Here is a 57,671-nt window from a genome sequence, read left to right on the forward strand (position 1 = left end):
GCCTGTTCTCTGCCTGATCCCAGACAACTGACTGCGGCCCGTCGATGACCTCAGAGGTTGTCTCCTGCCCCCTCACAGCCGGAAGACAGTGCATGAATATGGCATCAGGGGATGCGAGTTTCATTAGATCCAGGTTCACCTGATATGGTCTGAATACCCTGAGGCGTTCATCTGCCTCTTCCTCATAGCCCATGCTTACCCAGACATCGGTGTAGACAACATCCGCACCATCAACGGCTTCCTCAGGATCATGGAGCACCCTTATCTTTGAACCAGTTTTTCTGGAGATTTTCTCTGCCTTTGCAGTGATTTCCGGGTGGGGTTCATAGCCTGGTGGGCAGGCAACGTCCATGTCCATCCCCAGCATTGCTGTTATGAGGAGCAGTGAGTTGCAGACGTTGTTACCATCCCCCACGAATACCAGTTTACCGTTGAAGTCCCCCAGTTTCTCCCTCACAGTCTGCATGTCAGCCAGCGCCTGGCATGGGTGTTCAAGATCCGTAAGCCCATTTATAACAGGTACAGAAGACTCTGATGCCAGTTCAACCACATCTGAGTGCCTTATAGCCCTTATCATGATTCCATCAACGTATCTGCTGAGGGTCCTTGCGGTGTCTGCTATTGGCTCCCCCCTTCCAAGCTGCAGGTCTGATGCAGATAGATAGAGGGGCTGTGCACCCAGCTGGGATGCTCCAACCTCAAAGGAGACCCTGGTCCTTGTTGATGATTTCTCAAAGATCATTGCAAGGGTCCTGCCCTCAAGGACCTTCTCTGGGATTTCCCCTGCCTTGTAGTCATCTGCAAGGTCAAGGAGTGCCACCACGTCTTCCATGTCACATACAGATAGAAGATGCCTCATCTGCCCAACTCCTCAGAACCGGAGGTCCTCCATGTGCTTCACCCTCTTCTCAACAAGCTCCCTGGTACCTATATCTCTCCTGTGGTAGAGCCTTCCCTTCACGTATCCTGTGGCGTTCTCACAGAGCTCCTCTGCAGAGTATATATCCTCTGCAAGGGCCACCAGTGCAAGTGCCCTGGATGAGGAGGTGTATATGGTGCTGTTCTCCTGGTTAACCGCTGCATAGTATGTTATAACCCCCATGTCCTCGATCTTATCCTCTTCAACCCTTATTTCAGATCCTGCAACACCCTTATCAGGGTAGCCCTCGGGTACAAGGTACTTGCAGACCGTTGCAAGGTTCCTGAAGCTTGCCCCGCTGAGGTTTCCGTCCACGATTCCCTCACAGATCTCCAGCATGCTGGACTCAAGCAGTGGGAGCACATTCATTGCCTCAGGGTCTCCGAAACGTGCATTGTACTCTATGAGTTTCGGTCCGTCGGCTGTGAGCATGAACTGACCATAGAGAACTCCCTTATAGGGCCCTGCCTCACTTTTAATTGCATCGATAGTCTTCTGCATTATCTCAACTGCTTCATCATAGTCCTTCTGTGTTAGGAATGGTAGAAGTCCATCTGAGTCTGAGTATGAACCCATCCCTCCTGTTATTGGGCCCTGGTCACCCTCATATGCGTGGGGGTGGTCCTGCACAGCGGGCATTGGCACAATACGCTCGCCGTCAGAGAAGGCCTGGACAGTGAATTCCTCCCCGACGACCCTTTCCTCTATAACAACACTTGCATGGCCACCTATACGATTATCTATTACCTCGCAGGCGTATTCGATTGCCTCTGAGTTGTCCTGGAGGTGTTCACCAACTATCTTAACACCCTTTCCGCCTGTGAGTCCCACTGGCTTTACAACAGCCTCCCCCTCAAAGTTGTCCATGAATTCCCTGAGTTCATCCCTGTCATCAAAGACACGGTAGGTTATTGAGCCGGGGATACTGTAACCTTCAAAGAGTCTGCGCATGAAGGACTTGTCTGTCTCAATTCTGGCAGCCTCCCTGGTGGGCCCCACCGATGGTATACCTGCTTCCTCAAGGGCATTGACCAGCCCAGCCTCGAGGGGTGCCTCTGGTCCTATGAATGCCAGGTCAACGCCCTTACCGGATGCGAAATTGACCACCCTTTCTGTGTCAACCTCAGGAGCAACCATGAATTCACTGGCAAGCCTTGATATGCCGGGGTTCCTGTTACCCATCACAGAGTATATTGTTGCCTCATCTGCCAGTGCACTGCATATGGCATGTTCCCTTGCTCCTGTTCCCACAACAAGTATTTTCATCGGATAATCCTCCCTGAAATTGATAAACTTAAATCTCCCTATTGTTTTATATAACCTTACCACTTACCTTTATTATGTATTTATAAGAAATATGTCATTAATAATAATGATAGATTTTCAAGGTGTTTCCAATGAAAGGTGGCCAGGCAATAATCAGATCACTTCTGGATCAGGGAGCAGACACCGTATTCGGATACCCCGGTGGACAGTTACTGCCACTCTATGACATGCTCTATGATTCCGAACTCAAACACATCCTTGTAAGACATGAGCAGTGCGCAGCCCACGCCGCAGATGGATATGCAAGGGCCTCAGGCAGGGTGGGAGTCTGCATAGCAACCTCAGGGCCAGGAGCCACAAACCTTGTAACCGGCATCGCAACAGCCTACATGGACTCCTCACCAATAGTTGCAATTGCAGGTCAGGTCCCCACCCACCTCATCGGGAATGATGCCTTCCAGGAGGTGGACATGATAGGCATAACCATGCCCATCACAAAGCACAGCTTCCAGCCATCTGATGCTGCTGAAATCCCCGCAATGGTGAGGGCAAGCTTTCACATAGCAAAGACAGGTCGCCCTGGCCCCGTTGTCATAGACCTCCCAAAGGACATACAGGAACAGGAGGTCCATGACCCCCTTGATGAGCTGGACCTTCAGGGCTACAGGCCAACCCTCAGGGGCCACCCGCTCCAGATAAAGAGGGCTGCAGAGCTCATAAAGAGATCAGAAAAGCCAGTTATACTGGCGGGTGGTGGGGTGATAATATCAGGCGCCTCAAAGGAGATCATGGAGTTATCAGAACTCATAAAGGCCCCTGTGACCACCACACTCCTTGGTAAGGGTTCTTTTCCAGAGGACCATCCCTCGGCCATGGGTATGCTGGGTATGCACGGCCGCAAGGTTGCAAACCTCACAGTGGATGAGTGTGACTGCCTCATAGCAGTTGGATGCAGATTCTCAGACCGTACAACAGGTAACGTTGCAGAATTCGCCCCCAATGCCAGAATAATACACGTGGACATCGACCCTGCCGAGATAGGTAAAAACGTTGCCGTTGATGTCCCCATCGTCGGTGACGCCAGGAAAGTCCTGGGGGAACTTATAGCAAAACTCAAAAAACACGGCGAAAGGGATGATGAGTGGCTGAAGGGCGTTCAGAAATTCAGAACAGAATGCATGCCACGCATGAGTTATGACGAAGTCCCTCTGAAACCCCAGCAGGTTATAAAGGAAATAAGCCAGGCGCTGGATGATGAAACAGTTGTCACAACAGATGTTGGGCAGAACCAGATGTGGATGGCCCACTTCTACACCTCCAGGGCCCCCAGAAAATTCATATCATCCGGTGGCCTTGGGACCATGGGTTTCGGTTTTCCCGCCGCCATAGGGGCAAAGGTTGCCCTCCCGGAGAATGACGTTGTGGCTGTCTGTGGCGACGGCGGATTCCTCATGGTCTGCCAGGACCTTGCAACAATAAGGGAATACGACATACCCGTCGTGATATGTGTCATGGACAACCGCCACCTCGGTATGGTTGCCCAGTGGCAGCGCCTCTTCTATGATGAGAGGATGTCCCATACACACCTCGGTGAGGTCCCAGATTTCGTTAAACTGGCTGAATCCTTTGGAATTGAAGCTGAAAGGGTTGAAAAACCTGGTGAAACTGCTGAAGCCCTTTCAAGGGCCATAAGATCAGGTGAACCAGCCCTGCTGGATATAGTTATAGACCCAGAGGAGATACTCCCAATGGTCCCACCAGGTTGCGGTCTGACCGAAATAGTGGGGGAGTACAGGGTCGAAAGGGAGGATCCCCAGGAAATAAGATACTCTGGAGTGAAGGAGGACGGTGATTAAGGTGAAACCAGATACACACATCATCAGTGCCCTTGTTGAGCACAGACCGGGTGTCCTTCAGAGGGTTGCGGGACTCTTCACAAGGCGTGGATTCAACATCGAAAGCATCACTGTAGGGGAATCCGAAACCCCTGGAATCGCCAGGATGACCATAATAGCCAGGGGAGACGACCGTGTGCTTGAACAGATAACCAAGCAGCTCAACAAGCTGATAGACGTTATAAAGGTCCGTGACCTTGAACCATCATCCACAGTTAAGAGGGAGCTATGCATGGTTAAGGTACACGCTCCATCAGAGAAGGAGAGGTCAGAGATAATACAGTACACCAACATCTTCAGGGGGAGGATAGTGGACGTAAGCAGTGACGCCCTTACAGTTGAGGTCACAGGGGACTCAGAGAAGATAGACGCCTTCCTTGAGCTCCTGAGGGCCTTCGGAATCAAAGAACTTGCAAGGACCGGGCCAACTGCAATGTCCCGTGGGGGCAGAACCATCTGAATCCAGATGAACACAAATTTTATTTTTAATGACCCTGTTAATTAGAGGTGAGGAGGTTTTTCATGAAAATCTACTATGAAAATGACATTGACATGGAGATACTGGCAGATAAGAAGATAGCCGTGATAGGTTACGGCAGTCAGGGAGAAGCCCAGGCCAGGAACATGGCCGACAGCGGGCTGGAGGTTATAGTTGGGCTCAGAAGGGGAGGACCATCCTGGAAGAAGGCCCATGATGATGGTATGAACGTAATGACAGTTGAGGACGCCTCAAGGGAGGCCGACATCGTACACATACTCATACCCGACGAGATACAGGAGACGGTATTCGAGCAGTCCATAAAACCCTACCTCAGGGAGGGCAACACCATATCCTTCTCACATGGCTACAACATACACTATGGCTACATAAGGGCCCCTGATGGGGTGAACGTCACCATGGTGGCCCCTAAGGGTCCCGGTGCAATGGTGAGGAGAACCTACCTTGAGGGCTTCGGAATACCAGGTCTTGTGGCTGTTGAGGTGGATGCAACAGGGGACGCCCTTGAACAGGCCCTTGCCATGGCAAAGGCATGTGGACTTGCACGTGCAGGTGTCCTTGAGACCACCTTCAAGGAGGAAACAGAGACAGACCTCTTCGGTGAACAGGCCGTCCTCTGTGGTGGTGTAACAGAACTCATAAACACCGCATTCAGAACCCTTGTGAGGGCCGGGTATCAGCCAGAGATCGCCTACTTTGAGACATGCCATGAACTCAAACTGATAGTGGACCTCATCTATGAGAGGGGATTCCAGGGTATGTGGCACAATGTGAGTAACACAGCAGAGTTCGGGGGTCTTACAAGGAGAAAGAGGGTTATAACAGAGGAAACAGAGGAGGAAATGCAGAAAATACTGGAGGAGATCCAGAACGGTAAATTCGCCAAGGAGTGGACCCTTGAAAACAGGGCCGGTGCCCCGATGCTTAAAAGGATGAGGGCCCTTGAGGGAGAACTGGAAATAGAGAAGGTTGGATCAAAGCTCAGGAAACTCTGCGGCCTTGAAAAATAGACTCCGCCGATAAATCCTATATTTCTTTTAAAAGGTGATTGGCTTGGTATTTGTGGGTATGGACCATGGGACAACAGGCGTGTCCTTCACGATCCTTGGAGATGAAACCGAACACTTTAAGATAGGGAGGGAGGAACTCTCGGCGGGGAGGGTTTCCGCCCTTGAGGAGCTTGAAGGAAGGGTGTCCCCCGAAGAGATAGAACTCATGGCAATAACCTATGCAATGGGTGATGGTATAAACAGGATAAAGCCCATTGATCGTGTAAAGAACAGGGGTATCATCTCCATTGGAGGGGCCGGGAAGGTCACAGGTGGTGGGACAGCCGTTTACAGCGAAATAGAGTCCTCAGGAATACCCACTGTACTGATACCGGGCCTTCACCGCAACACCCCCTGCCTTGATGAGAGGTTCCGGGCAGCCTACTCCCACCATGCAAGTCCAGAGAAGGTGAGCATATGCTACAACGCATACCTGGAGACCGGCTGGGAGAACATGATAGTCTCCGATATAAGCTCCAACACGGTAACCATGCTCATACAGGATGGCAGGATAATCGGTGCAATGGATGCCTGTATAGGTGCCATGGGGGTTATACATGGACCCCTTGACCTTGAAATGCTCAGAAAAATAGATGATGGTGAAAAAACCGCCAACGAGTGTTTTTCACATGCAGGGGCTGTTAAGATAGCCGGCATAGATACAAGAGTTTCCCGTGCAAGGGATGAACTCCTCGATATGTACCTTGATGGAAGGAAGGAAGCTGCTCTTGCACTTGATACAATGATAATGACGATAGCCATGGAGATATGGGGACTTGCAGGCATCTCAGAGCGTGTTGATGGAATCGTTCTCACTGGATCAATGGGTGCCATGAGGGAACCCTACGACTTCCACGGAAAACTTGCTGATATGGTGAAGGAACTGGCCCCTGTGAAGAGGCTGGATGCAACCTCCAGTTCCATGGGAAGTGCGCAGATAGCGCGTGATATACACGCTGGTAAAAGAGAGATTCTTGGAATAGATGTTGATATCTAATTATTCCATTGCAATGAACGCTATCTTGGTTCCCTTAATGAACCTGATGCCCTCTTCAGTCTGAAGAACCGTGTTAAGGTAATTATCTATTGATATGAGTTTTCCCCTTGCCTCTTCATTGTTTTTGAGTGTTAGAAGAACATTCCTGTTTTTAAATTTCAGGAACTGCTTGTTAACCCTGAACTCCTTATCATCGCCTTTCATCAGAATCCCCTTAAAGATTTAGTAATCCTATAATGATTCGCCTATATATACTTCACATATCCCTCCATACTTCAGTGAAGACGCAGGGTTACTCCCAGGTTATCCTGAGGAGAACCAGAAGTGCGCCAAGCTGGCACAGGTTAACACTGAGAACAGGGAAGCCCAGTCCATGTGCCCTGAAGCCCTCCCTTGTCAGCATGAATATGATGAATATGATGTTCTGCAGGAGCAGGAGCAGGGAAAACCCTATAAGTCCGAGTGTTAAACTGGACCGGATCTTCCTGTAGCTTGAAACGTAGACCCCAAGAAGGATGAGGAGGATGAATACGTTCAGAACCCCCACTACAACCGCCAGGAATGTGAATCCAGGATCTGCCATGAAATTACGGTCAGGAACTCCCCTCATACATCAACCCCCCGCATCCTATCCAGTATGTCCTCAAATAAGTCGTAATTCTCCTCCATCACATCTGAAAGAAAGTACATCTTTCCGTACCTCTCACCTGACGATACTATGATTTTATTCTTCTCAAGAACCCCTAAGTGATGCTGAACAGTCTTATAGTCCAGGTTAAGAGCCTCTGCCAGCTGGTTGGTATTGTATGGCCTCTCATGCAGCATTCTGATTATCCTTGCACGGTTCACTCCCCCACGTGTCGCCGCAATAAGCCACCACAGGAGCCTCTTCATGGAACCACGCTTATACCTATGGGGATAACCATAGATAATTTTTTGGCACTGATCCATCCCATGATTTATGTTTGGGTGCATGAGAGTCCACACATGATTCTTAAATGGGAATTTTAAGGTTTGAGGTTAGGAATTCTGAAGCCCATAAGATCTGCACTGGTGAGTTACTTCACCCATCAGGACACGCCCCTCATCAACTGTTTGAACATGCCCTTTAATGGCTTCCAGTAGATGTGGGCATGTATCAGGGTCCCTATAACCATCAGAATTGCCAGTTCAGCATGCCAGTAGGTCACGGATGGGTTCATGGCAGTTTTTATACCAAGGCGTATGAATATGAGGAGAAGTATACCTGTAATTCCTGTCCCGGCATATCCCGCAGTCAGGAGCATGTTCCACAGCCTTCTGTACACTGAACCCCTGATGTAGCCGCTGCGCATGAGGTAAAGCGTTATGATGTATGCACCCACTATAATGAGGCTCACAGGTATTAAATGGTAATCTGTTTCATGGCCGCTGAAATCATCACTGCTACCGTCTGAAACCTCTCCACTCACGTTATGTTCAGGGGTCTGTGTCCTGTTAATTTCAGAAGTTTCTGCTGGACTGTAATCATCGCTACCACTGGATGAAGAAGCCTTCTGGTCAGATGAAGAAGCTTCCTGGTCCTCAGATGCTGCGTAATCGGTTGTGGATGCTGTCTGTGAAAGGTCACATATGCCGTCACCGTTGAGGTCCGTGAACCTGGGGCACTGTCCAGGGTAGGGGTCATTAACAAGACCATAGGAGCATGAAACGGCGCATGCCATGCCAGAAGAGGACACTGCAGCTGCGAATGGTAAAATTCCCGCCAGAAACTCAAATCCTTTCCTCATGTTCATCTACCAACCCCCAGGATCCTGTTTAAGCTGCCCTTGTAGCAGTGGAAGTGAAAAATCGTCACAACCACCAGTGCCAGGCCTGCCTCCACATGCCAGTAGAGAAGCTGTGAGTTCAGGTAAAGCCTTATACCATTCTCCAGCAGGAGAAGAAGGACGAAGCCTCCAATTCCTGATATGAGGAAGGCAGTGAGTATGATGAGGTTCCAGAGGTTCACATGAAAACTCCTTCTTATCTTGCCATTCCTGTAAAGCGTATAGGTTAAAATATAAAGCCCTATTAATGGAAGGGTGGCATTAAAGATAGTGTATTGCATTTTAAAGGTCTCCAGTTTTTTTATTGTAAAATTGGAACTTGTCTTAAAAGAAATTTTTCCGAATTCACACCCAAATCTCCACCAGATCTTCAGAGACCAGAAAAGGAAAAGAAATTCTTACAAATTCACACCCAAAACTCAACAGATCTTCAGAGGCCAGAGCGTGAATGTATGATCAAAAGGTTATTGAAGATCCCCAGCCACTACTCAAGCCATCCCCTCATTGAGTCAAGGGGCGCGGTGCAGTCAAGGGATACGGGTGTGAGGGTTGCAGTGTTTTCAGCCTTCAGGGTATGGACATCTGTTCCAGGGGCGTCTCTACCTGCAGGGTCGCCATCAATCCAGTAGTAGGGCCTCCCCCTTGGATCCAGCCTTTTCTTGATGTGGACATTGTACATCCTGTCCCCAAGTCGTGTTATGCGTATATCATTCCCTGAGGGGTGTGATGGGATGTTAAGGTTGAGGAAATCAACGCCATCAGGCAATCCCTTTCTGAGTATCCTGGATGCGACCCGTTCCGTCAGCTCAGATGCCAGTGAAAAGTCCACATCCACGTGGCCATCATGAAACTTGATGTCCCCCCTCCTCACCTGGAGTGAAACTGCAAGGGAGGGTACACCATGAACCGCCGCCTCCATTGCGGCACCTATTGTGCCTGATGTTGTGAGTTCAGATTTTCCAAGGTTTTCCCCCATGTTTATGCCGGATATTACAAGGTCAGGTTTCTCATCCATCAGCTCGAATATCCCTATTATCACAGCGTCTGTTGGTGTCCCTGAAACCGCGTAGGCCTCTGAACCGTCCCTGAGGGTGACCTCGCTAACCCTTATGGGCTCAAAGAGGGTGAGGGCATGACCTATGCCGCTCTGCTGGGTGGCTGGAGCCACTATAATGGTCTCTCCAAGGTTTTCAACAGCCTTCTTCGCCGCTAAAATCCCGGATGAGTTCACTCCGTCATCATTTGTTATGAGAATCTTCATCGGCAACCATCTCTATCCTTTTACTAGCATTTATATCAAATTTTAAGTATATCTTATAACATAGCTCTATTAAGTCTAACCCCGGAGGGTGGAGGAATTGAAGAAGCAGAAACTCGTGGATTTCATCGCCAAAGTCATGGAGGATTCTGGTTTCAAGGTTTACAAGGATTTCAGAACCTCCCAGCACATAGTGGACATATATGGTATTCTCCCCACCACCCTCGGGGATATAGGGGTTGTCGTAGCCTGTAAGAACTATGATGAAAACTGGAAGGTTGGCATGGACGTTTTAAAGGAAATGGAAATGGCTGCAAAGACCCTGAAGGCCTCCAAGGTCGTGATTGTTACAACATCCGATTTCTCATCCCAGGCCAGAAACTATGCTGTTAAGAGGAACATGAAGTTGATAGACAGGAATGGTCTCATAAAGATTGCTGAGGAGTTTTCAAAGAAAATTCAGGTCCCTGAAGAAGAGGAAGAGGATGAATACTACGAGGAGGAGGTTGAAGTATACGGGCCCCCCTCAACCATATTTCATACAGGGCATGCAGGGTCCCAGAGGGGACTTCTATCAAGGAGGGAAAGGCGCCAGCCCCTTACCCCCATTATAAGGGGTCTCCTGCAGAACACCATCATACTCATAATAACCGTTGTGGCGGTGTCCTTCCTGATTGCAACCATACTGCAGATAGCTGCGGGCCTGGGGACAAGCATCACGGGTATCGTGAAGATAATGATTGCCGCCGCCCTCTCCTATGGTATACCCTATCTTGTTGAGGAGGACGGTGCTGTTATAATGATAAAGGGGACAATAGTGTTCTTCAGTTCACTTCTACTCCTTGTCATACTGATACTGATCTAAGCACCTGACGATATGTGGCCTTCTCCCCACATTGAATTATAAATTAATTATAAAATTAACTTACTGACCCAAAGCACCGGAGGATATAAAAAAATAAATGGTTATCTTCTTGAGATAACCAGCCCCGCACCAAGGATAAACATCCCTGCCACGAGTAATCCTGCGGATGCACCAGTCTCCTGCATGGGAACCATTTCTGCGCCTGTTACCTGAGACTCTGGTTCTCCAGACGATTCATTGACGTTAATGGTTGCAGTATCCTGGTCATTGCTGGCATTTATATCAGGCAGATCACCTGAGACGGTTGCAGTGAACTGTGCTGTTCCAGCTGCCACGGCCCTCTGGTGTACAACGAGTTTATAGACTGCGCCGGCTGGTAGGGTCCCAATGAGCCACACGCTGGTTGATGGATTGTATGATGGGTCATTGTAGATCCATGTGGCCCCATTGTCCCAGGATACCTCATGTTCAAGGTATTCAAAGGGATAACTGCTGCTCCTTGTGATGGTGACCTTAACTCCAGTTGCGGCGGATGGTAACTTGTTTGTGACTGCCACTCCCTCAAAAACCTCATCTCCAACAGAGGTGCTGTCTATAATGTTTTCATCAAGATCAAGGTATTCTGCATCCACTGCAAGATCCATGATCTGTACATTGTCTTCTGTTTCCTGGGCACTCACAGTCCCCAGTGCCATGAATAGCAACGCAAGGACAAAAAATCTGTGCATTCTCACCCCCCCTTCCTGTCAGCATCGACAAATAAAAGAAATTCGACACTCTTATAGAACTATCTTTTTCATTAATGATAAATGTTCTGAAAGGCTTTCAAGGGGCACATTTCATTAATGATAAATGTTCTGAAAAAGCAGAGAGACTCGTGGAATTGCTGTGTTCATGAAATAAATCCAGTGGGCCGGACGAGATTCGAACTCGTGACCACCTCGGTGTGAGCGAGGTATCATACCCCTAGACCACCGGCCCCCATGGGGATCCGTCAATAATCAGATGGGCCGGACGAGATTCGAACTCGTGACCACCTCGTTGTAAGCGAGGTATCATACCCCTAGACCACCGGCCCTCAGTGTGACTTTAAATTCTTACCCTATATAAAGTTTTCCGGTTAGGGGGTAATATATAAACCTTGGAGTATAACTAAGGTAGTGAATATCATTCTGAGGTTATTCTCATGTCATGCGAAGCCAGTGGAAAGATATGGTTTAACGGTGAAATGGTTGATTGGAAAGAAGCCACGGTACATGTCCTTTCACATGTTGTGCACTATGGATCCGCAGTATTTGAGGGAATAAGGTGCTACAGGAACAAAAATGGATCCGCCATTTTCCGTTTGCGGGAGCATGTAAGGAGGCTCTTTGATTCTGCCAAGATATACAGGATGGAGATCCCCTACACCCAGGAGCAGATATGCGATGCAATAATTGAGACCGTCAGGGAGAACCAGCTCGATGAGTGCTACATAAGGCCAGTTGTCTACAGGGGGTACGGAGAGATGGGCGTTCACCCGGTTAACTGCCCTGTCGAGGTTGCCATAGCTGCCTGGGAATGGGGGGCCTACCTGGGGGCAGAGGCCCTGGAGGTGGGTGTTGACGTGGGTGTTTCAACCTGGCGAAGGATGGCCCCAAACACCATGCCAAACCTTGCAAAGGCCGGTGGAAACTACCTTAACTCCCAGCTGGCCAAGATGGAGGCTGTTAGACATGGTTATGACGAGGCAATAATGCTGGACTACCATGGCTATGTCAGTGAGGGCAGCGGGGAGAACATATTCATCGTAACTGATGGTGAACTGCAGACCCCACCTGTCTCCTCATCCCTCCTTAAGGGTATAACAAGGGACTCTGTGATGAAGATAGCCAGGGCCGAGGGCGTCCCTGTCCATGAAGAACCTATTACAAGGGAGATGCTTTACCTTGCAGATGAAATCTTCTTCACAGGTACAGCCGCAGAGATAACCCCTGTAAGGTCCGTTGATGGTATAGAGATAGGTTCAGGTCGGAGGGGGCCTGTGACAGAGATGCTGCAGAATGAGTTCTTCAGGATAATCAGGGCCGAATCAGAAGACAGCTTCGGATGGTTAACCTACCTATAATCTTTCAGCATTATAAGTGAAAACTTTGAAGTTATAAGTTAAAAGTTATAAGTGATTTCCATGGATGTTCTTCAGGCGATAATAATCGGAATTGTTCAGGGCCTCACAGAGTTCCTCCCAATAAGCAGCTCAGGCCACCTTGTGCTTGTACCTGAAATAATGGGTGTTAAATCCAGCCTTGCATTTGACACGGTACTCCATGTGGGAACCCTGGTGGCTGTTGTCACCTACTTCTGGAGTGACATAGTCCACATGATAAGGTCATTCATCTCAAGTCTTACAGATATTCCCGGAGGCAACTTCAGGGAGGGTATAGAGGAGGACCCATTTAAGAGGCTGGCCTGGATGGTTATCATAGGTACCATCCCCGCCGGGCTTGCAGGTGTATTATTCAAGGACTTCTTCGAATCCCTATTCAATAGCATAACAGCCGTTGGATTTTTCCTCATAGTAACTGGTCTTCTCCTGTGGGGTTCGGAGAGGATCAGCGCCAGGATAAAGGAAAAACTTCCTGTTGAAAAACTGGGTGTAAGGGATTCACTCATAATAGGGGGTGCCCAGGCACTGGCAATAGCCCCCGGCATATCCCGTTCCGGTGCAACCATATCTGCAGGCCTCTTCCTTGGATTTGAAAGGGAGCTTGCAGCAAGGTACAGCTTCATTCTATCCATACCCGCCATACTTGGGGCTGCCCTCATCCAGGTCAAGGATATCAGTGCAGGTATGGACCTCCTGGGTGCCAGTATGATTGCGGGTTTCATTGCATCTGCGGTATCAGGTTACATTGCAATAAAGTTCCTGCTGAAGCTCATAAGGGAAAGGGATCTCTACGTTTTCGCCTACTACTGCTTTGCACTGGGTCTCCTGATCCTCGGGGTGTCACTCCTCTGATTAGCTCACATCTTCATTTTTTCGTAAAATTACAGACACCCCAATTCAGTTCCACATGTACATTAAAGTCACGGCTGCGCCAAGCCTTATAAGGCACTCCCCGGAATACAGAACACGCTCCGCATGTACATTAAAGTCACGGCTTACTCCTGATCCAGGGTTTCAGATCTACCTAAAGTCACAGCTCCACAGAGGCAACATGGCTGTGGAAATAGGTCCATGAAACCTGTCTCTCTGTGAATATATAGACCCACCAGGTGCTCCAGAAAACCTCAATAATGGCCGCCATTGCGAATATTATGGTTATCAGGGCTATCAGAAACAGGAGCCTTTCTTTTATGGCGCCTATCAGTGGTTCTGCGGATCCTCTTGATATGGACTCCAGTATCGAACCAATAAAAACCCTGGCGGCCTGCAGTGAGAATAGACATCCCATAACCTCAAGGTGGAGGTGCACCGTACCTCCATAGATCAGAAACCCCCTGAAACCCCACATGTATACGAGATTATGGAGGAGTGCCCCGGATAGAACAATTACCTTCAAAACCTGAATGGTGGTTGCCAGTGTGAATATGAAAACCAGTACCTGGGTGATGTTTGATATGAATATCCAGAAAGCCGTTGCGCCCAGATAATCAATGAACTGTTCCCTGAAGCCGGGGAAGGATGAAAAATGGACCACCATATTCCCGTTGAGGAACCCATATGGTGGTGGCATGCCAGAAGCGTCCAGAAAAAAACCGGAAATATAAAGGAGCATGGCTACCATGAGGATGGCTGGGCCTGGTATGATGCCCTCAAGACCCTCCCTGCTCATGGCCAGCAGAATATCACCCCTTAATCAGAGTATTGTGTTGCAGAGTTCCTCAACCCTCCTCCTTATGCTCTCAACGGGTATCCCGTGAAGAAGTGCCAGCATCATTGCGCCCCCGGCACCCACACCCTCCTTGACCGAACCATTGAGGTACTCGTGAAGACCCCTGTGGGATGCCCTCTCAAAGCCAGGGTCAACTGCGTAGATATCGATTTCACCTATCTGTTCGACGATCCTTTTTATATCCGATGTTTCATCCTCTGCAACGAATATGGTTGTTGCAATTGCTGTGCCTGAAAAGTCAAATTCAGGATCAATTGCCTTCATGAGGGCGCACACCGCGGTCATCTGGGTCCCCCCTGCAAGTGTTACAGGGACACTGCTTCCCATACACATACCTGCAACTGCCGGTATCATTGGGTCACCGACTGCGGCAACAGCCCTGAATGGTTCTTCACTGCAATCACCCTTCTTAAGACCTGCATTCCTGAGTCCCTCCATTACAACATCCCTCTTGAGATTGTGGGGATTTTCAGGGAGACTTGCACTGACCCTGAAATCAGCATCATAGCCAAGGGCCGTCAGGACCCCCAGGGCGGTTGTTGTACCGGCTGGTGTGCTTTCACCAACCACGAGGTGCTCTGTGAGTTCTGAGAGTGTCCTGCCAGCCATGAAACCCCTCTCATATATTCTCTCAGGGTTATCCACAGCCCTCCCTGTTCTTATATCCCCTCCATGCCCTGAGTTGATGTTTATATAGGGCACATCAGGTTTCACCGAGGCCCCTGCATCCGCAACCATGAAGGGTACCTCAGCCAGTTCAAGGGAGGCCTTTGTTATAACCGCAGGTGTTGGTGCAGATTCACCCTCCACAATTGTCTGGGGTATCTCAGGAAGACACCTCGGAGCGTCATGTACAATGAGCTCGACATCCGCTGCAGGTGTGTACTCAGTAAGGTCTGGTCCGGCCCCGGCCCCTGTTATACCTGGAATCCTTGATGTTTCGGTTGTTGCAACTGCACATATGAAGAGGGACTTCCTGTCGAGAACCCCCTCCAGGTGATCACCTGATCCATAAATCCTAAGTCCATCAAACATTTCCATTCACCTTTTCACCGATACAATAGTTATAACCGTGAATAAATAAAGTAGTTACAGTTCTGGTGGACCTTAAGCACCTCAACCGGTGGTGATCAATAAAATGTTGTGTCTCGGTATAGAGGGAACCGCAGAGAAGACAGGTGTTGGTATCGTTGATGACAGTGGGAGGGTGCTCTCGATAAGGGGCAGGCCACTAATACCTGAGAGGGGAGGCATACATCCCAGGGAGGCAGCTGAACACCACGCCCGGTGGATACCGGTTCTTGTAGGGGAAGCGCTGGAGGATGCCAGGGTGGATCTGGATGAAATAGGACTCATATCCTTCTCCAGGGGCCCTGGTCTGGGGCCAGCCCTCAGAACAGTGGCAACAGCGGCAAGAACCCTTGCAATTTCACTTAAAATACCAATAGTGGGTGTGAATCATTGTATAGGTCATATAGAGATAGGGAGGCTCACAACAGGTGCAGCAGACCCTCTTTCGCTCTATGTGAGTGGTGGGAATACCCAGGTCATAGCCTTCAACCAGGGAAGGTACAGGGTGTTCGGTGAAACCCTTGATATCGCGGTGGGAAACATGCTGGACCAGTTTGCAAGGGAGGCCGGCCTTGGCCACCCCGGCGGTCCCGTTATTGAGGGACTTGCATCTGAGGCATCAGATTACGTGGAGCTTCCCTACAGTGTCAAGGGGATGGACATCTCATTCTCAGGGCTTTTAACGGCGGCAATCAGGAAACTGGAGGCTGGTGAAAAACTTGAGAACCTGGCGTACAGTCTGCAGGAGACAGCCTTCTCCATGCTAGTTGAGGTCAGTGAACGTGCTCTTGCCTACACAGAAAAGGGGGAGGTCCTCCTCTGCGGAGGGGTTGCCGTTAACAGAAGGCTCCGTGAAATGATGGAGACCATGTGCAGGGAGCACGGTGTGGACTTCCATATGCCGCCACCTGAATACTGTGGCGACAATGGGGCCATGATAGCCTGGCTCGGGCACCTTGTCCACAAACATCAGGGACCCCAGATGATAGATGAAACATCTGTTGTGCAGCGCTACAGGACAGATGAGGTGGATGTACCCTGGATGCGCGAGTCAGAACACCCCGTTCATCTTCCCGGCAACCTCAGGGCCAGGGGGGCCGAAGCCAATATTTACAGCGGTGAGTGGATGGGAAGACCGTGTATTGTTAAGGAAAGAATATCGAAGGGTTACAGGATCCCTGAAATCGACCGTAAACTCAGATCATCCAGGACAAGGAGGGAGGCCCGCCTCATCAACCAGGCAAAGAGCGCCGGGGTACGGACACCCATACTCTTTGACGTGGATACAGAAAAGGGAACCATCATCATGGAGGAGATTGAGGGTACAAGGTTCAGGGACGCTGTTGAAAATAAGGAACTCTGTTCAAGAATCGGTGAGGCTGCTGGAAAACTGCACCGTGCGGGTATAATACATGGAGACCTCACAGGGTCCAACATAATCCTCAGGGGGGATGAGGTGGTCCTCATAGACTTCGGTCTGGGCATGTTCTCAGATGAAATCGAGGACATGGGGGTGGATCTCCTTGTGCTGAAAAAATCCCTGAAGAGCACAAACTACCAGGTTGCCTCTGGCTGTTTCAGGAGTGTGCTTGAGGGTTACGGGAGGTTCACAGACGCTGATATATCATCAAAGATAGACGAAATAGAGGCAAGGGGTAGATACACAACCAGGGACAGGGATGGGTGAATCTTAGAAAATGAGAGAAAACCTGAAGGTGGTTCACAGTGAAGGTAACATTTATAACAGGCAATAAACACAAATTATCTGAGGCAGAAAAGATCTTCCATGATACCGGAATAGAACTTGAGCACGCTGATCTGGGCTACCCTGAACTTCAGGGAACCCTTGAGGAGGTGGCCCGGTACGGTGCAGAGCATGCGGCCAGGATCATGGGCGGTCCTGTTATTGTAGAGGACGCGGGACTATTTATAAGGGCCCTCAAATGGTTTCCAGGACCCTATTCTGCCTATGTACAGGATACCATTGGAAACAGAGGTATCTTAAAGCTCATGGAAAATGTTGAAGACCGCTACGCTGAGTTCAGGTCGGCTGTTGGGTTCTGCACCCCCAGCTCCGAACCCGAGGTTTTTCTGGGCGTGGTGAAAGGACGTATAGGTACTGAGGAGCGTGGAAGCAGGGGGTTCGCATTTGACCCCCTGTTTTATCCTGAAGGTATGGATAGGAGCTTTGGAGAACTCAGTACCCTTGAAAAGAACAGGTTTTCGCACAGGAGCAGGGCCCTTAGGAAATTTGCAAAGTGGTATACTGAAAATTATGAGGTGATTTAATGGCTCTAAAACCTGAATGGGTTGAATACTCAAACGAAGAAATCGAGGATCTCATAGTAAAGCTATACAGGGAGGGTAACTCCACAAGCAGGATAGGAATCATATTGAGGGACCAGCACGGCATACCAAGCGTTAAGGCCGTGACCGGACTCAAAATAACCCAGATACTGGAAAATCATGGTGTGAAGCCTGAATACCCTGAGGATCTCATGAACCTCATAAGAAAGGCTGTCAACATAAGGGACCACCTCAAGGAGCACCCCAAGGACCTCCACACAAGGAGGGGTCTGCAGATTGTTGAATCAAAGATAAGGCGCCTTGTGAAGTACTATGTGAGAGAAGGTGTCCTGCCTGAAGGATGGAGATATGACCCACAGAAAGCAGCCCTACTCGTTAAGTAAACTCCCTGACTCAATCTTAAAGAGGGGTTCGGAGGCCTCAAAGCTCCTTGAGGAGCACCTGGAGAAGGGGAGCATAATAAGGGTCATATCCCATAACGATGCCGACGGCCTGTCGGCTGCAGGAGTTGTTGCACGGGCCATTTCATCAAGAAATGGTCAGTTCCACATCTCCATCCTTTCAAGACTCAGGAAGGAGTTCATAAAAAAACTTGGAAGGGAGAAGTACTCCCTCTTCTTTTTCTGTGACATGGGGAGCGCACACCTTGAGGAGATATCAAGGCTCAAGGCCGACATCATAGTGGCCGACCATCACCAGCCCTCTGAATTTGAGGCCGACTCCAACGTTGTGCACGTGAATCCCCACCTGCATGGCCTTGATGGAAGCAGGGACCTCAGCGCCTCCGGGGCAGCCTACCTGGCAACCAGGAACATCAGCAGAAATACGGGGCAGCTGGCCCTGGTTGGGGCCCTGGGGGATATGCAGTACAGTGGCGGCTTCACCGGTGCAAACCGTTTCATAATGGATGAGGCGATTGAAGCAGGGGTCCTGCAGGTTCACAGCGACCTTAAACTGGCATCCAGATACACCGAGCCCCTCTACCGTTCCATTGCATACACATTCAATCCCCCTCTCCCCGGATTAACAGGGGACATTGATGCTTCAAGGGGTTTTCTTGAGCGTATAGGAGTCTCCTATGGGATAAAATACGCTGACCTCTCACCCGAGGAAAGGGACATCCTCAGGGATGAACTTTCAAGGATAAATCCAGAGATATTTGGCGAGGTTTTCACTTCAAGGGAGTTTCAGCCAGCCATGGGCGACCTATCGGATTTTGCAGGGATTCTTGATGCCTGTGGAAAGAACCGTAAATACGGCATTGGAATAGGTCTATGCCTTGGTGAGGGTGAAGGGGCCCTTGAAGTGGGCCTTGAACTCCAGAAAAACTACCGTGAAGAGCTCATAAGGGGCCTTGCATGGATCAGGAGGGAGGGTTCAACTGTAATGGAAAATATACAGTACATTTACAGTGAGGACAGGGTCCTCAAGGGGATAATGGGGACCATAGCAAGCATATCACTCTCCCTGAAGCTGCTGAATCCTGATATTCCACTCCTTGGTCTTTCAAGGATGGACCAGCATGTGAAGGTATCTGCAAGGACGACCAGGCCGGCTGTTGAGAGGGGTGTTAATCTGGGGGCTGCCCTCAGGGATGCTGCATCCAGTTTTGGGGGTACAGGCGGCGGGCATGATATAGCAGCAGGTGCCATGATACCCTACAGGGATATGGAAAGTTTCCTCCGGCTGGTGGATGAAATAACCGGTTCACAGATTAAATCTTGAGTGCTGCCATGGGTGTTGATTATGTACCTTGATGGAATTGAAGAGAAGATGTATGACGGCGAATTCGGTGAAACCATCCAGAAGAGTATGGAGATACTGGTGGCGCTGGGTGACATCTATGGTGCTGAGAGGATGGTTGACATATCATCCGCCCAGATCTCAGGTGTTTCCTACAAGACCATAGGGGACGCCGGCCTTGAATACCTGGAGGACCTCAGTGAGGGTGGTGCCAGGGTCAGGGTTCAGAGTACACTTAACCCTGCAGGCATGGACCTAAAGAGATGGAGGGAGATGGGTTTTTCAGAGGAATTCGCCAGTAGACAGCTCAGAATAGTGGAAGCCTACTCATCAATGGATGTTATGAACACCTGCACCTGCACCCCCTACCTCATAGGGAACGTGCCCCTCAGAGGGTCCCATATTGCATGGTCAGAGTCATCTGCGGTGTCCTATGCAAATTCGGTTCTCGGTGCCAGGACCAATCGGGAGGGCGGCCCGGGGGCCCTTGCAGCTGCAATATGTGGAAGGACGCCTGAATACGGTTACCACCTTGATGAAAACAGGAAAGCCACCCTCCTGGTTGATGTGGAATGTGACCTCTCAGGTGCAGACTACGGTGCCCTCGGTTACATTGCAGGCCGTATTGCAGGGGAGGGTGTCCCGTACTTCAAACTAAGGGGTTTACCAGCGCCCGAGGATCTGAAGGCCCTTGGAGCCGCCATGGCCTCATCAGGTGCGGTTGCACTCTACCATGTTGATGGTATAACACCCGAGTACAGGGATGCGTCCATGGAGGAGGTGGATGATAGGATCAGGGTGGATGCTGATGACATATCAGAGGCCAGGGAGGAACTTTCCACGACATCTGATAACCCTGATTTAATCTGCCTTGGATGTCCACACTGCTCCCTTGATGAGATAAGAAGGATAGCATCCTTTGTGGGTAAGAAGGGCGCTGGCTGTGATCTCTGGGTATGCACATCTGCAGCCATAAAAAGTGCCGCGGACCGTATGGGCTACACAGATGTGATAGAGGCTGCAGGTGGTATGGTTGTATCCGACACCTGCATGGTGGTGGCTCCTGTGGAGGAACTGGGCTATGAGGTCCTTGGTGTTGACTCTGCAAAGGCAGCCAACTATGTCCCGGGTATGTGTGGCCTTGATGCGGTCTATGATGACTGGATGAATCTCCTTAAATTGTAAACTGCATGGAATAATCAACGACCCGGCACTTTAACTCTCTATTTTTCTGATGGCACTTCCAAGCTGAAGCCCGATGGATGAAATGTTTTCAAGGCTTATTCTGTTATAGGGTTTCACACTGTAACTTGCAAGGTTCAGTATACCGATTATTTTCCCTGAAAACCGGATTGGAATCATCAGGATTGTCCTTATATTATTCTTGCGTATTGAATCGTGGATCATGCGGTATTCGGGGGATTCGGCAGTTATATATATTACCCTCTCATCCTCAATTGATCTGCTGAAGAGGTCTGTGAACACCCCTGCCATGCACATCCGGCTGAGGGTTTCGGGCAGGTTCCTCTGGACCCTGAGTTTGAGTTCCTTCTCCTCCTCCATGAGGTAGATGCATCCCATTTCGAATTCAAGGGTATCTATAACCGCTTCAATTGATTTTTCAAGTATCATGTTCTCTTCCTGATCGCTGTTTATAATCTCAGATACCCTGTTCATTGCCAGGAGTGTCCTTATAAATTCCTCATTCTCCCTTCTGAGCCTTTCAAGTTCAATGTACTCTGATACCTCATCGGCAAACATTTCCACGATTTCAAGTGCCCTGGAGGATATGGAGTCATCGGGTACCTCAATTATCATGGCCCCCCTTGCCATTTCCTCTGTTATGAGGGGAACCGATAACATGAGGCCCTTATCAGAGCTCCATGAGACGGTTTCAAGTGTTTCGATGCTTCTGTATATGAAATAATCGAATTCTTCAAGTTTAGTTGATGATGGTTGGTCATAGACCCTGTTTAAACCGGATGCATCTTTCAAAACCACTGAGATCTGTTTGACATCCAGAACTTCTGCCAGTTCTTCCCTTGCAGATTCAAGAAATTCCTCGAGGCTATCCGAGGATGTTCTGAGCCTTGTTATTGTGAGGAGGACTTCGAGTTCATTCTTTGAAAATGATGAGCTTGCCATGTCCTTTGCAATGATCACCCAGAAGTTATTTACAGGGCTGATGGAAAGGCTGTAACTTCTTCTTATACCATCCCTTCCCTTGAGATCCGCCTGTATTTTACCAGGGGCGTGCATTCTGCTTTCAAGGAGTATTATGCTTTCCCTGTCCATGATATCCTCAAGGTTTCTGGCACCAGGAAACGTTCTCCTGAATGATTCATTGGAGACAACTATGTCAAGGAGTGTGTTTACAGTGAAAACAAGCTTATCAGGGTCATCTATTTTTCTTTCAAGTTCCAGGAGCCTCAGAAGTGTCTGGTGAATCTCTGAGGCATTCTTTATGATCTCCAAGTCCCTTGAGGTGTCATCCCGGTACTCCACTGACTTCACATCTGCATCCTTTGATGGCATCCAGAGTTTACTTCTCCCCACCATCCTGTAGGTCACAAGGCCCCTGGCCTCCAGGATGTGGAGGTATTTGAGTACGGTGGCCCTGCTACGGTTTATTCCCCTGGTTATCTTATCAAGCATGCACTCCTCTGGAGGGTTTGATTCAAGGTATGACATTATCAGCTTCTCTGTTTCAGAAAGGTTCTCCAAGAACTCACCCCATTTACCTATGGTATAACCATGAATTATAATTTTATAGAAAAATTTAAATATAAGTTTTTTATACTTTATTGTATAGTTATACTATAATGTTGAGGTGGTTGTATGGATTACCGTAGGATCGCGGGTGAACTCAGGGAACTCCTGCAGATGGAGGGCAGCCCTGTGGCTGTCAAACTTGTTAGGGCAGATGAAAAAACAGCGGGACCCAGGCTTGAAAAAAGGAGGCACTGTGAATTCATACAGGAGGCCAGATTAAATGGGGTGAAGGGCCATGCTACAGCAGAGGAACACCTCTGTAAGGGTGGTGCCGCTGCAATGGGACTCTGCAGCCTTCCAGCCCCCGTTGCAGATGGGAGCATGTACCACAAACTCGGGAACTACAGCACCCCTGAAGCGGCCCATGAAACCGTGAAGGCGGTGCCCATGCTCGCTGAGGAATATTATGCGTCAGAGTACGCTCCACTAGAAGATGCGGACTTTGAACCCGACGTGGTTGTCCTGATACTCAAACCTGCCCAGGCACTGAGACTGAGCCAGGCATACCTCCATGAGAGGGGTGGCAGAATCACAGGGGACTACTCAGGCATACAGTCACTCTGCGCAGATGCAGTGGCTGCAGTCATCCAGAGGGGCCTTCCAAACATTACAATGGGATGCAACGGGTCAAGAAATTATGCTGGAATAAAGCCAGAGGAACTCGCAGTTGGAGTCCCTGCAGAGGAACTTGAGGGAATAGTGGATGCCCTCAGAAAATTCAGGGAGAAATGGGGGTAAACATGAGGATCAACCTCAGAGGAATAAACAGGCACGCTGCAGCCATAATCACAGACAACATCCTGAAGAATGGCCAGGAAAACCTCCAGTTAATACTCAGGGAGAACTATGAAGAGATTGAAAAGGTTGCGGCCAGGCACGGCATGAATTATTCTGTTAAAAAAGGAGCTGATGGAGTGGTGGTTGATATTTCACGTGGAGAGATTGAAGAGGTGGACGTCACCGGTGAAACCTGTCCAGGACCGCTTATAATCGTGGGTGAAAAACTATCATCAATGAAGCCAGGGATGAGGGTAAGGATAAAATCCGCAAATCAGGACGTTATCGATGACCTCGCGGTTTCAGCCCCTGAAATGAATGCCAGGGTCATGGAAAAATCAGAAAACCACCTTGTACTTGAAAAAATAGAAAAAACTGAAAAAAAGGAATTCGCGGGTAGAGACAGGGTGCTTGTTGTTCAGAGCAATGGAACCGGTAACGCCGAGAGGGCCTACGCCACATTCATATTCTCAAAGGCGGCCCTCAGTATGGGCAAGGACGTCACTGTGTTCCTTCTGATGGATGGTGTGAGCCTCGCCAGGAGGGGTGCGGCAGCGAAGGTTAAACACCCTGCCTTCCCGGCCCTCAATGAGCTCATGGAGGAAGTGATTGGAATGGGTGCTAAAGTCTATGTCTGCGAAATGAGCGCCCAGTTCAGGGGGCTCAGTGAGGAAAACATAACAGAAGGGTGTAAAATCGCCGGGGCCGCGACATTCATAACACTCCTGAGCGACCCCAGGTATGCCGTCGTGAACTTCTAGAGGTGATATGATGTATCAGGTTATTGTATTCGCACTGCTACTTGCAGGGATCCCATCAGGTTTCATAACATTCCGTATAATGGGGATGAGAATGGCGCCCCACTTCGGGGCTCTCATCCTTGCAATCATTGCAACAGGACTGAACCTTGTGATGGGTGGTGGGAATCTGATGTACCTGGCTGTGGCCCTCCAGATTCTGGCTGGTATATCAGCCTACACCCAGTTTTTACCAGTCCTCAGGGATAACTTCCAGACCGCTCCCCTATACGCATGCCATCTGACCACCGTAACCACAGCGGCTGTGCTTGCAGCTGCATCAGTCCTTGCATAACCTTTCAGTCCCCTTAATTTCTATTTTTATTTTCCCATCTGAGTCCTGAAGTTAACTCTATTTTTACCATCTTTCTCTGGCATGCGCATGAGCATCCGAGGCCATGATTAAATCATTAAATAAATTGATCACCAGATAGAAGACCATGGCAAGGTACATAGAGCACCCACTGATAAAGCCAGGGACAGTTGAGGCAAGGACCTACCAGCAGTTACTGGCAGCAGACATCCTAAGGAAAGGCAACTCAATGATAGTGGCCCCCACGGCCCTTGGGAAAACCATTGTTGCCGTGCTGGTGGCTGCAGAGAGACTGCAGAAATACAGGGGATCCAGGGTACTAATTCTATCACCCAGCAAACCACTGGCCATACAGCATGAGGAGAGCTTCAGGGAGTTCCTCCTCGCACCATGCACATCACTCACAGGAAGCATAAACCCCGAGGAAAGGGTGAGGCGCTGGAATGAATCCAGGGTCATATCCGCAACACCCCAGACAATAGAATCAGACGTCCTCGCCGGAAGATACGACCTCAGTGACGTTTCGCTCCTGGTCTTTGATGAGTGCCACCGTGCCGTTGGATCCTACTCCTACGTCTTCCTTGCATCCAGTTACATGCAGACCGCAAAAAACCCCCTTATACTGGGATTGACAGCCTCTCCAGGTGCAGATGAGGACAAAATAAAAAGCGTCTGCAGTAACCTCTTCCTCAACGAGGTGGTTGTGAAGACAGAAAAAGACCCGGACGTCAGGCCCTACCTGAAACCCATAAAAATAGAATGGGTCAGGGTTAAGATGAAACCTGAACTTGAGGAGATAAGGGAACTCCTGAAGAAGGTTTTAAAGACAAGGCTTAAGATGCTCAAGAACCTGGGGGTTATAGAGAGTGTGGGTGTGGGTAAAAGGGACCTCCTGAAGGCCAGGGGCCGTGTTCAGAACAGGATTGCCCGCTCATCAAACCCCCCAAAATCCTGCTACAGGGCCATATCACTAATAGCGGCCTCAATAAATGTTGAACACGCCCTTGAACTCCTTGAAACCCAGGGGATCCATCCACTCCTTAGATACCTCACCAGATTTAAAAAGAAGAACACAAGGGCTGCCAGGAGCCTCCTTATGGACCCGGACTTCACAAGGGCCATGTACCTCACCAGAAAGGCCTCTGTTTCAGGGATTGAACACCCAAAACTTGACAGGCTCATTGAAATACTCAGAAAGGAACTTGAAGTGGGAGACTCAAGAATAATAGTTTTTACCCAGTTCCGTGACACCCTTGAAGAGATATACCAGCGCTGTGTGCGTGAGGGTATAAACGCCGTTAAATTTTATGGTCAGAACAGCAGAAGCGGTGAAAAGGACCTTACTCAGAAACAGCAACGGGACATAATCAGGTCATTCAGGATGGGGAACCACGATGTCCTCCTATCAACCAGCGTGGCAGAGGAGGGGATAGATATACCCTCAGTTGATCTGGTGGTCATGTACGAGCCTGTCCCATCAGAGATAAGGATGATACAGAGGAGGGGAAGGACAGGGAGAAGAAGATCAGGGAGAATGGTGGTCCTCATGACTGAGAAAACCCGGGACGAGGCCTACTATTACTCAAGTATCAGGAAGGAAAAAACCATGAAGGAAAGCCTCAGGGGGGGTTCCATGAAAATTGAACTGACACCCCTTGAGTTTCCTGAAACTGATGGTGAAAGGCCATTCATCTACGTGGATTCACGTGAGGTTAACTCAAGGGTTCTCCGGGAGCTAAGGAGGATCGGTGTGGACTTTGAACTCAGAAAACTTTCGGTGGGTGATTATCAGGTCAGCGATGACACTGTGATTGAAAGAAAAACCACCCAGGATTTCCTGGGGTCAATTATGGATAAGAGGCTTTACAGGCAGGCCAGGGAGATGGTGGAAAACTTCAAGCGACCCGTGATGATAATAGAGGGTGAGGACCTCTACTCGGGCTTCATGAACCCCGATGCTGTGAGGGGGGCCCTTGCATCAGTTGCGGTGGACTTTGGAATACCCATAATACCCACAAGGTCCCCTGCAGATACGGCTGCAATGATAAGGAGGATAGCCCTTAGGGAACAGAGGGAGGGAAAACCTGACATGCGTATCAGGACAGATAAGAAACCCGTCACCCTCCAGGAAAAGCAGCTGTTCATTGTGGAATCACTTCCATACATTGGATCCAAGTATGCCAGAAGGCTCCTTGAAAGTTTCGGTTCAGTTGAAGCGATTATGAACGCATCAGAGAAGGAGCTCATGGAAGTGGAGGGAATCGGTAAAAGGATAGCATCCGAAATCAGGAAGGTTATTGAAGCAGAATTCAAGGATTCAGAAAAAATTAGAGGGTGATCAGTTGCGTATACTCATGGATGAAAGGGGTAAAAAGTACCTCATGAAGGCAGGGGAGGACTTTCAGACTGACATGGGAATCATCCAATCCCGGATAATAGAGGAGGCCAGACCAGGAGATGTGCTCAAAACACACCTTGGAAGGGAGGTTTATGTCCTTAAACCCAACCTGTCAGATTACCTTGAACTCATGGAGAGGAGGTGTTCCATCCTCCTTCCCAAGGACATCGGGATGATCTGTGCATACACAGGGATAGTGAACGGTTCAAGGGTTGTTGATGCAGGTACAGGGGCGGGGACAGTTGCAATGTACCTGGCAAATGTGGTGGGTGAATCAGGGCATGTTACAACCTATGAGATACGGGAGGACTTTGCAGAGGTTGCAGAAAGGAACATCAGGAACTTCGGATTTAAAAATATCGAGGTAAAAAACAGGGATATAAAGGAGGGTATAGAGGAGGATAACCTGGACCTGGTCTTCCTGGATCTTCCCGGGCCATGGGAGCTGATGGAGGAGTTGAATGAATCCCTCATGAGAGGAGGGTGGGCGGTTTTCTACAACCCCTACATTGAACAGGTTAAAATTCTGCACAGGGTCGGCTCAAAGCTGGGATTTGCAGATATGAGAACATCCGAAATAATTGAGCGTGAAATCGAGGTCAGGAGGCAGGGAACACGGCCAAGGACCAGAATGGTTGGACACACAGGATACCTCACATTCATGAGAAAGGTCTAGAGGGATTTGATGTTTGAAAATGTTATCTCAATAAAGGACTTTGGAAAGGATGATATAGAGTTCATTCTGAGGGAAGCTGAGAAAATGGAGCCAGTTGCCTCTGGCGAAAGGTCATCCAGTATTCTTACAGGAAAGATACTTGGAATGATGTTCTATGAACCATCCACAAGGACACGCCTTTCATTTGAAACTGCAATGAAGAGACTGGGTGGCAGTGTGGTTGGATTTGCAGATACAGGAGCGACATCAGCTGCAAAGGGTGAAAGTCTGACCGATACCGCAATGATGCTTGCAGGCTACTCCGATGCAATTGTGATAAGGCACAGCCTTGAGGGGGTGGCCCGTTATATATCAGACATTGTGGATGTTCCGGTTATCAATGCAGGTGACGGGGCAGGTCAGCACCCCACCCAGACCCTCCTTGACCTCTACACCATGAAGAGATTCTTTGGTAAAATAGAATCCCTCAATGTTGCACTTGTGGGGGACCTGAAGTACGGCCGGACAGTGCACTCACTTGCCTACGCACTTGCTGTTTTCGGGGTTAGAATGAGCTTTGTATCACCCCCAGAGCTCAGAATGCCTGACAGTGTCATACATGACCTTGAAGGTAGTGGGGTCGAGGTTACAGAGACCCAGAGGCTAGATGATGTTATAGATGATGTGGATGTCCTCTATGTTACAAGAATACAGAAGGAACGTTTTCCTGACCCTGAGGAGTATTCAAGGATCAAAGGGGCCTATCATATAGACAGAAACATGGTCTCAGGTAGGGAACTCATTGTAATGCATCCCCTTCCAAGGATAGATGAGATATCCCCTGAGGTTGATTCACTTCCACAGGCGATGTATTTCAGACAGGCTTTCTATGGTGTACCTGTGAGAATGGCTCTTCTCAAGATGCTGATAAGAGAAAGATCAGACTCCCCAGAGTGAGTCCTCCAGGAGCGAAGTTTCACACTGGAGGTCTATGATATTTGTGCGTCCCTTTCCCCTTCCCCTGGAGACAGTGTTGGTTGATATGAGTCCAAGCATCTCAAGTTCATTTATGAAATCGAATATTCTTCTGTATGAAACTGAATCGCCCTTTGATATCTCCTTGTAGACTTCATAGAGCCTTCCGGAGGTTATCTCCTCCTTTCTCTTTGTGAGGTAAAGTATCGCCTCAAGGACTCTCTGCTGCTGGCTGGGTAGTGTAAGTATTATGTCCGTGATCTTGTTGTGCTCTATGTAGTCCTTGGCTTCCCTCACAAATTCTCCCTTCACAATATCAGAATCCCTTTCATCTGCAATTTCACCTGCCGTCCTTAGAAGGTCAAGGGCATACCTTGCGTCTCCCTCCTCCTTGGCTGCAAGTGCTGCGCAGAGGGGTATTACATCGTCATCAAGTGCACCTTCCTTGAAGGACAGCTTTGACCTCTCCTCAAGTATGTCAACAAGCTGCTGGGCACCGTAGGGGGGGAAGACTATCTCCCTGTCCCTTAAACTGCTCCTCACACGTGGTTTTATGAACTTTTTAAATTCAACGTAGTTACTTATGGAGAGAATGGAAACATTATCCGTCCTTGTGAGGGTATAGAGCAGGCCGTCGCCATCATTCCTTAGGAGTATATCTATCTCGTCAAGTACAACAAGGAGTATCATGTCCTGGCCAAAGGCGTTTTTCTTGAACATGTTCCTGAATGTGTTGACTATCTCGGCCTTTGTCCAGCCACGGTAGGGGACATCACGACCAAGCTGCTGGCAGAGCCTTGCTATGACCTGGTACTCTGTTGTGTAATCGGTACAGCGTATGTACTCTGTCCTTATGTTGACATCACAGTCCCTTGAAGCCTCCTTAAGCTGTTTCATGGCAAATTTGGCAACTGCAGTTTTCCCCGTTCCTGTTTTTCCATATATTGTTATGTCCGGTGGTGTGACTCCATTCAGTGCTTCAACCCAGTACTTGGCTATTGAGCGTATCTGTTCCTCCCTGTGAGGCAGCCTGTCAGGTAGAAACCTGTGGTCAAGATATTTTTTATCCTTAAAAACAGATTCTTTGTCCCCTATCTCATCAAAAATGTTCATAATACCACTTCAAATAAAGTTTTAGAGAAAACTGCTGCTTGAATTTATTATAAAGGCCTCAAAACTGGAATGGCAATCCTCAGGGTTTTGAGGTTTCCCTTTTTAATCTGGCAGTGCCCCTTTAGATCACCCTCATAGACAGGGTGATAAGTTTCAAGTGTAAATTTTCTTATTCTAACTCTTAGATAAAAGTTTTTATTAACATCACGCTTTTTCATAATAAATCGGAGAGACATACATTTCAAGTGTAAACTTTCCCTGGCCCCCACCTGGAGGTGAATGGGAGACATGCGTTTCAAGTGTAACGATTATCTACCTGCCAGAACATGAAAGAGAGACATACATTTCAAGTGTAACTGTTCCTGAAATGTTAGGTTATCGGAAGAGAGACATACATTTCAAGTGTAAATACAGAATTCATTTGCTGTCAGGTAGGAAACATGTATTCCAACTGTTAGCATCTTGACAGACAGGATTCTCTGAAGTTGGTCCAGTCGGTACCACTTAATCTTACACTTGAAGTCAATGTCACATTTTAATTTTGAAATTTAATATTGTAATAAATATTTCACTTGAAATCCACCTCTCTCTCACTAACCCCACGGTACATACATGACTTACAGTTGAAATCCACCTCTCACTCACATTCCATGAATGGGCCATAACAGATATTACACTTGAAATAGATGACCCTCAGACCAGACTCAGAAAGCAAAACAGAAGTTACATTTGAAATCCATCTCTCCCAGATGGCCAGAAGCAGCCCACATAATATTGCACTGGAAATGAACCTCACACATACATGCTGTCGTGTTCGGGTTTATCCTCACCGAAACGTTCCTGTATCATCCACATGACATGAAGTTTGGCCCTGAAAACGTTTTTTATACTTGAAATCAACCTGTCCTTTGACAGGCCATCAGAGAATATTTCAGAGGTTACAAGATAACTGTTTAGAACGTTCTCTGGATGATCAAGCTGGAAATCAACCCCAAACATGTTCAGAGTAAAACGGACCTTCCATATGAATTCAGTCCTCTTTTCCATGCTGAGTGCACGTATACCTGACTGGTGCTCTGGACTAACACTGGTTGCACAGGCTATAAGAATCATATCATTCTTTCCAGCGGGCTGAATGATATCAATTACATGATCCTCTGGATAGTTTATAACATAATGAAAGGAAGCGTTTTCGTCAGGTACCTCCATCCTAAGAAAGCCCTCCTCCTCAAGCCATTTTTTTATCTTCTTCTCTGACATGGTATCACACAACTAATTATATCCATCCATGAATATATAACATGATGAAATTATTACATGTCACGGGTATATAATTGATCGTAACAAAAATGAGAACATGAATGAAATCCCCGTCCTGCTACTTGCAGTTCTCATTGACATCATCCTGGAGGAACCCCCAGCCATCCTGCACCCTGTTGTTCATATGGGCTCCATCATAGTATGGATGAAGGGCTTCCTCAGTAAAACGCGCCTATCAGGAATGATAATGACTCTCGCGGTTATCTCAGTATTCACAGCACCAGCCATACTCATAGGGTACCTGGATGGCCCTCTATACACTCTGATAGCTGCAGTGCTCCTGTCAACGGTAATATCCATAAGAATGCTCTTTACATCCGCCCTGGATGTTGGGAGATCACTGAATAACAGCATTGATGAGGCAAGGGAGAAACTTTCCTATCTTGTAAGCAGAGACACTGCCACCCTAACGGATGGGCAGATACTCTCAGCAACAATTGAAACACTCACAGAAAACCTCACAGACTCAGTTACAGCACCAATTTTTTATTTTATTCTCCTGGGACTTCCAGGCGCATTCCTTTACAGGGCCGTTAACACACTTGATGCAATGGTGGGATACCTTGATGATGAAAACAGGGACCTGGGATGGTTCCCTGCCAGACTTGATGATATACTGAACTACATACCATCCCGAGTGACAGGGTTTATGATTGTTCTTGCAGCGTTTCTCCTGTCCATGAACTGGAAAAATTCGCTGAGGGTGCTCCTCAGGGACGCCAGACGCACCCCCAGTCCCAACTCAGGATTCACAATGGCTGCAACGGCCGGAGCTCTATCCGTTCAGCTGGAAAAACCAGGAGTATATGTTCTGGGGGATCCCAGAGATTTACTTTCACATGAAAAGCTTAAAGACGCCCTGAAACTGAGTTCACTATCCCTGGCCCTGTTTATCCTATCTGCAACAGGAATAATGCTGGTGATATAATGAGACTGAGCATACTTACAATTACAGAAAATGGCAGGAAACTCGGTGAGACCCTGAAGACGGCTCTTATGAACGATCCCACCATTCTCTCAGTTAAAATCATCCACGGGAATATAGATTTCAGGGATGTGTTTTCCAGGAGTGACATGATAATTGGTATAATGGCCGCAGGCATAATGGTGAGGAAGATAGCACCGCTCCTTAAAAACAAATTCTCTGATCCTGGAGTTATTGTTATCGACGAAATGGGACAGAATGTCATAAGCCTCCTTTCAGGTCATGCAGGAGGTGCAAACGATTTTGCAGTCAAAATTGCAGACATACTCAACGCAAACCCTGTTATAACAACAGCAACTGATGTTAATGGTCTTGTGGGAATTGACAGCTTCGCAGCAAGATATTTCTACCTGATACTTGACAGGCACCTCGTGAAGCACTTCAACTCCTCAATTGTGGATGGGCACACCGTGGAACTGCACTCCTCAAGGAACCTGGAGCCCCTCATTGATGGTGAACTGTCCGGAACCTACAGGTACATAAGGGATGGGGATGAGGTTGTAAGGGCCCACTGCAACTCTGAGGTCATGAGACTTGCTCCCCTCAAGGTTTCGGTGGGCATAGGGACAAGACGGGGAGTTGAGTCCACCCTAGTAACCACTGCAATTGTGGAAGCACTTGGACTCTTAAAGCTACCTCCAGAGAGGATCGATGCACTGGCAACAGGTTACATGAAGAAAAATGAAAGTGGAGTAATTGATGCAGCAGAGAATCTGGGGGTCCCCCTGGAAATCATACCTCCCCAGGAGCTCAGATCACAGGATACACACTCATTTTCAGATTTTGTCAACGAAAAATTTGGTGTTGGAAGTGTATGCGAAGCAGCGGCTCTTAAAAGTGCAGGAGCGAAATCAAAACTGGTTATAAGAAAAACAACATCATCAGGAGTTGCGGTTGCAGTGGCGGTTTCAGGGACACCAAAAACTTTTTAACCTAAATGATATAAACCAGATTGAATATAAACATTATTCTGTATTCTTCAGGAATTCAGCAGGGAGGACCCAACATGAGTAACGAAACATTTGATCGCGTTTCTGAAATTTTAAAACACATTATGGAAGATAATAGTGTCCCAAGGAACATCAGAAGGGCCGCAGAGGAATCAAAGGAGATCCTCAACAATCCAGATGAGGACAGTACAGTAAGGGCTAGCACAGTCATATCGATTCTGGATGAGATAAGCAATGACCCCAACATCCCGATACATGCAAGGACACTGGTATGGGAAATACTCAGTGAACTTGAATCCATAAGGGAATAAATCTCTGTTTTTATATCTTGTTTGTTTGAACAATTTCTTTGGGGATAAATTTCTGTTTTTTATATCTTGTTTGTTTGAACAGTTAATTTAACTATTTCATGGATTTCAGGACCTCGGCGATGAACCGGGTTTTTGCCAACTCCTCAATGAACTCTGCAAGCAGGAGGGCTTCCTTAACGGTTTCACCGGCACATACCACACCGTGGTTTTCAAGGACAGCCGCATTTTCATTCACCATACTCTCTGCACAGGCAGCTGCAAGTTCCCTGCTCCCGGGGGGATAATATGGTACCACAGGAATCTTCCCATGGCCCATGCCTCTGAAGCCCTCCATTTTCTCAATTTCAATACCTGCAACTGAAAATGCCCTGGCATATGGTGAGTGTGTGTGCACCACACCATTGACATCAGGTCTCCTCCTGTAGACCTCAAGATGGAGTTCCAGCTCTGAGGATGGTCTCCCGCCCCTCAGCATATTCCCTTCAAGGTCAACCATTGCAACATTTTTAAGTGTCACCTGGTCAAGGGGGACCATTGTGGGTGTTATGAAAACCCAATCATCCACCCTTGCACTCACATTCCCTCCAATACCAGATACAAGGCCCCTCCTGTAGAGGTGAACCGAAACATCAACAACATCCCTCAGCGGATTCAAGGAATCACCTGCCTGGACTAATTGAACTCCAGAAGCTTCATTACCCCCCTGTTAAGCACCGGGACCTGGCCACATGTTGGGACAATGTTGTATATCTTCTGGAACTCCGTCTGCGACTGGAATGTACCTGAATTTATAAGGTGAATGCCCTTGTATTTTTTGTATGCGTTTATATGGACATGTCCAGTGTGAAGGATATGGGGGACATCATCAATCACAAGGTGGTCCTCTATCTCAGATACAAGCGGGGTCCTCTCACCGTATATTGGTGCGAGGTGTCTCTTCTCAAGGAGTTCCTCCATTATGAGATCAGATCTTTCATGTGAAAGCCCATTCACGCTCATGGCCATGTCATCAAAGCTTCTGCCATGGTATATGAGGGTTTTTATACCGTCAAGACTAACCATGGACGGGTTACTCAAAAATTCAACATTTTTGAGGCTGTAGAGTGGCTCCGCATATTCCTCGGGTATTGCTGGCTGGGGCTCAGCGATCCTTGATGCATCGTGGTTTCCAGGGATCATCACGATCTTTATGTCATCCCTTATATCTCCAAAAAGCCTTGCGGCCTCCTCATACTGCTCATTGATATCTTTTATGACGAGTTCCTTTTCCTGTCCCGGGTATATACCGATACCATCAACAATATCACCTGCAACCACCAGGTACTTAATGTCAGCCGCGATATTCATCTGTTCCTCTGTCCCAAAGTCACCATTTATCCATTTAATGAACCTGGTGAATGCATCTTCAAGGAATGTCTCGCTTCCTATGTGAACATCGGATATGAAAGCAACAGAAAAGTCCATTTCTTTCTCCTGTATCCTGGGAACCCCTGGATGGAAGATCTCAGAGGCCACCACAAATCTCCCCTTTTTCGCACCCTGAACACCTATCACCTCATCCCTCACCAGTTTCTCGGATTTTTCAAACAGTTTATGGTTTTCATTGTGAACCACCACTGTTATTTCCCCGGTTTCATCCTCCAGTTCAAGCATTCTGTGGTTATTCTTTGTGGTTCGTATCTCATTTATGATCCCTATGATGCTCACAGCGTCGTCCCCGCCACGAAGATCAGCAATGGGCACATGACTCTTAAGTTCAGGGCGTCTTTTAAGGAGATCCCTCAGGCAGCTGAATCTGCTGTTGAAGTAGGAGATCATGTCACCTATCTCCCCGCTGGTGTATGATCTCTTACTGGTGTCTGTGATAACCCTGAAGTCAAAGTCCCTCTCCCTTGGAACATTGATTGGACCCCTCGCCTTTATTTCCGCGGGGTTATCTATTTCCTCAGTAACCTCAAATAGGTCATCAAGCATCTCAGAGGTCAGGAGAGTGAATTTACCCCCACCATTCTTCTTTATCTTAACTATAATCTCTGAGGAAGCTGTTGAAGGGTCATCCATTTCCTTCAACCTGAAATATGCGTTATCCTCTATTAAAATTCCTTCCCTTGCGAATTTTCCTATTATTTCATTCATTTCAATCATTCACTGCGGTTAAACTGGTGCCTGAGAAATCTTTAAAATGGGTTCACAGTTAAATATTTCATTGAGTTCATATATTCTTTATCGAAATACTAGTTTACCCTTTGGGTCCATTCACAGAAAAAAGGTGATGCATTGCCAAGGATCATTAAATTATTCCTGTTCCTCATAATATTCCTGGCCTTCTTTGAGGCTGGGCTCATAAGTTCATACACACTTGTAACGTCCAAACCACCGGATGTGGAAAAACTTATTGAAATGCAGATAGACACCGTGTCTTCATTCCTGGATTCCGGCAAGAATATAACCTCCACCATCACTGGAGGGCCTGAGGAGATACGGATAATAAACAATGCAGATGTTGCAGATGCCCTTAAAGCCCGCACAGGCCTTGATGGAATAAACATCCGGTCCCTCAATGCAACAACAACAGAGGACACATCACTTGAGAACATCAATATCAACATAACAGCGACAGGATACCGTGAAAACCAGACAGGAAGCGGTCAGATAGTAATAAGGCCAACCGAGCAGTTCACTGTAACTGCAGCTGCAAGGGCTGAAACGAGGTCATCAGGGGTATGGGTTGATATCAGAACCCTTAGAATCATTTCAGTAACCAGGATTTACTGAGCATCACTTAGGAGGGTAAATTCAGGCAGTTTTTGGATATGCCGCTGCATTGGCTCCACATCAATAAGCTCCTGATTCACTGAAGGTGTTTTCATGATAAGGATAATAGGACTTGGACCCACAAGGGAGGATATAACAGTAAGGGCCCTCAGGGCTCTTGAGGAATCCGATGTTGTCATAGGATATGCGAGGTACATAAAACAGATAGAGGACCTCCTGGAGGGCAAGGAGATAATAAAAAGCGGAATGGGATCTGAACTTGAGAGAGTGGAAAAGGCCATTGAGAAACACCTTGAAGGTCTAAATGTTGCACTGGTGAGTTCAGGAGACCCTGGTGTCTATGGGATGGCCAATGTATTCTTTCAGATATTTGATAAGTATTCTGGGCTTGAATTTGAGGTTATACCTGGCGTGACCGCGGTCAACTATGCAGCATCACAGCTGGGGGCACCACTCCATGACTTTGCAGTTATAAGTCTAAGCGACATCCTCACACCCCTATCAGAGATAAGGATGAAGATAAGGGCAGCTGCAGAGTCGGGACTTGTAATAGCCCTTTATAACCCCCTGGGAAAGAGGAGGAAGAAACCCTTCAGGGAGGCACTTGAAATACTGAGATCTGAACTTGAACCAGAAACGCCAGTTGGCGTGGTTAGAACCGAAAATGGAAGTCCACAGGTGAGTATTCTGGCTCTTGGAGATCTAGACGAATCCCTTGTGGACATGTCCACCACCATAATAGTTGGCAACGTTACAACCTACACAAGGGATGGCTACATGATCACACCTCGCGGATACGCGGTTGAGGTCCCACTCCATGAACTTGCAAGGAAGTTCTATGAGGAGAATCCATGCGGCAAAGATTCAGGTCCTGATGAGAAATGCGACTTTTACCCCTGCCATTTTAAGGGTCAGAACTGTGCATTCTGTTACTGTCCATTCTATCCGTGCGGTGATGGATCCACAGGGGGCTACTGGATACGTGATAAGGGTGTATGGAGCTGCCAGGACTGCAGATGGATACACACCGACGAGGCTGTTGAGTGCATCAGAAGGGGTCTCAGGCGTCTGATTTCAGAACCAGATGATCTAACCGATAGGAAGAAGGAGCTTCTCAAGCTTCGAAGGGAGTGCCTTATGGTTTCATCGAGAGATGACTCCATCTGAAGAACCAATTTCACCGCAGCAAGATATTTATTCAAAGTCACCCAATATCAGTTCAGCAGCCCAGGAGGATGAAAGTTGTCCAAAAGTGTTAAGGATATTCTCATCGAAATGAAGAACCTTTCGGAGTTGATGGTGGATCTTGCATACTCTGCACTCCTGTTTAACAGCAGGGACGCGGCAGAGGAGGTCATAAAACTTGAAAACAAGGTTAACAGGCTTAACTATGAGATAAAAAAGGAGTCACTTCTTGCTGCAAGATCTGTTGAGGACGCCGAAAAACTGACAGCCCTTCTTGAGGTGGGCGAGGCAGCTGAAAGCATTGCAAACTCTGCCAAGGACATCGCTGACCTGGTGTTAAAGGGAATCAAACCTCACCCTGTATTCAAGATGGTCATGGAGGAGTCAGATGAGATAATAGTCAGGGTGACGATTGATGAGGGATCAGAGCTGGCAGGGAAATCACTGGGAGACCTTTTACTTGCAACAAGAACGGGTATGAGGGTTATAGCCATCAGAAGAGGCGAATCCTGGATTTATGGACCTGACAGAAACACGGTACTTGCAGAGAACGATACCCTTATTGCCAAGGGGAACGAAGCAGGCTCAGAACTCTTATTTGCCCTTGCAAAGGGTGAGATGACCCTTGAGGATATAGGGTGTAGCATAGAATAGTCCAGAGATGATGTGAATGTTAGCAGGTGAGATCAATGAGGATAACAGGAAGATTACTGAGGACGACTCGGCTCATACTTCAATCCCTGCTAACATTTACCGTCAATTTATCCATAATTGCCTCAAGGGGATTTATCAGAGCATTTAATCTGTTCAGAAGTTTCGGAAGCTTTTTCAGGGGTTCTAAGAGGGTTATAGGGGAAAGCTTCGTCGCACTCTTTATATGTGCCCTGGGGGACCTTGTGGCAGGTATATTCCTGGGTAAGATGTCTCCCCTCCTGGAGTCATATCCGGGTCTACTTGTACTGATACCTGGCGCCATAGGCATGAGGGGTAACATCTTCGGTGCCCTGGGTTCACGTCTCGGTTCAGGTCTGCATATAGGTACCCTTTCACCGGAACTTCGAAAATCAGATGTCCTTACAGAGAACATTGAGGCCACCATCATACTGACCGTGGTCATGTCAATTTTCCTTGGATTCATGGCCTGGGTATTCTGCCACATCTTTGGATTTCGAAGCATGGGAATAATGGATTTCATTGTTATCTCTGTGGCTGGGGGCATAATATCAGGGGCTGTTCTCCTCCCGGCAACCGTCCTCATATCCCTCAAGAGCTATGAGAATGGCTGGGACCCTGATAACGTCACAACACCCCTCATAGCAGCTTCAGGTGACCTTTTCACGCTCCCATCCATATTCGCTGCACTGGCGATCCTTGAAGCTGTAAAGAATGGTATTTTTGAATGGGTGCTCTTTTTCCTGTTTATCCTGATGGGTGCTCTGGGCCTTGCAATGGGAATTAAGGGTCAGTATAACCTCAGAAGGATCATAAGACAGAGTGTGCCAGTACTTCTCCTCTGCTCGGCCCTTGGAACCACTGCAGGTATAGTCCTAAACAGTAAACTATCATTTATACTTGATAACCCTGCAATCCTTGCACTGGTGCCACTGTTTTCAGGTGAAAGCGGAGACCTTGTAAGCATACTCGGAGCAAGGCTTTCTTCCGGGCTCCACTCAGGTATAGTCCCCGCAACCCTCAGGCCTCATGGGGAGGCCCTCAGAAACTTTGGAATAATATCCGTGCTGTCACTGATCATATATCCAACCATTGGGCTTCTGGCCCATGTTGTGAGTGTTTCACTTGGTATAGGGTCCCTTGGCCTTGAGAGGATGGTTCTTATAAGTTCACTTGCAGGGTACCTTCTGACTCCATTCCTTCTCCTGGTGGGCTTTTATCTGAGCTCGGCATCCTACAGACTTGAACTGGACCCTGACAACATAGTCATTCCCCTATCGACCAGCATGACAGACCCAGTGGCAAATACATGTCTTGTAATAGCCATAATAGCAGTTATAGGGATCTGAATCACCATGAAGACTTCAGAACCATGTAATAACTGCTAGCAGGAGCTCTGAGTCAGTATGGGGATATGAGGATCTGAAGGGAGCATGGCTGGATCTCAAAGTAATCGGGTTTCGGCGGGCAATCCATTCCAGAGCGGGGAAGGCCAGCAATTATTACACCTCCTCCACAGCCATGTAAGTGGATCCATACCACGCCCTGCCCTGTTAAATTCAGTCTCAAACTTCCGGAGCGGATTTTTATTTCTTCATTGCTTCTGTTGCAGTCTCTGTCAACGATGAATGATCCGCTGGAGCCATCTGATATGAGGTAGTAATCCAGTGAGTCATTAACGCGAAAATTCATGCAGGTCCAGTTTTCACCATGACCCGAGGGACATATGCATTCACTTCGCCTGATAACATAATCTGATAGGAAGTTGCAGTTGACGGTTCTTCTGAATACGTATATTTCGTCCCCAATCACTTCATCTCCAATAATTATGGGGCTTATTCTGTCGTTGAGGGGATGGAGCACAATTCTCACATGAAACCACCGGAATGCCCTTTCAAGTAATTCCGGTTTTGACCGAAGTTTCATGAGTTTTTCATAGGATATAACTCCCCTTTTACCTGGGACGGCAATTCCAGGATACCTGCAGGTGCCTGGAGGAAGTTTCTCCCAGTTGACAGGATCACCTGGTGTATTTATGAGAATATCCACTGCAGCAGCATTTTTCTCCCTGAAGTACGCCTCCCTGAATTTTTCATCCAGACGGGTCTCCTGCACATCCATGAGCTCTGCAGATATACCTACAATCATGGTTACGATGATGAGGGAGAGCAGAAAATCTGTTGAGAATATCAATGCACCACACCGTACTTTTCTCCATGTGCCCTGTCAAGGTATAGGATGAGTCCTGATGCATTGTGGGGTTCTCCGTTGTAGGGGGCTGTGAATAGAACGTGGTCAACGGATACCGGGGCCTCCTCAGAATTTCCTGAGGGTATTATGAAGGTTTCAAGGCCCAAGTGTGGGCACGAGGTTTTTCCCTCCAGCCTGCAGAGGTAGCAGGACCCATCATGGCTCTCATGGTAGTATCCATTTATGAGGCAGGCATAGAGGGCAACGCTGGATCCATGGCTGATGTAGGGTTCATAGGGACACCTTTTTATTATGAAAGGACCGGAAGCCCCCTCATAGGCTTCTCTGTTCCCTGAAGAAAGGTAGTCCCTGAGGCTCCCACCATACTCTATTGACGTTTCATTGTGCTGCAACCTCCCAAGAACCCTGAAGGGCAGGGGATCAGGCAGGCCCTCAACAGACACCCTTACCGAAAGGTTCTCAGTGTGGTGAATTTCACCTGACCTAATATCAACAGTGGAGTTAACCTCAATAAAGAATGGATCATCGGATGCCCCCTCAACCGAATTCACGCTACAGCTCACATTCATATTGCTGTGGACGGTACATAACCTATCAATGCGTTCATCTACCCTTTCCCTCACGAGGGCCCTGGAGTCCAGATCTGAAGGAAGCGTACCGTTTATGGCCTCATGCGCAGTTTCATTTAGAACTTCCCCTGTTATCACTGGGATGCTGTCCCTTATGTCCCACAGGGCCCCTGTCATACTCTCAGATAGGGCCCTATCAGCACTTCTTTCCACCGATGAATCATCGATGCTGAGTATCATGAGGGCGAGTATCACGGTCGGAACCATGAGAAGAAGACTTAGACCTCCCATCACATATCCTCCATCATCCATTGTATCACCGGATTAAAATTAATTATTACTAACATAAAAATATTACTGAAATGATATTAAGTTAATATTAACAGTTCTGGTGCTTTAATGGCGACCTAAACCATTTAGAAAGAGAAAAAAGGCCAGATTATTCCATGGATCAAGTCAGGGGTAATAAGAATCTTTATTACTCCCATGGGAGCACAATGGATTTAAATATCCGCGGACCATATGATTTAATTATAATGAATCAAGATAGATAATGAAAACCGATTACATTTACGGAGGTCATATCATGACAGAAACCGTTAGGACATGGCGCCATATACCCCAGCGCTACAATCTTACAGGTTCAAAATGTCTCCAGTGCGGGAATGTTTTCTTCCCAAGCAGAATAATATGCCCTGAATGCAGGCGTAAAGGTAAGCTTGAGGACTTGAAGTTCAGCGGGAGGGGAAAGATACACAGTTATTCCGTGATAAACACCCCAACCGATGAGTTCAAGGATATAGCCCCCTACGTGGTGGCCATAGTTGAACTGGAGGAAGGTGCGAAGATAACAAGCCAGATTGTTGACTGCGACCCTGATTCAATAGAGATAGGTGACGAGGTCGAAATGGTATTCCGCAAGGTGAGAGAAGAGGGTGAAGATGGGGTGATATCATATGGATTCAAATTCAGGCCAAAAAACTAGGATAGGTGTTCTTCTTGTGGGGCATGGAAGCCGCCTGCCCTACGGTGAGGAGGTTATAAACGGTATAGCAGATATCTACAGAAAGGAGGTTGACCATCCTGTTGCAGTGGGATTCATGAACATATCCAGGCCATCAATACCAGAGGCCATAAATGAACTTGCAGCTATGGGCGTTGAAAAGATCATTGTTACTCCAGTATTCCTGGCCCATGGGGTCCACACCAAACACGACATACCACACATTCTGGGTCTTGATAATGGCGCTGAGCATCACCACCATCACCATGAACATGAGCATGAGGAATTTGAATTCGATGGTGAGATAGTCTACACCGAGCCCCTCGGGGCAGATCCACGAATTGCTGAGATAATCAGGGACAGGGTTAAATCAGCCATTTAAGGGTAAATGCCCAATTTATTTTTGATAAAAATGTCTCCTGATAGAATATCATCCCTTGGCGAGAAGAAACTCATCTCAAGGATAATATCAAGATCAGCCTCATTTTTCAAACCCTCAGAGCTTCTCGGTCTTGGAGACGACGCCGCACTACTTGATATGGGGGAGGAGTATCTTGCCCTGACATCAGACCTTTTAATTGAAAGCAGGCACTTCCCCCCTAAAATGAACCATCACGATATGGGATGGAAGACAGTTACAGTGAACATGAGTGACCTGTCTGCAATGGGTGCTGTACCGGAGGGCTTCATGCTCTCCATAGCCCTCCCTGACCTTGACCTGGAATCCTTCGACTCCCTCATAAGCGGCGTCCTGGAGGCGTGCAGCCACTATGGGGCGCCATTGATTGGGGGGGATACCAATGAGGGGGATGAGATAATAATGGGGGGCACAGCCATTGGAAGGGTCAGGAAGGACATTGTGATGATGAAGTCCGGCGCCAGGCCAGGGGACCTCATTGCGGTGACAGGCCCCCTTGGGCTTGGAGCTGCAGGCACCGAACTTCTTCTATCAGGAGCAGATACTGCTGGATTTGAGGCCGTGGTTGAAAAATCCCTGAGGCCCGTTGCAAGGGTTGAAGAGGCATCCAGAATGGCGAAGTCTGGGCTTGTGTCTTCGGCCACAGACATAACCGATGGCCTCATAAGTGAACTTGGCGAGCTCATGGACGCCAGCGGGGCCGGCATGAGGATTCATGAGGTGAAGTTACCTGTACCCACAGAGGTGTTTGAGGCATCATCCCTCCTTGGAGTGGATCCACTGGAATTCGCCCTGTACTACGGGGAAGATTTTGAACTTGTTTTCACCGCACCACCTGATGCAATGGAGGAACTCTCCAGAATAATGGAAGTACACATCATAGGTGAGGTCATAGGGTCACCCTCCATTGAAATGGTTGATAAGCATGGAGATACATATAAACTTCATGTGAGGGGTTATGAACATCTGCACCCCTGAAATGTAGGGGGAATACCATGAGGAAGGAATCCATACTCTATGAAAAGGAGGATGATAGGTTAAGATGCCTTGTATGCAACAGGAAATGTCTGATACCTGAAGGGGGAAGGGGGTACTGTCTCACGCGTGAAAATAGCGACGGAAAGATCTATTCATTGAACTATGGGGAGGTATCCTCAGAGGCGGTTGACCCGATAGAGAAGAAGCCACTCTTCCACTTTTATCCTGGCAGCCTCGTCTACTCTCTTGGCAGTGTCGGATGTAACTTCAGGTGCAGGTACTGCCAGAACTGGAGCATATCACAGGCACGCATAGATGGCTTTCCCACAAAGTACATCTCACCGGAGGAGGCGGTTGAAAATGCCCTCAGAAGTAACTGCACCTCCATAGCATGGACCTACAATGAGCCCACCATGTGGCTTGAATACACTCTGGACTCTGCAGAACGTGCAAGGGCAGAGGGCCTCAAAACGGTTTATGTTACAAATGGCTACATGAGTGAGGAGGCCCTCAACCTGCTTGGACCACTACTGGACGCTGCAAATGTTGACCTCAAGGGAATGTCTGCGCGATTCTATCGTGAGCTATGTGATGCAAAGCCAGAACCTGTACTCGAGAACATCATAAGGATGCATGAGATGGGTATCCATATAGAGGTCACAAACCTCCTCATACCAGGTTACAATGACTCTGATGATGATATAGTGGCCCTTGTGAACTTCATGGTATCGGAGGTTGGGCTAGAGGTTCCACTACACTTCACACGGTTCTTTCCGCATTACAGGATGCAGGATGTGCCCCCAACCGGGGCTGATAGATTGATGAGGGCCAGAGACCTAGCCATTGAGGCGGGGATGAAGTACGTGTATGTGGGGAACCTTCCAGGGACCGATGCTGAGAACACCTACTGTCCGGTGTGCGGGGAGCTACTTATAAAAAGGGATGGTTACCTCACAAAAACGGTGGGTCTCAGTGATGGTAGGTGCAGCGCCTGCAAAGCCGCTGTAGACGTTATAACCGATTAGTTAATATTTTTGAGGATGGAAAATGGGACTTTACTTATTTCTGTAAATCTGATCTGGCACCTGAGGTTCCTGTGGCCAGAAAAACAAAAAAACTGAACAGTTATTCAGAAATAAATTTTTATGGTGCCCTGTCACTCGGACCGGCTGACCCTCTGAAATTTTTCTGCCCCAGTAATGGGCACCGTTGCATCAACACCAACCTTGGTTGTTGTACCATCGGGAAGTGCCGCAGGGTCCAGGGATGAGCCCCTTGCCCCAGGGACTATCAGGATGTCATCATCACCCTTCACCCTTGTTGCCACGGCATATTCGATTTCCTCAGGATCAAAAACGTCTATATCGTCGTCCACAACCACAACATGTTTAAGGGATGGATGGGCTGCAAGGGCCGCCATTATAACATTCTTGCCATCCCCCTGGCTCTGCTTTTTAATTGAGATGGCTGCATGGAGCCAGCAACACCCCCCCTCAGTTAGAACAACATCCCTTACCGTGGGTACCGTATTCTTAACTGCCCTGTATATCCTTGGCTCCTGGGGCAGCCCCTGAAGTAACCTGTGTTCAAATCCTGCAGGTAGAATCGCATGGTACATGGCATCTTCCCTTATATGCATCCTATCAAGGGCTATGACGGGTTCATTCCTTACAACGTCATAGGTATCTGTGAGGTCAACAAAGGGGCCCTCACTTTCCCTTTCACCGCAGAGTATCCGGCCCTCCAGTATTATCTCTGCAGGGGGGACCTCCAGGTCAACTCCACTGCACCTCACAAGTTCCAGTTCACCGTTGTGGAAGGTGTTTGCAACCTCCATCTCATCGGCATCTATGGGTATGGATGTGGTTGTCGCAAGGAGGGTGGCGGGGTCCATGCCTATGGCTACTGCTATCTCAAGATCCTCACTCATCTCCTCGGCCCGCTGGTGATATGTATAAAGGTGTCTTGGAACTATACGGACCGCCATCCTATCACAGGATACGACCATCATTCGGTGGATGGAGGCGTTCCTGACCCCGGTTTCAGGATCTCTGGCAAATATGACCCCTGCCGTTATGTAGGGGCCTCCATCCCTCTGGTAGTGGGTTAGAACCGGGAGCCTTGAGAGGTCGGCATCCTCTGAACTGTAACCCTCAAGGCCCCTCACGCTTTTTATGGGTGTCGGGTTCTCCATTGCATGGACAATGCGATGGGTTATCTCATTTACCTGGCAGTTCAGGGAAAGGGCTATCTTCTCCCTTGTATTGCAGAGTCCGGATATGACAGGAATATCTGATTCCCTTATATTCCTCAGTATCACAACTTCCCTGGGGTGCCTCCTCAGTATACCTGCCGCCTCAAATCGGGTCGAAACCTCATCCTCAATTATCAGAGGTTCTTCATCGAGCCTATCAAGGAACTCTCTCATTGAATCACCATCAGAACTTGACTGAACGGCTTTTTATCCTCTTTATCCTGGACTCGATTTCACTGTCATATATTCCAAGCATTTCAGCCGCCAGTATCGCCGCGTTACCACCGTTACCGATTCCAACGGTCGCAACAGGGACACCTGGTGGCATGTTAACCATTGAGAGGAGGGAATCCCAGCCATTCATTTTGAGGGGGCATGGAACACCGATCACAGGCCTGTCACTGAGGGCGACAACGGCACCTGTAACATGGGCTGAGAGTCCACTTATCGCTATGAATAGCTTAACATTCTCCATACGCTCAAGGTACCTCTCGAACCTATCAGGGTACCTTATGGGTGATATGACGTTGAGGTCATAGCTTATACCCATACGCTCGAGGAACATTGTAGTCTTTTTGGCGATCTTCATGTCAGAGTAGCTGCCGGGGATCACAGATACCATCGGGGCGTCTTCTTCACCAGATTTTTCATTATCCTGCAGCTCTGGAAGCTCAACATTTAGGGGGGCGTAGTATGACCCCTCTATGCTGTTGAGGACCTGGCACTCATCCCTGCGGACCTTCTCATAGAAACCCCTTCTGAGTTCAGAGACCCTTTCCCTCACCTCCGGGTCACCTATACCTATTATCTGGGCAGCCAGTATTGCGGCGTTTTCTCCCCTGTCAACACCAACCGTCGCAACCGGGGCAGGGAAGGGCATCTGTGAGCATGCGAAAAGGGCGTCAAGTCCTCCGAGTTTAACGTCAACTGGAACACCTATCACCGGCCGGTGGGTGTTAGCCGATATCATCCCGGGAAGGTGGGCTGAAAGTCCAGCTATCCCTATGAAGACCTCAACACCCTCCTTTACAGACTCAGCGACGATGGCCTTCACCTTTTCATGGGTCCTGTGGGCTGAGGCAACCCTGAGGTCATAGGGTATTCTGAGTTCTTCAAAGATCTCCATGGCCTTTTCGGCTATCCTGAAATCCGATGCACTTCCAAGGAGTATCATCACTCTGGGCTTCATTTAGAGATTCACCTTTACATTTATGGATAGATATTTATTCCAATTCATATTTAATAGGATCTCCCGACGCATCTTAATGGCTTAATATTTAAGGGTTTTCAACCAATAGAACTTCATAGATAGGAGAAGGTGTAGGGATGTCATGGCTTATTCTACTCCTGGTCTTCCTTTTATGTGCCCTCAGGACAGTGAAGGAAGATGACCAGACAGTTTCAGTGGTTATACCAGCGTTCAATGAGGAAAAGACCGTTGCAATGGTTGTTGAGGCAGCTAAAGGCTCTAAACTAGTGAGCGAGGTCATAGTGGTGGATGATGGATCCACAGATAACACTGCCGGGGTTGCAGAGGCTGCAGGTGCAAGGGTCATAAGACATGCCAGCAACCGCGGCAAGGGCGCTGCACTGAGGACCGGATTCAAGCATTCCAGTGGAGAGATAGTGGTTTTTATTGACGCTGACCTTGAGAATATGACAACAGAGAAAATTGAGAGGATGATAAGGCCCATAATCAGGGGGAGGGCGGACCTCACAAAAACACGTTTCAGGAGAAAGGCCGGAAGGGTTACTGAGTTAACTGCAAAGCCACTTCTGAATTTCTTCTTCCCTGAGATAAAATTCGAGCAGCCACTAAGCGGACAGTTCGCAGCCAGGAGATCTGCCCTTGAGAAGATGAAATTTGAGGAGGATTATGGGGTCGATGTTGGCATAGTCCTTGATGCGGATGTCCTTGGTCTCACAGTTAAGGAGGTGGATATAGGGACGATACACCATGACATGGCAAGTCTCAGGGACCTTAACCTGGTTGCCAACGAGGTTGTAAGGACCATAGTTGACAGGGCACTTGAGTACGGCAGAATAACCATGATGGACACCATGGGAAAGTCCATAAGAATGTGCATACTGGGCCTCTCACTTACAACCCTCGGGATATTCAGCATATTCTTTATAAGGACAATACCGGCAACAGCAGGGATCATTATAGCGGTTTCAGGGTCCATAGTTGCCGTTTATTACTTTATAAGCTTGATCAGGAGATCAATATACGTTTTCAGGCGTTCCCAGGGCAAGCTTCAGACTGTAAGATCATTCATATACATGCACTTCCCCATTCTGGTTTCTGGCCTCATCCTTCTTGCCATGATATCAACACTGCTGGGAGCCGTCAAGGTGGACGATGGTAAAATATCAATTGAACCGACATCAGGTAACCTGATAATATGGAAGAAGAGCAATGAAAACAGAACATTCGATGTCAGGGGACCATACAGGATTGACAGCGTACTTGAAAATGAGAATAACTCCATAAGAATTCCCGAGGAGGCGATAAATACCCTTGGACTTGATTATGGAGACAGGGTATTCCTGAATGATGAGGTCTATACCCTCAACAGGACAAGGGAAGGTGAAGGTAACATAATGAGGATCCCAACCAGTGCAAGGGAGGCCCTTGGGGTTAATGTGGGTGACGTGATCCAGGATGGAAATCTTCGAAAGATATTCAGCAATGTCTATGCAATTAGGAACATATCCCTCTCCAACATGACGGTCTATAACGGTGTCATAATTCAGTACGATGAGTCCCCGGCCTCGGAGGTCAAGGTTTACGTTGACAATAGGCTGGTTGCAGAGGCCAGCGGGGTCATGAAGAATGGTTCATACACTGTATCCGTTAATGGCGAAGTTATAAGAAATATAAGGTTCAGGGGAGAGGATTCCAGCTACAGGATATACCATGGGGGCCATACGGTAAAAATTGATATCAGAAGGGGGGCTTCATCTGACATGAGGTTTGCAACTGCATCTGAGGGTAAATTCCTCAACATATGGTCCTGAAGTCAGTAGTATACCCTTGCAGCTTCTTCCGGGTCGTCGTAGAGGCCGATGGCTGCAAGGGCCCCTATCTTACCCTGAGCCCCTGTTACCTCAATGAGATCTATTCCAAGGGGCTCTGCAACTTCCTCTGCATCCTCAACTTCCATGAAACTCTTTTTAGCCATTATTGAATACTCTTTCAGCTCTTCAGGAACCTTTATACCTCTGAAAACCGCGACAGATGTTTTATCTGAAAGGGTGTTCTCTTCAAGAAAACTTACAGCAAGATTGACCAGTTCATTGCTCCTACCAGGCTGCACCGCGAAGGCAAGGGCAACAGACACGCAGTTCTGTGTCTTGCGGGGGTTGTGTGGGTATAGCTGAACCGTCACATGGTCGATGTACTCAAATCCCCTCCGGCCAAGCTCCATGCCCATATTGTTGGCAAGGGTCCAGGTCGCGCCACTTTCAGGGGTGTCAGTGTCATCTATACCCAGGACAACCTTCTCGAGGCGGGGTGTTATTACTGCGGCCCTCCCGGGCTTTGAGCCACCTCCGACCTCATAGAGTTCGATTCTCCTCACACCCTCTGCCATACCCCGGCACATGGCAGCACCAACCCCGGCACCTGCAAGGCCGGCATGCACAACACGGACCTCATCACCCTCAACAGCCACCTCCTCTATTCCAGCGGCATTCAGACTTGCCTTAAGTTCTATTGGGGCCTTACCGGTATGTGCAAGGTAGGCGTGTCTGTTACCATCCCTCCGGGCCCTCTCTATCAGCTTGCTCGACCTGCTGTACTGGTATATCATCCACTCTGACCCTGAGATGCATGGGTGGTATTCCAGGATCTCAACGAGATCCCCGTCCACCATGGTGAGGACCTTCTTGTAGGGTGATATCCAGGGGTCCCTGAACCTTTCCTTCAGGTCTGATGGTTTGAGTATTTCCATGGAGGTTCTCCAGAAATATCAAATTTCGTTGAGTCTTCTGTACATTTTAACGGCGGCCTCAACGGCCCTCTTTGCATAGTCAACGCGCTGGTGGGCCTCAAGCCTCGTCATACCGGGGCCGGATATTCCCAGGGCCACGGGCTTATCATATTCGAGTGAAAGGTCCGCTATCTTACGTGAGGCATGCTGAACCACTATCTGGTCATGGTCCGTTGCCCCCTCAATAACAGCCCCCAGTGTGATAACTGCATCGATTTCATCATCCAGGAGAAGCTTCTTAACCGCGAGCGGCATATCGAATACCCCTGGAACGGCAATTACCCTTGTTATTTCGGATTCAAGAAATTTAGCATGTTCTTTTGCAAGTTCAAGCATCATATGTGTTATGTCATAGTTGAATTCGGCTACCACAGCCCCTATTCTGACATTTACCATTTAATACCTCCTTTAGAGCACAAGCGCGCCTGCAATGGTACTCAAGACCATTATAATTACTATGAGCAATGCTATTATCTGTGCCTTATTCATACCATCACCCCATCCTTGATATTTCCCTCAGGGTTTCTGCAAGGACATCAATGTCCTCCTCTGTATTGTAGTAGTGTATGGATGCCCTCACGGTGCCACCGGATTCATGAACTCCAAGGTGCCTCATGGCGGGTATCGCGCAGTGATGGCCGCTTCTAACACACACACCGGCGGTTTCATCCAGCAGCTTTGCAACGTCATGGGGGTCCATATTATCTATGTTGAAGGAAAGAATACCATAAATATTTTGGGGGTCACCATAGCACTGGATTTTATCAATGGATGAAACCTCACTGTAGAGTTTTCCGGTCATTTTCAGGCCATGCTTTCTGATTTTATGGATTCCTATCCTGTTGATGTAGTCTACGGATGCACCAAGACCTATGAAACCTGCTATGTTGAGGGTTCCTGCCTCGAACCTTGAGGGAAACTCTTCGAGGACGTAGTCATCTTCTGAGACATCAATGACGGTACCCCCACCCAGCATGAATGGTTCAAGTTCATCCTGGCACTCCCCCCTGCAGTAGAGGAAACCTGTCCCCACTGGACCCAGGGTCCCCTTGTGACCAGGGAAGGCTGCAAAGTCTGCCCCTAACTCCCTAACATCGACCTTCATATGTCCAATGGACTGGGCCCCGTCAATCATGTAGAGTGCACCGTTTTCATGGGCAATCCTTCCCACCTCCTTCACATCCTGCACCGTGCCGAGGGCATTGGATATGTGGGTTATGGTTACAAGTCGTGTGGTCTCATCGACCGCCTCCTCAACCCTTGCAGGGTCCACGGTGCCATTTTCATCTGCCCTCACTATCCTTACATCAACACCCCTTTCACGCAGCCTGAGCCAGGGCAGGAAGTTGGAGTGGTGTTCGATGTTTGGTACAACCACAGAGTCCCCCTTCCTGAATTCAAGGCCGCCTGCCACAATGTTTATGGCCTCAGAGGTGTTCTTTGTGAATACTATTTCGTCTTCAGAGGCATTTATGAATCCCGCAACCTTTTTTCGTGCTTCCTGAAGTTTTATGGTTGCTTCAACTGCAAGTGAATACGCCCCGCGTCCCGTATTGGCGTTGTATCCTTCAAAGTACTCTGTCATGGCCCTCACAATGGGGAGGGGTGTTGGAGTTGTGCTTGCAGCATCAAGGTACACCTTTTCCCTGAGGAGTGGTATGTCGGCCCTCACGTCCTCTGTACGCACAGGATCACCCCTCAATTCTTTTTGCTATCTCAGCGGCCATTTCCATTGTACCGAGACTTCCACCCAGGTCGGGTGTAACGAGTCCTGCTTCAAGGGTTTTTTCCAGTGCTTTCTGTATTTTGTGTGCTTCCGGGGTTTTGTTGAGGTGTTTTAGCATGAGTGTTGTTGTGAGTATCATGGCTGTGGGGTTTGCTATGTTTTTTCCGGCTATCTGGGGTGCTGATCCGTGGACTGGTTCGAATATTGCGTTTTTTTCTCCTATGTTTGCTGATGGTGCGAGTCCGAGTCCTCCGATGAGTCCTGCTGCTTCGTCTGAGAGTATGTCCCCGAAGAGGTTTGTAGTGACCAGAACCTGGAATTCCTGGGGCTGTGTTATGAGGTACATGGCTGTGGCGTCCACATAGTAGTCCTCTGCCTCCATCTCAGGGTAATCTGATGCCACCCGGTAGAATTCCTCCCTGAACACCCCATCGGTCTTTTTAAGGACATTGGCCTTGTGCACCGCGGTCACACGACTCCAGCCCTCCCTCCGGGCATACTCAAATGCGAACCTGCTGATTCTTCTGGAAGCACGGCGTGTTATGATCCTCCTTGCAACAGCACCATCAGCAGTGAACTCCTCATCACCCACATAGAGGTCCTCTGTGTTCTCCCTCACTATAACAAAGTCAAGGTCAGGGTAGAGGCAGGGGACGCCAGGGAGGGACTTAACAGGCCTCAAATTCGCAAAAAGATCAAATTCACGCCTTAATTTAACTATAACATCCGCTGCACTTTCACCTGCAGCACCAAAGAGGGTGGCGTCTGCCTCACCGATGATTTCAATTGTTTCATCTGGAAGGGCTGTCCCTCTACTCTCAAGGCACTCATCCCCTGCCTCTGCATATAGAAATTCAGGTTCAAGGTCCAGTTCCCCAAGTACGTGGAGGGCGGCCTCCATGACCTCCTTACCGATACCATCACCGGGTATAACGGCTATCTTCATGGTATTCACCCGTCAAATTCTCCCTTTTTCCTGAGGTAGGGTATGAGACCCCCACTTTCAAGTATTTCCACCATGAAATCAGGGAGTCTCTTGAAGGGGAATTCCTCCTCTCCCCGTATTATAACGCCCCTTTCGAGGTCCACCTCTATCTCATCACCCTCGTTGAGCTTATCTGTTATCCCTGGGGCCTCAAGGAGGGGTATACCCACATTTATGGCGTTCCTGTAGAATATCCTGGCAAAGGACTCTGCAATGACCGCGGCTATTCCGGCACCCTTGAGGGCAAGGGGGGCGTGCTCCCTTGATGATCCACATCCAAAGTTCTTCCCGGCAACTATGAAGTCACCTGGCCTGACCTTCGAGGAGAATTCAGGGTCGAGGCCCTCCATGACATGTTCCCTGAGTTTTTCAGGGTCACGCATCACAAGGTATCTTCCTGGTATGATTATGTCCGTGTCCACGTCATCGGGGAATTTCCAGACTCTTCCTTTCATATCTAAGCACCTCCACTATTCAAGTTCAGCAGGGTGGGTGATTCTGCCTGTAACTGCAGATGCGGCTGCAACCGCCGCTGATGATAGGTATACCTCTGCTTCAGGGCTTCCCTGCCTGCCCCTGAAGTTCCTGTTTGATGTTGAAAGGCTGACCTCTCCCGGCCCAACAAGTCCCACATGGCCTCCGAGACATGGTCCGCAGCAGGGGTTGCATACGAGGGCGCCGGCATCCACGAATATCTCCATGAGACCCTCTGAGAGGGCCCTGCGGTAGACCTCCCTTGAGGCGGGTATCACGAGCATTCTGACGTTGTCTGCAACCTCCCTGTTTTTCAGTATCGCTGCGGCATCCCTGAGGTCACTGAGGCGGCCGTTTGTACATGAGCCAAGGAAAACCTGGTCTATCTCAACATCCACCTCACTGACGGGCTTCACATTGTCAACGTTGTGGGGGCATGCCACCTGGGGTTCAAGGTCAGAAACATCAACCTCCATTACACTGAGGGAGGGTGCATCAGGGTCTGTCCTGAATACCCTGTAGGGTTTATCCGATCTCCTTTTCACGTACTTTATGGTTTTTTCATCAGGTTCAACTATTCCTGTTTTACCCCCCATCTCTATTGCCATGTTGGAGAGCACCATACGGTCTGATACGCTCATATCTGCAACGGTTTCACCTGCAAATTCACAGGCCATGTAGGTGGCACCATCTGCCCCAACCTCCCCTATGATGTTCAGTATGACGTCCTTTGCATACACATGTTTTCTGAGTGAGCCGCTTATCTCGAAGCGTATTGTTTCAGGTACCCTGAACCACAGTTTTCCGGTGGCAAAGACCATTGCCATGTCAGTTGACCCTATACCGGTGGTGAAGGCCCCCAGGGCACCGTGGGTGCAGGTGTGGGAGTCTGTCCCAACAATAACCTCTCCAGGCACCACATGTCCCTTTTCAGGTAGCACCTGGTGGCATACGCCCTCCCTGACATCATAGAAATTCTTTATACCCTGTTCCCTCACAAAGTCCCTCATTATCATGTGGTTCTGGGCAGCATCGAGGGAATCTGCAGGTACCTGATGGTCGAATATCACAACGATTTTTTCAGGGTCCCAGACCCTTTCCCTGCCTATCCTTTCAAAGGATTCAACCGACAGGGGCCCTGTGAGGTCATGGGTCATGGCGACATCTATACTGGCCATAACTATTTCACCGGCCTCCACTCGGTCTTTATCTGAAGCCCTGGCAAGTATTTTCTCAGAAACAGTCATAGACATCTTCTATCCTCCTTTAGCAGAATATACTGAAGGCATTACAAAATTTCCAGCAATGGATCCATGGGACTGGCTGTGAAAATTAGAGCATCCTTAAGGTTCAAATGTCCCCATATGTTCACTGGATATCTGCATTCCACCTTCATACTGAAAAACTCGGCTGAATTTTACAGTTATATTTTCACCCACCATTAATAAATACTTTGATAATAAAATTTAAATATTAAGTAATACAAGGTAGTAACAGTTTCAGGAATATTAGTTTCCAGGACCTCACCAAGTCTTTTATAGACGGTGCGTGATATTATTAATCAAGTGAGGGACCCAAATGAAGGAAGAACTTAAGAGGGAATATGAGAGGATTAAGGACAGAATGTCCCTTGAGGAATTTCAGGAGCTAATAGAGAAAAGAAAAGAGGAATATGGGGACGTAGGATTCATGGATGATGTTGCAATTGCAACCACGGTCGTTGATGAGATCCTCAGGGATGAAAATACGATGCTATCAGAAAAGGAAGAGCACAGGATGGATACCATATCCAAACTTGAGGAGGGTGCAGAGGCGCCGGTGACAGGTAGGGTCATGAAAATATCAAGCCCCAGGACCTTCACCACAAGGAAGGGAAGAGAGGGAAAACTTGCCAATGTGATCATCGCAGATAACACAGGTGAACTTCGAACTGTTTTCTGGACAGAGAACATGAAGCTCCTCAAAAAATTCAGTGAGGGCGATGTAATCAGGATAAGGGATGTTAGAATAAGGGGCGGGTTTGGAGGCAGAAAGGAGGCACATCTCATGCCAAGGTCAAGGGTTGAGGTCCTTGACCCTGCGGATTTCCCGGACTTTCCAGAATACAGGGAGGAGATAACCCCTATCGCTGACCTTGCAGAGGACCAGGAGGTCAACGTCATTGCAAGGATAACAGGCATATCCCGGGTGAGGACCTTTGAGAGGGATGGCCGTGAGGGAAGGTTCCTTTCACTTGAAATAATGGATGAAACCGGTTCAACCACATACACCATATGGAACAACGACGTCAGCCTTGTGGAGGAGCTTGGCCTTAAGGAGGGAGATGCGGTTAAAATACTGGGGGCCCAGACAAGGAGAAGGGATGATAATGTAACACTCACACACACCAGTCTGACCAGGATCGTGCCGGGCGAATATGATGTCCCGGAGTACAGTGAGAAGGTGGTTAAGATAGGGGACCTCCATGAAATGGAGAGTGCAACCGTAATGGGCCTCGTAACAAGGGTTCATGACCCTGTGGAATTTGAAAGGAATGATGGAACAACAGGCTCTGTAAGATCCATTGAGATTACAGATGATACCGGCTCTGCAAGGGTGACACTCTGGGATGATGACACCCGCATAAGGATCAACAAGGGGGACATTGTCAGGATATCCGGTGCAAGGGTTGAATTTGATGAGTTCAACCAGTCATACCGCATAAACACAAACTTCAACACCCGAATTACCGTCAACCCCGAATCTGATGGTTCGCTCCTTAAGGTCCTTGAGGAGTACAGGGAGCATCTTAGACCCCTCAAGATAGCCGAGATACTTGAAATGGAGGATGAGGGTGAGGAGGTTGATGTTGCAGGCAGGATATTCAGCCTCAGCGACCCCAGGGAATTTGAGAGGCAGGATGGAACCGGAATAGTGAGGTCAATGGAACTTGCAGATGAGACCGGCAGGATAAGGGTCAGCCTCTGGGACGAGAAGGCAGAAAAACCCCTGAATGTGGGGGATGCGGTGAGAATAGAGAATGCACGAATAAGGCTGGGCCTTTACAGCGTGGAACTCAACACAGGAAGAACAACCAGGATAGTTGAGCCCCTCCCAGAGGATATTGAGGATCTTCCCTCCTTTGAGGAGCTTGAGGAGATGCTCTACACCACAAAGAAGATCGATGAACTTGAGGAGGACGACAGGAACATAAGGATAATTGCAAGGGTGGTTGATCTCTTTGATCCCAGGGAGTTCCAGAGGGGTGACGGGACACCCGGCCTTGTGAGAACCGTGGAATTTGCTGATGACACAGGATCCATAAGGGCAAGCCTCTGGGATGATGCTGCGGAGAAACCACTGAGCATCGGAGATGCAGTGAGAATAGAAAACCCCCGCGTAATCTACAGGGATGATATGGGCGGAGAGAGACTTGAACTCAGCATAGGAAGAAATTCAAGGATTGAACCGGCAACTGAAAGGGATATCAGCGTGTTACCATCATTTGAGGAGCTCCAGGAGATCCTCTATCCACATGTAAACATTGAGGACCTTCAGGAGGATTCGAGAAATGTCATGATAAAGGGTGAACTCACAGAAATGGCAGGGAGGAGAATTCTGTCCATAAAGTGCCCATCGTGCAATGAGAGGCTTGAGCTCTCTGACGAGAACATCTGTAACTTCTGCGGCGCCCTTGTGGACGAGCCCCGATACCTCCTGATGATCCCGGGGAGGATCATGGATGATACCGGTGAGGTACTCATAACCTTCTTTGGAAGGGAGGCTGAAAAAATCCTGGGGATGTCCACAAGGGAGGTGGTGGATATCATAAACCAGTCTGCAGATGAATCGGCCCTTGAGGAGAGGGTTGAGGACCTTAACGGTGTCACTGTAGAGGTTATTGGAAACGCGGATTTTGATGAATACAATGAGGAACCAAGGTTTATACCCAGAAAGGTTGTGAAGGTTGAACTTTAAAATTGAAATTTAAGGGAGATTAAAATGGTTGAACTGGAAGATCTACCAAATGTAGGGGCCAAAACGGCACAGAAACTAAGGGACGCAGGATTCGGGGACATGATGCGTCTTGCCACAGCCACCGCCAAGGAACTCTCTGTGAAGGCGGAAATTGGCGAGGGAGTGGCTGAAAAGGTGATAGAGGCTGCTAGAAGGGCTGAGAAGATAGACTTTGAAACAGCCTTTGATGTGATGGAACGCCGAAAGGACGTGGGCCGAATAACAACAGGGAGCAAGGCCCTGGATGAACTAATAGGCGGCGGGATTGAAACACAGGCAATAACCGAGGTTTTCGGAGAGTTCGGTTCAGGTAAGAGCCAGCTATCCCATGAACTTGCAGTGACTGTGCAGCTGCCGGAGGAGATGGGAGGACTGGATGCCGAGGCAGTTTTCATAGATACAGAGAACACATTCCGTCCAGAAAGGATAGAGCAGATAGCCAACGCCTTTGAACTTGACCTTGAGGAGGTTCTAAATAAGATACACATTGCAAGGGCATTCAACTCAAGTCACCAGATACTCATGGCAGAGAAGGTGAATGAGCTCATACAGGAGGGTAAGAACATACGCCTCGTAATTGTGGACTCCCTCACAGCCCACTTCAGGGCGGAGTATGTTGGGAGGGAGGCCCTGGCAACAAGGCAGCAGAAGCTCAACCAGCACCTCCACACCCTCCAGAACATAGCAAACACCTACAATGCAGCTGTCTTTGTAACAAACCAGGTTCAGGCAAGACCCGACGCCTTCTTTGGAAGCCCCACAAAGGCGATAGGAGGACACGTCCTGGGCCATGCAGCCACCTACCGCCTCTGGCTCAAGAAGGGACTTGCAGGTAAGAGGATAGCAAGACTTGTTGACAGCCCCCACCTCCCGGAGGGTGAGTGTGTCTTCAAGATAACAGAAGCTGGTATCGTTGACTAAACCCTAATTAATTTTTATTTGATTTTTATGGGTTCCTTTGAAACGGTTCTGTCCATACTGATCCTTGTCCTCACAGGCCATGCACTTAAACTGGGGGGCATGCTGAGGGAGGAGGATGCATCATCCCTCAACCGGATTGTCATCAACCTTGCAATACCCTCACTGATATTCACATCACTCTACAGGGCCGATTTAAGCGGAATCGCGGATCTCTTTCTGATACCGCTGGTCTGTATAACCACAGGAGCATTATCAGGAACCATAGCCTATCTATGGGCAGGAAGGAGGGGTATGGATTCCAGGAAAACCTGGGGGATAATTGTGGCTGCAGCAATGATGAACTCAGGTTTCCTGGGTTACCCTGTAACTGAGGGAATATTTGGATCTGATGGTCTTTTGAGGGCCATATTCTATGATACAGGTACAACAGTGATGTTCACATCCCTTGGGCTTATACTATCATTTATCTCAGGGGCCGAAGGGACTGCAGTCGTTAAAAGGGCAGCCACCTTCCCACCCCTCTGGGCATTCATACTTGGGGTTACCTTCAACCTGACTGGATTGCCCGTGGGAATGGTAGGGACCGTCCTT

59 protein-coding genes and 2 tRNA genes (1 of these 61 only partly in view) are annotated in these 57,671 nt (G+C 48.4%); 33 read left to right on the top strand and 28 right to left on the bottom strand.

Annotated elements, in window-relative coordinates; genetic code table 11:
* Window positions 1–859 (bottom strand): ornithine carbamoyltransferase (argF, locus tag L5462_RS01545; RefSeq protein ID WP_237779083.1); only part of this gene is annotated, 859 nt, incomplete at its 3' end.
* Window positions 860–871: 12 nt separating this feature from the next.
* Window positions 872–2,185 (bottom strand): phosphoribosylamine--glycine ligase, encoded by a 1,314-nt coding sequence (purD, locus tag L5462_RS01550; protein ID WP_237779084.1) that lies wholly within the window; start codon window positions 2,183–2,185, stop codon window positions 872–874.
* A gap of 131 nt (window positions 2,186–2,316) precedes the next feature.
* Between purD and L5462_RS01555 the strand changes: the two genes are divergently transcribed.
* The 4 genes from L5462_RS01555 (at window position 2,317) to L5462_RS01570 (ending at window position 6,625) form a co-directional block, all read left to right on the top strand.
* On the top strand, window positions 2,317–4,041 hold the full coding sequence (locus tag L5462_RS01555; protein WP_237779085.1) for an acetolactate synthase large subunit: 1,725 nt from the start codon (window positions 2,317–2,319) through the stop codon (window positions 4,039–4,041).
* The gene (gene ilvN / locus L5462_RS01560) at window positions 4,034–4,540 is read left to right on the top strand and encodes an acetolactate synthase small subunit (RefSeq protein WP_370636997.1); all 507 of its coding nucleotides are present in this window, start codon (window positions 4,034–4,036) and stop codon (window positions 4,538–4,540) included. Before L5462_RS01555 ends, ilvN begins: the two co-directional genes overlap by 8 nt.
* Before the next feature lie 62 nt (window positions 4,541–4,602).
* Window positions 4,603–5,589, top strand: coding sequence for a ketol-acid reductoisomerase (ilvC, locus tag L5462_RS01565; protein ID WP_237779087.1), 987 nt, complete (start codon window positions 4,603–4,605; stop codon window positions 5,587–5,589).
* Between the two features lie 43 nt (window positions 5,590–5,632).
* Entirely contained in the window at window positions 5,633–6,625 is a 993-nt protein-coding gene (locus L5462_RS01570) for a methanogenesis marker 12 protein (RefSeq protein ID WP_237779088.1), read from the top strand.
* Here L5462_RS01570 and L5462_RS01575 read toward each other — a convergent pair whose 3' ends face one another.
* From L5462_RS01575 to surE, 6 genes are all read right to left on the bottom strand, one after another.
* The gene (locus L5462_RS01575) at window positions 6,626–6,829 is read right to left on the bottom strand and encodes an LSM domain-containing protein (RefSeq protein WP_237779089.1); all 204 of its coding nucleotides are present in this window, start codon (window positions 6,827–6,829) and stop codon (window positions 6,626–6,628) included. It abuts the gene before it with no gap.
* Between the two features lie 88 nt (window positions 6,830–6,917).
* Window positions 6,918–7,235, bottom strand: coding sequence for a hypothetical protein (locus tag L5462_RS01580; protein WP_237779090.1), 318 nt, complete (start codon window positions 7,233–7,235; stop codon window positions 6,918–6,920).
* The gene (locus L5462_RS01585) at window positions 7,232–7,519 is read right to left on the bottom strand and encodes a winged helix-turn-helix domain-containing protein (RefSeq protein WP_237779091.1); all 288 of its coding nucleotides are present in this window, start codon (window positions 7,517–7,519) and stop codon (window positions 7,232–7,234) included. Before L5462_RS01585 ends, L5462_RS01580 begins: the two co-directional genes overlap by 4 nt.
* 176 nt (window positions 7,520–7,695) lie before the next feature.
* Complete coding sequence (locus tag L5462_RS01590) at window positions 7,696–8,400, bottom strand: hypothetical protein (RefSeq protein ID WP_237779092.1); 705 nt, start codon at window positions 8,398–8,400, stop codon at window positions 7,696–7,698.
* Entirely contained in the window at window positions 8,397–8,615 is a 219-nt protein-coding gene (locus L5462_RS01595) for a hypothetical protein (RefSeq protein ID WP_237779093.1), read from the bottom strand. The genes L5462_RS01590 and L5462_RS01595 overlap by 4 nt, the downstream gene beginning before the upstream one ends.
* Before the next feature lie 302 nt (window positions 8,616–8,917).
* Entirely contained in the window at window positions 8,918–9,694 is a 777-nt protein-coding gene (surE, locus tag L5462_RS01600; protein WP_237779094.1) for a 5'/3'-nucleotidase SurE, read from the bottom strand.
* A gap of 88 nt (window positions 9,695–9,782) precedes the next feature.
* Between surE and L5462_RS01605 the strand changes: the two genes are divergently transcribed.
* A complete protein-coding gene (locus tag L5462_RS01605; protein WP_370636998.1) occupies window positions 9,783–10,556 on the top strand; it encodes a restriction endonuclease in 774 nt (257 codons plus the stop codon).
* A gap of 101 nt (window positions 10,557–10,657) precedes the next feature.
* Here the strand turns inward: L5462_RS01605 and L5462_RS01610 are convergent, their stop codons facing one another.
* From L5462_RS01610 to L5462_RS01620, 3 genes are all read right to left on the bottom strand, one after another.
* Complete coding sequence (locus tag L5462_RS01610; protein ID WP_237779096.1) at window positions 10,658–11,284, bottom strand: DUF11 domain-containing protein; 627 nt, start codon at window positions 11,282–11,284, stop codon at window positions 10,658–10,660.
* A 181-nt stretch (window positions 11,285–11,465) separates the two neighbouring features.
* Window positions 11,466–11,537: transfer RNA gene (locus L5462_RS01615), tRNA-Val, on the bottom strand.
* A gap of 25 nt (window positions 11,538–11,562) precedes the next feature.
* A tRNA-Val gene (locus tag L5462_RS01620) sits at window positions 11,563–11,634 on the bottom strand.
* Between the two features lie 108 nt (window positions 11,635–11,742).
* On the opposite strand from L5462_RS01620, the gene ilvE reads away from it, so the two are divergent.
* On the top strand, window positions 11,743–12,663 hold the full coding sequence (gene ilvE, locus L5462_RS01625) for a branched-chain-amino-acid transaminase (RefSeq protein WP_237779097.1): 921 nt from the start codon (window positions 11,743–11,745) through the stop codon (window positions 12,661–12,663).
* 60 nt (window positions 12,664–12,723) lie between these two features.
* Window positions 12,724–13,554: an undecaprenyl-diphosphatase UppP gene (uppP, locus tag L5462_RS01630; protein WP_237779098.1), complete on the top strand. Its 831-nt coding sequence runs from the start codon at window positions 12,724–12,726 to the stop codon at window positions 13,552–13,554.
* A gap of 178 nt (window positions 13,555–13,732) precedes the next feature.
* Here uppP and L5462_RS01635 read toward each other — a convergent pair whose 3' ends face one another.
* The gene (locus tag L5462_RS01635; RefSeq protein ID WP_237779099.1) at window positions 13,733–14,371 is read right to left on the bottom strand and encodes a hypothetical protein; all 639 of its coding nucleotides are present in this window, start codon (window positions 14,369–14,371) and stop codon (window positions 13,733–13,735) included.
* Window positions 14,372–14,395: 24 nt separating this feature from the next.
* Window positions 14,396–15,466: a nicotinate mononucleotide-dependent phosphoribosyltransferase CobT gene (gene cobT / locus L5462_RS01640; protein WP_237779100.1), complete on the bottom strand. Its 1,071-nt coding sequence runs from the start codon at window positions 15,464–15,466 to the stop codon at window positions 14,396–14,398.
* Window positions 15,467–15,569: 103 nt separating this feature from the next.
* Between cobT and L5462_RS01645 the strand changes: the two genes are divergently transcribed.
* The 5 genes from L5462_RS01645 to L5462_RS01665 are packed head-to-tail and all read left to right on the top strand — an operon-like array spanning window position 15,570 to window position 20,737.
* Window positions 15,570–17,189, top strand: a complete 1,620-nt coding sequence (locus L5462_RS01645) for a bifunctional N(6)-L-threonylcarbamoyladenine synthase/serine/threonine protein kinase (protein WP_237779101.1) — start codon at window positions 15,570–15,572, stop codon at window positions 17,187–17,189.
* Window positions 17,190–17,227: 38 nt separating this feature from the next.
* Entirely contained in the window at window positions 17,228–17,791 is a 564-nt protein-coding gene (locus L5462_RS01650; protein ID WP_237779102.1) for an XTP/dITP diphosphatase, read from the top strand.
* Entirely contained in the window at window positions 17,791–18,192 is a 402-nt protein-coding gene (locus tag L5462_RS01655) for a 30S ribosomal protein S15 (RefSeq protein ID WP_237779103.1), read from the top strand. Before L5462_RS01650 ends, L5462_RS01655 begins: the two co-directional genes overlap by 1 nt.
* Window positions 18,158–19,534 carry a DHH family phosphoesterase gene (locus L5462_RS01660; protein ID WP_237779104.1) on the top strand — a complete coding sequence of 459 codons (1,377 nt, stop codon included), beginning with the start codon at window positions 18,158–18,160 and terminating at the stop codon, window positions 19,532–19,534. The genes L5462_RS01655 and L5462_RS01660 overlap by 35 nt, the downstream gene beginning before the upstream one ends.
* Before the next feature lie 21 nt (window positions 19,535–19,555).
* Window positions 19,556–20,737, top strand: coding sequence for an aconitase X catalytic domain-containing protein (locus tag L5462_RS01665; protein WP_255772342.1), 1,182 nt, complete (start codon window positions 19,556–19,558; stop codon window positions 20,735–20,737).
* A gap of 30 nt (window positions 20,738–20,767) precedes the next feature.
* Here the strand turns inward: L5462_RS01665 and L5462_RS01670 are convergent, their stop codons facing one another.
* Window positions 20,768–22,276, bottom strand: a complete 1,509-nt coding sequence (locus L5462_RS01670) for a GAF domain-containing protein (protein WP_237779105.1) — start codon at window positions 22,274–22,276, stop codon at window positions 20,768–20,770.
* 114 nt (window positions 22,277–22,390) lie between these two features.
* Between L5462_RS01670 and L5462_RS01675 the strand changes: the two genes are divergently transcribed.
* The 6 genes from L5462_RS01675 to pyrB all read left to right on the top strand — a co-directional run bounded on the left by L5462_RS01675 (window position 22,391) and on the right by pyrB (window position 28,221).
* A complete protein-coding gene (locus L5462_RS01675) occupies window positions 22,391–23,062 on the top strand; it encodes a DUF169 domain-containing protein (RefSeq protein WP_237779106.1) in 672 nt (223 codons plus the stop codon).
* A 2-nt stretch (window positions 23,063–23,064) separates the two neighbouring features.
* A complete protein-coding gene (locus tag L5462_RS01680; RefSeq protein WP_237779107.1) occupies window positions 23,065–23,862 on the top strand; it encodes a DsrE family protein in 798 nt (265 codons plus the stop codon).
* A gap of 10 nt (window positions 23,863–23,872) precedes the next feature.
* On the top strand, window positions 23,873–24,193 hold the full coding sequence (locus L5462_RS01685; RefSeq protein WP_237779108.1) for a DUF5400 family protein: 321 nt from the start codon (window positions 23,873–23,875) through the stop codon (window positions 24,191–24,193).
* Between the two features lie 145 nt (window positions 24,194–24,338).
* Complete coding sequence (locus L5462_RS01690; RefSeq protein WP_237779109.1) at window positions 24,339–26,549, top strand: DEAD/DEAH box helicase; 2,211 nt, start codon at window positions 24,339–24,341, stop codon at window positions 26,547–26,549.
* Between the two features lie 4 nt (window positions 26,550–26,553).
* Entirely contained in the window at window positions 26,554–27,285 is a 732-nt protein-coding gene (locus L5462_RS01695; protein WP_237779110.1) for a tRNA (adenine-N1)-methyltransferase, read from the top strand.
* A 9-nt stretch (window positions 27,286–27,294) separates the two neighbouring features.
* On the top strand, window positions 27,295–28,221 hold the full coding sequence (pyrB, locus tag L5462_RS01700) for an aspartate carbamoyltransferase (RefSeq protein WP_237779111.1): 927 nt from the start codon (window positions 27,295–27,297) through the stop codon (window positions 28,219–28,221).
* On the opposite strand, the gene cdc6-1 is transcribed toward pyrB, so the two are convergent.
* Both cdc6-1 and L5462_RS01710 read right to left on the bottom strand, forming a co-directional pair.
* Window positions 28,204–29,352, bottom strand: a complete 1,149-nt coding sequence (gene cdc6-1 / locus L5462_RS01705) for an ORC1-type DNA replication protein Cdc6-1 (protein ID WP_237779112.1) — start codon at window positions 29,350–29,352, stop codon at window positions 28,204–28,206. The genes pyrB and cdc6-1 overlap by 18 nt on opposite strands.
* A gap of 792 nt (window positions 29,353–30,144) precedes the next feature.
* Window positions 30,145–30,612, bottom strand: coding sequence for a DUF2299 domain-containing protein (locus tag L5462_RS01710; protein ID WP_237779113.1), 468 nt, complete (start codon window positions 30,610–30,612; stop codon window positions 30,145–30,147).
* A 97-nt stretch (window positions 30,613–30,709) separates the two neighbouring features.
* Between L5462_RS01710 and L5462_RS01715 the strand changes: the two genes are divergently transcribed.
* From L5462_RS01715 to L5462_RS01725, 3 genes are all read left to right on the top strand, one after another.
* Window positions 30,710–31,600, top strand: a complete 891-nt coding sequence (locus L5462_RS01715; RefSeq protein ID WP_237779114.1) for a cobalamin biosynthesis protein — start codon at window positions 30,710–30,712, stop codon at window positions 31,598–31,600.
* Entirely contained in the window at window positions 31,600–32,589 is a 990-nt protein-coding gene (locus L5462_RS01720; protein WP_237779115.1) for a cobalt-precorrin 5A hydrolase, read from the top strand. The genes L5462_RS01715 and L5462_RS01720 overlap by 1 nt, the downstream gene beginning before the upstream one ends.
* A gap of 74 nt (window positions 32,590–32,663) precedes the next feature.
* Entirely contained in the window at window positions 32,664–32,918 is a 255-nt protein-coding gene (locus L5462_RS01725; protein ID WP_013296572.1) for a UPF0147 family protein, read from the top strand.
* A 91-nt stretch (window positions 32,919–33,009) separates the two neighbouring features.
* On the opposite strand, the gene L5462_RS01730 is transcribed toward L5462_RS01725, so the two are convergent.
* Both L5462_RS01730 and L5462_RS01735 read right to left on the bottom strand, forming a co-directional pair.
* Window positions 33,010–33,573, bottom strand: coding sequence for a class II aldolase/adducin family protein (locus L5462_RS01730; RefSeq protein ID WP_237779116.1), 564 nt, complete (start codon window positions 33,571–33,573; stop codon window positions 33,010–33,012).
* A gap of 17 nt (window positions 33,574–33,590) precedes the next feature.
* A complete protein-coding gene (locus tag L5462_RS01735; RefSeq protein ID WP_237779117.1) occupies window positions 33,591–35,054 on the bottom strand; it encodes a DNA-directed DNA polymerase II small subunit in 1,464 nt (487 codons plus the stop codon).
* Window positions 35,055–35,195: 141 nt separating this feature from the next.
* On the opposite strand from L5462_RS01735, the gene L5462_RS01740 reads away from it, so the two are divergent.
* From L5462_RS01740 to L5462_RS01755, 4 genes are all read left to right on the top strand, one after another.
* Entirely contained in the window at window positions 35,196–35,693 is a 498-nt protein-coding gene (locus L5462_RS01740) for a hypothetical protein (protein WP_237779118.1), read from the top strand.
* A 93-nt stretch (window positions 35,694–35,786) separates the two neighbouring features.
* Window positions 35,787–36,860, top strand: a complete 1,074-nt coding sequence (gene cobJ / locus L5462_RS01745; RefSeq protein ID WP_237779119.1) for a precorrin-3B C(17)-methyltransferase — start codon at window positions 35,787–35,789, stop codon at window positions 36,858–36,860.
* A 108-nt stretch (window positions 36,861–36,968) separates the two neighbouring features.
* Entirely contained in the window at window positions 36,969–37,532 is a 564-nt protein-coding gene (locus L5462_RS01750; protein ID WP_367186126.1) for a potassium channel family protein, read from the top strand.
* A 35-nt stretch (window positions 37,533–37,567) separates the two neighbouring features.
* Window positions 37,568–38,899, top strand: coding sequence for a magnesium transporter (locus tag L5462_RS01755; RefSeq protein WP_237779121.1), 1,332 nt, complete (start codon window positions 37,568–37,570; stop codon window positions 38,897–38,899).
* A gap of 52 nt (window positions 38,900–38,951) precedes the next feature.
* Here L5462_RS01755 and L5462_RS01760 read toward each other — a convergent pair whose 3' ends face one another.
* Window positions 38,952–39,743: a hypothetical protein gene (locus tag L5462_RS01760; RefSeq protein WP_237779122.1), complete on the bottom strand. Its 792-nt coding sequence runs from the start codon at window positions 39,741–39,743 to the stop codon at window positions 38,952–38,954.
* Window positions 39,740–40,642: a hypothetical protein gene (locus L5462_RS01765; RefSeq protein ID WP_237779123.1), complete on the bottom strand. Its 903-nt coding sequence runs from the start codon at window positions 40,640–40,642 to the stop codon at window positions 39,740–39,742. Before L5462_RS01765 ends, L5462_RS01760 begins: the two co-directional genes overlap by 4 nt.
* 274 nt (window positions 40,643–40,916) lie before the next feature.
* Between L5462_RS01765 and L5462_RS01770 the strand changes: the two genes are divergently transcribed.
* From L5462_RS01770 to amrS, 4 genes are read left to right on the top strand one after another with little or no spacing between them, the layout of a single operon-like run.
* Window positions 40,917–41,315, top strand: a complete 399-nt coding sequence (locus tag L5462_RS01770) for a Zn-ribbon domain-containing OB-fold protein (RefSeq protein WP_013296562.1) — start codon at window positions 40,917–40,919, stop codon at window positions 41,313–41,315.
* A complete protein-coding gene (cfbA, locus tag L5462_RS01775; protein WP_237779124.1) occupies window positions 41,287–41,715 on the top strand; it encodes a sirohydrochlorin nickelochelatase in 429 nt (142 codons plus the stop codon). The genes L5462_RS01770 and cfbA overlap by 29 nt, the downstream gene beginning before the upstream one ends.
* A gap of 30 nt (window positions 41,716–41,745) precedes the next feature.
* A complete protein-coding gene (gene thiL, locus L5462_RS01780; RefSeq protein WP_237779125.1) occupies window positions 41,746–42,729 on the top strand; it encodes a thiamine-phosphate kinase in 984 nt (327 codons plus the stop codon).
* Between the two features lie 17 nt (window positions 42,730–42,746).
* Window positions 42,747–43,754, top strand: a complete 1,008-nt coding sequence (gene amrS / locus L5462_RS01785; protein WP_237779126.1) for an AmmeMemoRadiSam system radical SAM enzyme — start codon at window positions 42,747–42,749, stop codon at window positions 43,752–43,754.
* A gap of 131 nt (window positions 43,755–43,885) precedes the next feature.
* On the opposite strand, the gene L5462_RS01790 is transcribed toward amrS, so the two are convergent.
* Together L5462_RS01790 and purE are read right to left on the bottom strand one after the other, a co-directional pair.
* Window positions 43,886–45,157: a UbiD family decarboxylase gene (locus L5462_RS01790; RefSeq protein WP_237779127.1), complete on the bottom strand. Its 1,272-nt coding sequence runs from the start codon at window positions 45,155–45,157 to the stop codon at window positions 43,886–43,888.
* A gap of 10 nt (window positions 45,158–45,167) precedes the next feature.
* Window positions 45,168–46,172, bottom strand: coding sequence for a 5-(carboxyamino)imidazole ribonucleotide mutase (gene purE / locus L5462_RS01795; protein ID WP_237779128.1), 1,005 nt, complete (start codon window positions 46,170–46,172; stop codon window positions 45,168–45,170).
* Between the two features lie 137 nt (window positions 46,173–46,309).
* On the opposite strand from purE, the gene L5462_RS01800 reads away from it, so the two are divergent.
* The gene (locus L5462_RS01800) at window positions 46,310–48,004 is read left to right on the top strand and encodes a glycosyltransferase (RefSeq protein WP_237779129.1); all 1,695 of its coding nucleotides are present in this window, start codon (window positions 46,310–46,312) and stop codon (window positions 48,002–48,004) included.
* Window positions 48,005–48,006: 2 nt separating this feature from the next.
* Here L5462_RS01800 and mmp11 read toward each other — a convergent pair whose 3' ends face one another.
* From mmp11 to hacA, 6 genes are all read right to left on the bottom strand, one after another.
* Window positions 48,007–48,939 carry a methanogenesis marker protein 11 gene (gene mmp11, locus L5462_RS01805; protein ID WP_237779130.1) on the bottom strand — a complete coding sequence of 311 codons (933 nt, stop codon included), beginning with the start codon at window positions 48,937–48,939 and terminating at the stop codon, window positions 48,007–48,009.
* Between the two features lie 18 nt (window positions 48,940–48,957).
* Entirely contained in the window at window positions 48,958–49,374 is a 417-nt protein-coding gene (gene ribH, locus L5462_RS01810; protein WP_237779131.1) for a 6,7-dimethyl-8-ribityllumazine synthase, read from the bottom strand.
* A 97-nt stretch (window positions 49,375–49,471) separates the two neighbouring features.
* Complete coding sequence (locus L5462_RS01815) at window positions 49,472–50,665, bottom strand: cysteine desulfurase (protein ID WP_237779132.1); 1,194 nt, start codon at window positions 50,663–50,665, stop codon at window positions 49,472–49,474.
* 4 nt (window positions 50,666–50,669) lie between these two features.
* Entirely contained in the window at window positions 50,670–51,650 is a 981-nt protein-coding gene (locus L5462_RS01820) for a 3-isopropylmalate dehydrogenase (protein ID WP_237779133.1), read from the bottom strand.
* A 5-nt stretch (window positions 51,651–51,655) separates the two neighbouring features.
* Window positions 51,656–52,144, bottom strand: a complete 489-nt coding sequence (locus L5462_RS01825) for a 3-isopropylmalate dehydratase small subunit (RefSeq protein WP_237779134.1) — start codon at window positions 52,142–52,144, stop codon at window positions 51,656–51,658.
* 15 nt (window positions 52,145–52,159) lie between these two features.
* A complete protein-coding gene (gene hacA, locus L5462_RS01830) occupies window positions 52,160–53,416 on the bottom strand; it encodes a homoaconitase large subunit (RefSeq protein WP_237779135.1) in 1,257 nt (418 codons plus the stop codon).
* 325 nt (window positions 53,417–53,741) lie between these two features.
* On the opposite strand from hacA, the gene L5462_RS01835 reads away from it, so the two are divergent.
* The 3 genes in view from L5462_RS01835 to L5462_RS01845 are tightly spaced (at most 27 nt apart) and all read left to right on the top strand, a layout consistent with a single transcriptional unit that may run on beyond the window.
* Window positions 53,742–56,120, top strand: coding sequence for an OB-fold nucleic acid binding domain-containing protein (locus L5462_RS01835; protein ID WP_237779136.1), 2,379 nt, complete (start codon window positions 53,742–53,744; stop codon window positions 56,118–56,120).
* A 24-nt stretch (window positions 56,121–56,144) separates the two neighbouring features.
* Window positions 56,145–57,080 (top strand): DNA repair and recombination protein RadA, encoded by a 936-nt coding sequence (radA, locus tag L5462_RS01840; protein WP_237779137.1) that lies wholly within the window; start codon window positions 56,145–56,147, stop codon window positions 57,078–57,080.
* 27 nt (window positions 57,081–57,107) lie between these two features.
* Window positions 57,108–57,671, top strand: the 5' portion of a protein-coding gene (locus L5462_RS01845; protein ID WP_237779138.1) for an AEC family transporter. Its footprint extends 336 nt past the window's final position; the window shows 564 of its 900 coding nt (coding positions 1–564); it begins with the start codon at window positions 57,108–57,110; the stop codon falls past the right edge of the window.

The organism is Methanothermobacter sp. K4 (genome assembly GCF_022014235.1).
Classification (GTDB): domain Archaea; phylum Methanobacteriota; class Methanobacteria; order Methanobacteriales; family Methanothermobacteraceae; genus Methanothermobacter.

Excerpts from the sequence above, each read along its gene's own strand:
- purD (WP_237779084.1), bottom strand. The coding sequence starts at position 2,185 with ATGAAAATACTTGTTGTGGGAACAGGAGCAAGGGAACATGCCATATGC.
- L5462_RS01555 (WP_237779085.1), top strand. The coding sequence starts at position 2,317 with ATGAAAGGTGGCCAGGCAATAATCAGATCACTTCTGGATCAGGGAGCA.
- ilvC (WP_237779087.1), top strand. The coding sequence starts at position 4,603 with ATGAAAATCTACTATGAAAATGACATTGACATGGAGATACTGGCAGAT.
- L5462_RS01575 (WP_237779089.1), bottom strand. The coding sequence starts at position 6,829 with ATGAAAGGCGATGATAAGGAGTTCAGGGTTAACAAGCAGTTCCTGAAA.
- L5462_RS01580 (WP_237779090.1), bottom strand. The coding sequence starts at position 7,235 with ATGAGGGGAGTTCCTGACCGTAATTTCATGGCAGATCCTGGATTCACA.
- L5462_RS01585 (WP_237779091.1), bottom strand. The coding sequence starts at position 7,519 with ATGAAGAGGCTCCTGTGGTGGCTTATTGCGGCGACACGTGGGGGAGTG.
- L5462_RS01590 (WP_237779092.1), bottom strand. The coding sequence starts at position 8,400 with ATGAACATGAGGAAAGGATTTGAGTTTCTGGCGGGAATTTTACCATTC.
- surE (WP_237779094.1), bottom strand. The coding sequence starts at position 9,694 with ATGAAGATTCTCATAACAAATGATGACGGAGTGAACTCATCCGGGATT.
- L5462_RS01610 (WP_237779096.1), bottom strand. The coding sequence starts at position 11,284 with ATGCACAGATTTTTTGTCCTTGCGTTGCTATTCATGGCACTGGGGACT.
- ilvE (WP_237779097.1), top strand. The coding sequence starts at position 11,743 with ATGTCATGCGAAGCCAGTGGAAAGATATGGTTTAACGGTGAAATGGTT.
- uppP (WP_237779098.1), top strand. The coding sequence starts at position 12,724 with ATGGATGTTCTTCAGGCGATAATAATCGGAATTGTTCAGGGCCTCACA.
- L5462_RS01635 (WP_237779099.1), bottom strand. The coding sequence starts at position 14,371 with ATGAGCAGGGAGGGTCTTGAGGGCATCATACCAGGCCCAGCCATCCTC.
- cobT (WP_237779100.1), bottom strand. The coding sequence starts at position 15,466 with ATGTTTGATGGACTTAGGATTTATGGATCAGGTGATCACCTGGAGGGG.
- L5462_RS01645 (WP_237779101.1), top strand. The coding sequence starts at position 15,570 with ATGTTGTGTCTCGGTATAGAGGGAACCGCAGAGAAGACAGGTGTTGGT.
- L5462_RS01655 (WP_237779103.1), top strand. The coding sequence starts at position 17,791 with ATGGCTCTAAAACCTGAATGGGTTGAATACTCAAACGAAGAAATCGAG.
- L5462_RS01660 (WP_237779104.1), top strand. The coding sequence starts at position 18,158 with ATGACCCACAGAAAGCAGCCCTACTCGTTAAGTAAACTCCCTGACTCA.
- L5462_RS01665 (WP_255772342.1), top strand. The coding sequence starts at position 19,556 with ATGTACCTTGATGGAATTGAAGAGAAGATGTATGACGGCGAATTCGGT.
- L5462_RS01675 (WP_237779106.1), top strand. The coding sequence starts at position 22,391 with ATGGATTACCGTAGGATCGCGGGTGAACTCAGGGAACTCCTGCAGATG.
- L5462_RS01680 (WP_237779107.1), top strand. The coding sequence starts at position 23,065 with ATGAGGATCAACCTCAGAGGAATAAACAGGCACGCTGCAGCCATAATC.
- L5462_RS01685 (WP_237779108.1), top strand. The coding sequence starts at position 23,873 with ATGTATCAGGTTATTGTATTCGCACTGCTACTTGCAGGGATCCCATCA.
- L5462_RS01690 (WP_237779109.1), top strand. The coding sequence starts at position 24,339 with ATGGCAAGGTACATAGAGCACCCACTGATAAAGCCAGGGACAGTTGAG.
- pyrB (WP_237779111.1), top strand. The coding sequence starts at position 27,295 with ATGTTTGAAAATGTTATCTCAATAAAGGACTTTGGAAAGGATGATATA.
- cdc6-1 (WP_237779112.1), bottom strand. The coding sequence starts at position 29,352 with ATGAACATTTTTGATGAGATAGGGGACAAAGAATCTGTTTTTAAGGAT.
- L5462_RS01710 (WP_237779113.1), bottom strand. The coding sequence starts at position 30,612 with ATGTCAGAGAAGAAGATAAAAAAATGGCTTGAGGAGGAGGGCTTTCTT.
- L5462_RS01715 (WP_237779114.1), top strand. The coding sequence starts at position 30,710 with ATGAATGAAATCCCCGTCCTGCTACTTGCAGTTCTCATTGACATCATC.
- L5462_RS01720 (WP_237779115.1), top strand. The coding sequence starts at position 31,600 with ATGAGACTGAGCATACTTACAATTACAGAAAATGGCAGGAAACTCGGT.
- L5462_RS01725 (WP_013296572.1), top strand. The coding sequence starts at position 32,664 with ATGAGTAACGAAACATTTGATCGCGTTTCTGAAATTTTAAAACACATT.
- L5462_RS01735 (WP_237779117.1), bottom strand. The coding sequence starts at position 35,054 with ATGAATGAAATAATAGGAAAATTCGCAAGGGAAGGAATTTTAATAGAG.
- cobJ (WP_237779119.1), top strand. The coding sequence starts at position 35,787 with ATGATAAGGATAATAGGACTTGGACCCACAAGGGAGGATATAACAGTA.
- L5462_RS01750 (WP_367186126.1), top strand. The coding sequence starts at position 36,969 with ATGAAGAACCTTTCGGAGTTGATGGTGGATCTTGCATACTCTGCACTC.
- L5462_RS01755 (WP_237779121.1), top strand. The coding sequence starts at position 37,568 with ATGAGGATAACAGGAAGATTACTGAGGACGACTCGGCTCATACTTCAA.
- L5462_RS01765 (WP_237779123.1), bottom strand. The coding sequence starts at position 40,642 with ATGGATGATGGAGGATATGTGATGGGAGGTCTAAGTCTTCTTCTCATG.
- L5462_RS01770 (WP_013296562.1), top strand. The coding sequence starts at position 40,917 with ATGACAGAAACCGTTAGGACATGGCGCCATATACCCCAGCGCTACAAT.
- cfbA (WP_237779124.1), top strand. The coding sequence starts at position 41,287 with ATGGATTCAAATTCAGGCCAAAAAACTAGGATAGGTGTTCTTCTTGTG.
- thiL (WP_237779125.1), top strand. The coding sequence starts at position 41,746 with ATGTCTCCTGATAGAATATCATCCCTTGGCGAGAAGAAACTCATCTCA.
- amrS (WP_237779126.1), top strand. The coding sequence starts at position 42,747 with ATGAGGAAGGAATCCATACTCTATGAAAAGGAGGATGATAGGTTAAGA.
- L5462_RS01790 (WP_237779127.1), bottom strand. The coding sequence starts at position 45,157 with ATGAGAGAGTTCCTTGATAGGCTCGATGAAGAACCTCTGATAATTGAG.
- purE (WP_237779128.1), bottom strand. The coding sequence starts at position 46,172 with ATGAAGCCCAGAGTGATGATACTCCTTGGAAGTGCATCGGATTTCAGG.
- L5462_RS01800 (WP_237779129.1), top strand. The coding sequence starts at position 46,310 with ATGTCATGGCTTATTCTACTCCTGGTCTTCCTTTTATGTGCCCTCAGG.
- mmp11 (WP_237779130.1), bottom strand. The coding sequence starts at position 48,939 with ATGGAAATACTCAAACCATCAGACCTGAAGGAAAGGTTCAGGGACCCC.
- ribH (WP_237779131.1), bottom strand. The coding sequence starts at position 49,374 with ATGGTAAATGTCAGAATAGGGGCTGTGGTAGCCGAATTCAACTATGAC.
- L5462_RS01820 (WP_237779133.1), bottom strand. The coding sequence starts at position 51,650 with ATGAAGATAGCCGTTATACCCGGTGATGGTATCGGTAAGGAGGTCATG.
- L5462_RS01825 (WP_237779134.1), bottom strand. The coding sequence starts at position 52,144 with ATGAAAGGAAGAGTCTGGAAATTCCCCGATGACGTGGACACGGACATA.
- hacA (WP_237779135.1), bottom strand. The coding sequence starts at position 53,416 with ATGTCTATGACTGTTTCTGAGAAAATACTTGCCAGGGCTTCAGATAAA.
- L5462_RS01835 (WP_237779136.1), top strand. The coding sequence starts at position 53,742 with ATGAAGGAAGAACTTAAGAGGGAATATGAGAGGATTAAGGACAGAATG.
- radA (WP_237779137.1), top strand. The coding sequence starts at position 56,145 with ATGGTTGAACTGGAAGATCTACCAAATGTAGGGGCCAAAACGGCACAG.